This window comes from Moritella sp. PE36 (genome assembly GCF_000170855.1).
Lineage (GTDB): Bacteria > Pseudomonadota > Gammaproteobacteria > Enterobacterales > Moritellaceae > Moritella.
Genome location: NZ_ABCQ01000008.1, coordinates 1 through 57671, shown reverse-complemented (window position 1 = coordinate 57671; position 57671 = coordinate 1). Strand labels below are relative to the sequence as shown.

At 40.6% G+C, this 57671-nt stretch carries 57 protein-coding genes (1 of these 57 running past the window's edge); 34 read left to right on the top strand and 23 right to left on the bottom strand.

The features are described 5' to 3' along the window. Positions 1–1626, bottom strand: the 5' portion of a protein-coding gene (locus tag PE36_RS07190) for a pitrilysin family protein (protein ID WP_006031314.1). 1167 nt of this gene lie to the left of the window's left edge; 1626 of the gene's 2793 nt are visible here — the first part of the coding sequence; it begins with the start codon at positions 1624–1626; the stop codon falls past the left edge of the window. A gap of 311 nt (positions 1627–1937) precedes the next feature. On the opposite strand from PE36_RS07190, the gene umuD reads away from it, so the two are divergent. The 4 genes from umuD (at position 1938) to PE36_RS07165 (ending at position 4694) form a co-directional block, all read left to right on the top strand. Further along, complete coding sequence (umuD, locus tag PE36_RS07185; protein WP_006031313.1) at positions 1938–2345, top strand: translesion error-prone DNA polymerase V autoproteolytic subunit; 408 nt, start codon at positions 1938–1940, stop codon at positions 2343–2345. Beyond that, complete coding sequence (locus PE36_RS07180; protein WP_006031312.1) at positions 2345–3601, top strand: Y-family DNA polymerase; 1257 nt, start codon at positions 2345–2347, stop codon at positions 3599–3601. The genes umuD and PE36_RS07180 overlap by 1 nt, the downstream gene beginning before the upstream one ends. A gap of 243 nt (positions 3602–3844) precedes the next feature. Next, positions 3845–4297 carry a hypothetical protein gene (locus PE36_RS07170; RefSeq protein WP_006031310.1) on the top strand — a complete coding sequence of 151 codons (453 nt, stop codon included), beginning with the start codon at positions 3845–3847 and terminating at the stop codon, positions 4295–4297. A 166-nt stretch (positions 4298–4463) separates the two neighbouring features. Continuing rightward, positions 4464–4694, top strand: coding sequence for a hypothetical protein (locus PE36_RS07165; RefSeq protein ID WP_043994209.1), 231 nt, complete (start codon positions 4464–4466; stop codon positions 4692–4694). Positions 4695–4847: 153 nt separating this feature from the next. Here the strand turns inward: PE36_RS07165 and PE36_RS07160 are convergent, their stop codons facing one another. After that, positions 4848–6953: a methyl-accepting chemotaxis protein gene (locus PE36_RS07160; RefSeq protein ID WP_006031308.1), complete on the bottom strand. Its 2106-nt coding sequence runs from the start codon at positions 6951–6953 to the stop codon at positions 4848–4850. Between the two features lie 365 nt (positions 6954–7318). Here PE36_RS07160 and PE36_RS07155 point away from each other — a divergent pair, with 365 nt between their 5' ends. The 6 genes from PE36_RS07155 (at position 7319) to PE36_RS07135 (ending at position 10690) form a co-directional block, all read left to right on the top strand. Continuing rightward, on the top strand, positions 7319–7828 hold the full coding sequence (locus tag PE36_RS07155) for a DUF6653 family protein (protein WP_043994177.1): 510 nt from the start codon (positions 7319–7321) through the stop codon (positions 7826–7828). Between the two features lie 113 nt (positions 7829–7941). Beyond that, positions 7942–8358 (top strand): VOC family protein, encoded by a 417-nt coding sequence (locus tag PE36_RS07150; protein WP_006031306.1) that lies wholly within the window; start codon positions 7942–7944, stop codon positions 8356–8358. 152 nt (positions 8359–8510) lie between these two features. Next, positions 8511–9278 carry a hypothetical protein gene (locus PE36_RS07145; protein ID WP_006031305.1) on the top strand — a complete coding sequence of 256 codons (768 nt, stop codon included), beginning with the start codon at positions 8511–8513 and terminating at the stop codon, positions 9276–9278. Between the two features lie 303 nt (positions 9279–9581). Beyond that, positions 9582–9686: a YaeP family protein gene (locus tag PE36_RS23955; protein WP_083797986.1), complete on the top strand. Its 105-nt coding sequence runs from the start codon at positions 9582–9584 to the stop codon at positions 9684–9686. Positions 9687–9826: 140 nt separating this feature from the next. Continuing rightward, positions 9827–10351, top strand: coding sequence for a type II secretion system protein (locus PE36_RS07140; RefSeq protein ID WP_006031304.1), 525 nt, complete (start codon positions 9827–9829; stop codon positions 10349–10351). 129 nt (positions 10352–10480) lie between these two features. Next, the gene (locus PE36_RS07135; RefSeq protein WP_006031303.1) at positions 10481–10690 is read left to right on the top strand and encodes a YaeP family protein; all 210 of its coding nucleotides are present in this window, start codon (positions 10481–10483) and stop codon (positions 10688–10690) included. 9 nt (positions 10691–10699) lie between these two features. Here PE36_RS07135 and PE36_RS07130 read toward each other — a convergent pair whose 3' ends face one another. After that, entirely contained in the window at positions 10700–12523 is a 1824-nt protein-coding gene (locus PE36_RS07130) for an SgrR family transcriptional regulator (protein ID WP_043994205.1), read from the bottom strand. A gap of 221 nt (positions 12524–12744) precedes the next feature. On the opposite strand from PE36_RS07130, the gene PE36_RS07125 reads away from it, so the two are divergent. The 10 genes from PE36_RS07125 (at position 12745) to PE36_RS07080 (ending at position 20788) form a co-directional block, all read left to right on the top strand. Then, positions 12745–12945: a hypothetical protein gene (locus tag PE36_RS07125; RefSeq protein ID WP_006031301.1), complete on the top strand. Its 201-nt coding sequence runs from the start codon at positions 12745–12747 to the stop codon at positions 12943–12945. Then, positions 12942–13196 (top strand): VOC family protein, encoded by a 255-nt coding sequence (locus tag PE36_RS24975; RefSeq protein ID WP_006031300.1) that lies wholly within the window; start codon positions 12942–12944, stop codon positions 13194–13196. Before PE36_RS07125 ends, PE36_RS24975 begins: the two co-directional genes overlap by 4 nt. Positions 13197–13869: 673 nt before the next feature. Then, positions 13870–14736, top strand: coding sequence for a site-specific integrase (locus PE36_RS07115; protein WP_006031299.1), 867 nt, complete (start codon positions 13870–13872; stop codon positions 14734–14736). After that, complete coding sequence (locus PE36_RS07110; protein WP_006031298.1) at positions 14715–15833, top strand: IS91 family transposase; 1119 nt, start codon at positions 14715–14717, stop codon at positions 15831–15833. The genes PE36_RS07115 and PE36_RS07110 overlap by 22 nt, the downstream gene beginning before the upstream one ends. A gap of 345 nt (positions 15834–16178) precedes the next feature. Further along, on the top strand, positions 16179–16736 hold the full coding sequence (locus tag PE36_RS07105) for a nucleotidyltransferase family protein (RefSeq protein WP_006031297.1): 558 nt from the start codon (positions 16179–16181) through the stop codon (positions 16734–16736). A 130-nt stretch (positions 16737–16866) separates the two neighbouring features. Then, positions 16867–17394 carry a hypothetical protein gene (locus PE36_RS23705; RefSeq protein ID WP_052298064.1) on the top strand — a complete coding sequence of 176 codons (528 nt, stop codon included), beginning with the start codon at positions 16867–16869 and terminating at the stop codon, positions 17392–17394. Beyond that, entirely contained in the window at positions 17370–18065 is a 696-nt protein-coding gene (locus PE36_RS07095; protein ID WP_006031295.1) for a hypothetical protein, read from the top strand. Before PE36_RS23705 ends, PE36_RS07095 begins: the two co-directional genes overlap by 25 nt. Positions 18066–18226: 161 nt before the next feature. After that, entirely contained in the window at positions 18227–19153 is a 927-nt protein-coding gene (locus PE36_RS07090; RefSeq protein WP_006031294.1) for an alpha/beta hydrolase, read from the top strand. 109 nt (positions 19154–19262) lie between these two features. Continuing rightward, positions 19263–19595: a hypothetical protein gene (locus PE36_RS07085; protein ID WP_006031293.1), complete on the top strand. Its 333-nt coding sequence runs from the start codon at positions 19263–19265 to the stop codon at positions 19593–19595. 422 nt (positions 19596–20017) lie between these two features. After that, the gene (locus tag PE36_RS07080; protein ID WP_006031292.1) at positions 20018–20788 is read left to right on the top strand and encodes a hypothetical protein; all 771 of its coding nucleotides are present in this window, start codon (positions 20018–20020) and stop codon (positions 20786–20788) included. Positions 20789–20865: 77 nt separating this feature from the next. Here PE36_RS07080 and PE36_RS07075 read toward each other — a convergent pair whose 3' ends face one another. Beyond that, the gene (locus PE36_RS07075) at positions 20866–21120 is read right to left on the bottom strand and encodes a tyrosine-type recombinase/integrase (RefSeq protein ID WP_006031291.1); all 255 of its coding nucleotides are present in this window, start codon (positions 21118–21120) and stop codon (positions 20866–20868) included. Positions 21121–21168: 48 nt separating this feature from the next. After that, on the bottom strand, positions 21169–21579 hold the full coding sequence (locus PE36_RS07070) for a helix-turn-helix transcriptional regulator (protein WP_043994171.1): 411 nt from the start codon (positions 21577–21579) through the stop codon (positions 21169–21171). A 128-nt stretch (positions 21580–21707) separates the two neighbouring features. Here PE36_RS07070 and PE36_RS07065 point away from each other — a divergent pair, with 128 nt between their 5' ends. From PE36_RS07065 to PE36_RS07050, 4 genes are all read left to right on the top strand, one after another. Further along, a complete protein-coding gene (locus PE36_RS07065) occupies positions 21708–22913 on the top strand; it encodes a C45 family autoproteolytic acyltransferase/hydolase (protein ID WP_006031289.1) in 1206 nt (401 codons plus the stop codon). Positions 22914–23031: 118 nt separating this feature from the next. Further along, positions 23032–23655: a hypothetical protein gene (locus PE36_RS07060; RefSeq protein WP_006031288.1), complete on the top strand. Its 624-nt coding sequence runs from the start codon at positions 23032–23034 to the stop codon at positions 23653–23655. Positions 23656–24303: 648 nt separating this feature from the next. Further along, a complete protein-coding gene (locus tag PE36_RS07055) occupies positions 24304–25137 on the top strand; it encodes a hypothetical protein (RefSeq protein ID WP_006031286.1) in 834 nt (277 codons plus the stop codon). Further along, complete coding sequence (locus PE36_RS07050; protein ID WP_006031285.1) at positions 25134–25724, top strand: hypothetical protein; 591 nt, start codon at positions 25134–25136, stop codon at positions 25722–25724. The genes PE36_RS07055 and PE36_RS07050 overlap by 4 nt, the downstream gene beginning before the upstream one ends. Before the next feature lie 173 nt (positions 25725–25897). On the opposite strand, the gene PE36_RS07045 is transcribed toward PE36_RS07050, so the two are convergent. From PE36_RS07045 to PE36_RS07030, 4 genes are all read right to left on the bottom strand, one after another. Next, positions 25898–26416 carry a hypothetical protein gene (locus tag PE36_RS07045; RefSeq protein ID WP_006031284.1) on the bottom strand — a complete coding sequence of 173 codons (519 nt, stop codon included), beginning with the start codon at positions 26414–26416 and terminating at the stop codon, positions 25898–25900. Further along, positions 26416–26712 carry a hypothetical protein gene (locus PE36_RS07040; RefSeq protein ID WP_006031283.1) on the bottom strand — a complete coding sequence of 99 codons (297 nt, stop codon included), beginning with the start codon at positions 26710–26712 and terminating at the stop codon, positions 26416–26418. Before PE36_RS07040 ends, PE36_RS07045 begins: the two co-directional genes overlap by 1 nt. A 364-nt stretch (positions 26713–27076) precedes the next feature. Then, on the bottom strand, positions 27077–28117 hold the full coding sequence (locus PE36_RS07035; RefSeq protein ID WP_006031282.1) for a GMP reductase: 1041 nt from the start codon (positions 28115–28117) through the stop codon (positions 27077–27079). Positions 28118–28682: 565 nt separating this feature from the next. Then, entirely contained in the window at positions 28683–29687 is a 1005-nt protein-coding gene (locus PE36_RS07030; protein ID WP_006031281.1) for an ornithine cyclodeaminase, read from the bottom strand. 255 nt (positions 29688–29942) lie between these two features. On the opposite strand from PE36_RS07030, the gene PE36_RS07025 reads away from it, so the two are divergent. Beyond that, on the top strand, positions 29943–30563 hold the full coding sequence (locus PE36_RS07025; RefSeq protein WP_006031280.1) for a TetR family transcriptional regulator C-terminal domain-containing protein: 621 nt from the start codon (positions 29943–29945) through the stop codon (positions 30561–30563). 67 nt (positions 30564–30630) lie between these two features. Here the strand turns inward: PE36_RS07025 and PE36_RS07020 are convergent, their stop codons facing one another. The 4 genes from PE36_RS07020 to PE36_RS07005 all read right to left on the bottom strand — a co-directional run bounded on the left by PE36_RS07020 (position 30631) and on the right by PE36_RS07005 (position 34563). After that, positions 30631–31482, bottom strand: a complete 852-nt coding sequence (locus tag PE36_RS07020) for a dimethylarginine dimethylaminohydrolase family protein (RefSeq protein ID WP_043994169.1) — start codon at positions 31480–31482, stop codon at positions 30631–30633. A gap of 80 nt (positions 31483–31562) precedes the next feature. Then, positions 31563–32507: a citrulline utilization hydrolase CtlX gene (gene ctlX / locus PE36_RS07015; protein WP_006031278.1), complete on the bottom strand. Its 945-nt coding sequence runs from the start codon at positions 32505–32507 to the stop codon at positions 31563–31565. Between the two features lie 456 nt (positions 32508–32963). Beyond that, on the bottom strand, positions 32964–34100 hold the full coding sequence (gene dapE, locus PE36_RS07010; protein WP_006031277.1) for a succinyl-diaminopimelate desuccinylase: 1137 nt from the start codon (positions 34098–34100) through the stop codon (positions 32964–32966). A gap of 112 nt (positions 34101–34212) precedes the next feature. After that, complete coding sequence (locus PE36_RS07005; protein ID WP_006031276.1) at positions 34213–34563, bottom strand: ArsC family reductase; 351 nt, start codon at positions 34561–34563, stop codon at positions 34213–34215. A 277-nt stretch (positions 34564–34840) separates the two neighbouring features. Here PE36_RS07005 and PE36_RS07000 point away from each other — a divergent pair, with 277 nt between their 5' ends. The 4 genes from PE36_RS07000 (at position 34841) to lhgO (ending at position 41219) form a co-directional block, all read left to right on the top strand. Further along, entirely contained in the window at positions 34841–36190 is a 1350-nt protein-coding gene (locus tag PE36_RS07000) for a sigma-54 dependent transcriptional regulator (RefSeq protein ID WP_006031275.1), read from the top strand. Between the two features lie 470 nt (positions 36191–36660). Beyond that, positions 36661–37683 carry a TAXI family TRAP transporter solute-binding subunit gene (locus PE36_RS06995; protein WP_006031274.1) on the top strand — a complete coding sequence of 341 codons (1023 nt, stop codon included), beginning with the start codon at positions 36661–36663 and terminating at the stop codon, positions 37681–37683. A 64-nt stretch (positions 37684–37747) separates the two neighbouring features. Further along, the gene (locus tag PE36_RS06990) at positions 37748–39886 is read left to right on the top strand and encodes a TRAP transporter permease (protein WP_043994167.1); all 2139 of its coding nucleotides are present in this window, start codon (positions 37748–37750) and stop codon (positions 39884–39886) included. Positions 39887–39896: 10 nt separating this feature from the next. Next, a complete protein-coding gene (gene lhgO, locus PE36_RS06985; protein ID WP_006031272.1) occupies positions 39897–41219 on the top strand; it encodes an L-2-hydroxyglutarate oxidase in 1323 nt (440 codons plus the stop codon). A 41-nt stretch (positions 41220–41260) separates the two neighbouring features. Here the strand turns inward: lhgO and PE36_RS06980 are convergent, their stop codons facing one another. Together PE36_RS06980 and PE36_RS06975 are read right to left on the bottom strand one after the other, a co-directional pair. Continuing rightward, positions 41261–42040, bottom strand: a complete 780-nt coding sequence (locus tag PE36_RS06980) for a hypothetical protein (protein WP_006031271.1) — start codon at positions 42038–42040, stop codon at positions 41261–41263. Positions 42041–42165: 125 nt separating this feature from the next. Then, a complete protein-coding gene (locus PE36_RS06975) occupies positions 42166–44196 on the bottom strand; it encodes an ATP-binding protein (protein ID WP_043994165.1) in 2031 nt (676 codons plus the stop codon). A gap of 262 nt (positions 44197–44458) precedes the next feature. Here PE36_RS06975 and PE36_RS06970 point away from each other — a divergent pair, with 262 nt between their 5' ends. Together PE36_RS06970 and gltS are read left to right on the top strand one after the other, a co-directional pair. Further along, positions 44459–45316 carry a TIGR01459 family HAD-type hydrolase gene (locus PE36_RS06970; protein WP_006031269.1) on the top strand — a complete coding sequence of 286 codons (858 nt, stop codon included), beginning with the start codon at positions 44459–44461 and terminating at the stop codon, positions 45314–45316. Positions 45317–45396: 80 nt separating this feature from the next. Then, on the top strand, positions 45397–46644 hold the full coding sequence (gltS, locus tag PE36_RS06965) for a sodium/glutamate symporter (protein WP_006031268.1): 1248 nt from the start codon (positions 45397–45399) through the stop codon (positions 46642–46644). Between the two features lie 55 nt (positions 46645–46699). Here gltS and PE36_RS06960 read toward each other — a convergent pair whose 3' ends face one another. The 4 genes from PE36_RS06960 to PE36_RS06945 form a co-directional block, all read right to left on the bottom strand. Further along, the gene (locus PE36_RS06960; RefSeq protein WP_043994162.1) at positions 46700–47968 is read right to left on the bottom strand and encodes a hypothetical protein; all 1269 of its coding nucleotides are present in this window, start codon (positions 47966–47968) and stop codon (positions 46700–46702) included. 205 nt (positions 47969–48173) lie between these two features. Continuing rightward, positions 48174–50606 carry an EAL domain-containing protein gene (locus PE36_RS06955; protein ID WP_232286542.1) on the bottom strand — a complete coding sequence of 811 codons (2433 nt, stop codon included), beginning with the start codon at positions 50604–50606 and terminating at the stop codon, positions 48174–48176. Positions 50607–50993: 387 nt separating this feature from the next. Continuing rightward, complete coding sequence (locus PE36_RS06950; protein ID WP_006031265.1) at positions 50994–51410, bottom strand: VOC family protein; 417 nt, start codon at positions 51408–51410, stop codon at positions 50994–50996. 47 nt (positions 51411–51457) lie between these two features. Further along, positions 51458–52075 carry an NAD(P)H-dependent oxidoreductase gene (locus PE36_RS06945; RefSeq protein WP_006031264.1) on the bottom strand — a complete coding sequence of 206 codons (618 nt, stop codon included), beginning with the start codon at positions 52073–52075 and terminating at the stop codon, positions 51458–51460. A 187-nt stretch (positions 52076–52262) separates the two neighbouring features. On the opposite strand from PE36_RS06945, the gene PE36_RS06940 reads away from it, so the two are divergent. Then, positions 52263–52925, top strand: coding sequence for a metalloregulator ArsR/SmtB family transcription factor (locus PE36_RS06940; RefSeq protein ID WP_006031263.1), 663 nt, complete (start codon positions 52263–52265; stop codon positions 52923–52925). Between the two features lie 124 nt (positions 52926–53049). Here the strand turns inward: PE36_RS06940 and rsuA are convergent, their stop codons facing one another. Both rsuA and PE36_RS06930 read right to left on the bottom strand, forming a co-directional pair. After that, positions 53050–53739 carry a 16S rRNA pseudouridine(516) synthase RsuA gene (gene rsuA, locus PE36_RS06935; RefSeq protein ID WP_006031262.1) on the bottom strand — a complete coding sequence of 230 codons (690 nt, stop codon included), beginning with the start codon at positions 53737–53739 and terminating at the stop codon, positions 53050–53052. 153 nt (positions 53740–53892) lie between these two features. Then, positions 53893–54492 (bottom strand): FMN-dependent NADH-azoreductase, encoded by a 600-nt coding sequence (locus PE36_RS06930; RefSeq protein WP_006031261.1) that lies wholly within the window; start codon positions 54490–54492, stop codon positions 53893–53895. 133 nt (positions 54493–54625) lie between these two features. On the opposite strand from PE36_RS06930, the gene PE36_RS06925 reads away from it, so the two are divergent. Then, on the top strand, positions 54626–55531 hold the full coding sequence (locus PE36_RS06925; RefSeq protein WP_006031260.1) for a LysR family transcriptional regulator: 906 nt from the start codon (positions 54626–54628) through the stop codon (positions 55529–55531). A gap of 1 nt (position 55532) precedes the next feature. Here PE36_RS06925 and lysE read toward each other — a convergent pair whose 3' ends face one another. After that, positions 55533–56144: an L-lysine exporter gene (lysE, locus tag PE36_RS06920; protein ID WP_006031259.1), complete on the bottom strand. Its 612-nt coding sequence runs from the start codon at positions 56142–56144 to the stop codon at positions 55533–55535. Between the two features lie 69 nt (positions 56145–56213). Here lysE and PE36_RS06915 point away from each other — a divergent pair, with 69 nt between their 5' ends. Then, positions 56214–57149: a LysR family transcriptional regulator ArgP gene (locus tag PE36_RS06915; RefSeq protein WP_006031258.1), complete on the top strand. Its 936-nt coding sequence runs from the start codon at positions 56214–56216 to the stop codon at positions 57147–57149. Positions 57150–57211: 62 nt separating this feature from the next. On the opposite strand, the gene PE36_RS06910 is transcribed toward PE36_RS06915, so the two are convergent. Then, positions 57212–57379 (bottom strand): hypothetical protein, encoded by a 168-nt coding sequence (locus tag PE36_RS06910; protein ID WP_043994160.1) that lies wholly within the window; start codon positions 57377–57379, stop codon positions 57212–57214. Positions 57380–57671 lie beyond the last annotated feature (292 nt).

Below are 57671 nucleotides of genomic sequence, written 5' to 3'. Positions count from 1 at the left end.
CATATTAATGGTGTTTTTAACGCTATGATCAGGTTGCAAAACAACACTTACTCCATTGCTTAACTGCCACCGGGTTATTTGTGTGTCAGTGTCAAAACGTTCACTGTCGATCTTACTTGTTCCGCCACTTTTTTTAACGATAGGCAGTGTTAGCGTTTCAATTTTAATCGCTATATTGTTAATTGATTTATTAATCGTATCTGCAAATATTTTATCGGCCGCCAATAAGTCCGGCTTTTTGGCTTGATATGGTGTCGCGAAGGTCATCTTATGTGGGCTGTTTATCAGTGTTTTGGCGAACTGATTTAATTCTTCAAGACTGACTGTTGTCAGCAATAGCTGATAAGCTCGCTGCTCATTCTCTAGTGTGTATTCAATATTGCCGCTCGACCAAGCATTAATCACTTCATCGGCTAGTTGCTGCGAATTTTTATTACTATAGATAGTACTGAGTTCGGCTTGTGTTGATTTGATTTTAGCCAGTTGTTGCTGATACTCAGCTTGGCTAAAACCGTGTTGTTGTATGCGCGCTAATTCCTGCGCAATAAATTCAACAGCCTGTTGGTTTTCATTTTTTTGATGACTAACATAGATATTTTCGAACGCTTTGTTGCCCAACAATTGATTATAGAAAAGACCGACTTCATGGAAGGGTTGAGCGCGTTGGCTGTTGGCTGCATTCAAACGATAATTAAATAACTGATCCAACATATCCAGTTTCAACGAATGACTGATATCTTCGCTATTGGTAATTTTCAACATAGGGACTTCGAAGAACAGGTCTGTTTGTGAAAAATTAATCACTTTACTGCTATAAACCTGAGTTGCGGTTTTTAATGCTGGCGGTGTTAAGACAGGCTGTTGCTTGGTGTTTTGTGATGTCTCTATGGTTGAAAATAATGCGGTGATTAATTGGCTTGTGCTCTCACTATCCACATCACCCGCTATCACTAATCTGGCATTATCCGGACGATACCAATCTTTGTAAAAAGTGTTAACAGAGGCGACAGTGCTGTTATTGATGCTTTTAAGCGTCCCGATTGGTAAACGTCTTTGATATTCACTGTTTTCTATATAATCATCGAACAGGGCGTAGTAATAAGATTTTTCTTGCTGTGTGCTCTGGTGATATTCATTTTCGACGACGCCTTTCTCTTTATCTAACTCATGCTGTTCCAATTCTATATCGGTTAAAATATCACGTAAATACAGCAAGGTATCTGCGAGTAATTGGGTATTATCTTTAGGAATAGAGAGGCTGTAAACTGTTTCATCAAAAGAGGTGTAGGCATTAATGTCATGACCAAATGTTAATCCTGACTTTTCAAATAGCTCAACAATTTTTAGCTTGGGGAAGTTTTTGGTGCCGTTAAAGGCCATATGCTCAAGCAGATGTGCATAGCCTGATTGTGCATCTGTTTCACTGAATGACCCCGATTTGATCATCAAGCGTAACTCAATCTTATCTGAGCTTTCTGGCTTAGCATGAATGGCATACAAGAAACCGTTATCAAGCGTGTTGCTGCTCACTGTGGCTATTGCGTCAGTCTGATTGGGGTTATTTGCACAGCTAGACAGGGCGAATAGGGCAAAAGAAATCAATAATAATTTTCTACAGAACATCATGATTAAAATAACTCGTTAATAATTTATAGTTACCGAGGGGAATACAGCCTCAGGATTTTTATGTCATTGAGCTATAAACATTTTTATAGCAACTGGTTATATTATAAGAACAGCGGGTAGAGCAGTAGGGAATTGTGCGTGTAAACACCAATAATGTGATTTATATCGAGTAATTACAAAACGTTACAAAATAATTTCAAGCTTAACCCTTAATTCCCTTACCAAATATACGTGCTTGAGTTTTTCCCTAAACACGCCTAAAATACAACTGTATAAATAAACAGTTGTTTGGGTGGGGTATAATATAATTCATGAACATCATTCCAATTTTGGCGAGTGCAGGTATTACTGGCTTTGAAAGTCCGGCGGCTGAATATAGTCAGCTTGGCTGTAATTTAGATGAACTACTGGTCGAGCATCCCAGTGCTACTTTTATTGGTAAAGCCTGTGGCGATTCAATGCAAGGGGTGGGGATCTTTGATGGTGATCTATTGATTGTCGACAGGCATGTCACGCCCACGCATCAGGATGTGATTGTCGCCAATTTCAACGGTGAATTCGTGTGTAAGTTACTTGATATTAAAAGGCGACTGTTGCTCTCTGCCAATGAAAAAATCCAGCCTGTGGTGATTAATGATTTTGATACCTTTAGTATCGAAGGCGTGGTGATCCGCTCGATTCGGTGTCACCGTCCCAGCCCGTTATTGAGTAATAAATAGTGTTCGCACTGGTGGACGCTAATTCATTTTATTGCAGTGCTGAACAGGTGTTTCGTCCTGAATGGCGCGGTAAACCGATTATCGTGTTGTCTAACAATGATGGCTGTATTGTTGCCGCAAACCGACAAGCTAAAGACGCGGGCATTCCTAAGTTTAAACCCTATTTTAAGATCAAAGCCTTGTGTGAACAACAAGGCGTGATCGCGCTTTCTTCTAACTACGAACTCTACGCTGACCTGTCTGCTAAAATGATGGATGTGGTGGGGCGTTTTGCCCCCGAACAACATATTTATAGTATTGATGAATCTTTCTTGTCGTTCCAACGCAGTTATCCTGCCATCCCTTGTTTACGTGAACATGGCGCTAAGTTGCGGCGTGCGGTATGGAAAGAGTGTCGATTACCCGTTTGTGTGGGCATGGGCTCCACACTGACATTAGCCAAAATAGCCAATCATGCAGCCAAAAAGATCCGCGGTTATAACGGCGTTTGTGTACTGGATAATGACAGTGAACGCTTGCAGGTACTGGCGCAGCTAAAGGTCGATGAAGTATGGGGGATCGGGCGCAAGTTATCTAAACAGTTAGCGTTTATGGGCATTGAAACCGCGTTAGATTTAGCTAAGCTACCGGTTGGTATTGCCCGTAAGGATTTTAATGTCGAAGTCGAAAGGACAGTAAGGGAGCTTAACGGCCAGCCGTGTAAAAGTTGGGATACTGCCAGAGCAGATAAAAAACAAATTTATTCAACCCGCAGTGTCGGCGAGCGCATTACCGAACTCAGTGCGCTGCAACAAGCATTAAGCAAACATGCGGGCATAGCCTCACAAAAAGCCCGTAAGCAGGGTTCGCTGTGCAAGATCATGGTGTGTTTTGCGGCCAGCTCGCCTTTTGATGATAACCCTGCCAGCTTTCGCGCTATCCATAAATTCCCTTATCCCACCTCCGACGTTACCCAAATAACCAAAGTCGCGACGCAACTCGCCAACGATTTATTTCAGGACGGCGTCAGGTTCTACAAGATAGGTGTCGGGCTTATTGATTTGGTCGATGGCCGTTATGAACAGCAAGATTTATTTAATCCCGCCCCAAGCAACGACAAACTTATGGACGTGTTTGACCACCTGAATCAGAAATATGGCCGCGACACGCTGTTTTTAGGGGCGCAAGGCATAGATAAGAAGTGGGAAATGCACCGTAACATGTTAACCCCACAATACACCACCAAATGGTTAGATTTACCTCAGGTGAGGTGTTGATCAGCGGTGAAGACTAGCACATTAGTAAAAAAAACATCATCGTGACGGTCTACAACAGACGCTCTCATAGCCGCAGCAAGCAAAGCCATGTATAATGTAAAGAAATGTATAATGTAAAGCATAAAAGATACGACCCCTAAATTCCTCCATATCATCTTTGATGCGGCAGAAATAACGAAAGTCGCCATTCAATTTACCAACGGACTGTATCGAAACAGCGTTGTATATAACTAGGAAATAGACATGTTTTTGCTAAATAACACACATAATAAAAATTACAAAAAAAGCTATCCAACAGAATCAGATGTTATATTTGATATCTCGGAAAAGCAATTGGGGAATATTAAAAATGCTGCTTGGAACGAACTTCGAGAAGGAAGTATCGTATGTGTAGTAACAAGCACAAGAAAGGTAAGTACTTTTTGCAAAGTGACAGCAATTAAAGGTCTTGGAGACAAGGATGCTGATGGTGGTGAAACATTTCTTCTATTCGGTGTCGTAATCGCAAAGCTAATGCCGGAAAGTAATATGGGTTTACTGCTTAGTAAGTTCAGTGTAAAGCACCAATATCTGAGCAATAGTAAATTTAGCATTGGCTCGCATGTTGCAGAATTGGGCTCGGATTTAGACTCCTTACAGGTAAAAACCAGACACGGCCTGAAAAGCATTAGTGAGCTTAAAGAAATCATCTTATAAAGCGATCAAGTTCGACGCTCGTATCAGGGCGTCACTTGACCTAAGCCTCTTATTTATCATCACAATGTACCCATATTGATATATGTTGCGTTAGATCATTGCGCTCATGCTCGGTTCGCTGAACAATAGCTGTATTGGCAATCGAATCAATGATGGACGTGATGATATGACAGATAAAAAACTTATCCGTATTCTGCAAATTTTTATTGTTATTGGCATCTCGTTAATATTGCTTGGTCATTATTTATTATCGTACACAGATTTTACCCAGCAGCATGGCGTGACGGGCATTATGATTAGCGCGGCTTGCATTGCTTTGGGCTTTGCTTTCTCGCTACCAACCAAAATGTACCTGACCTTTGTGTTGGTTAAACGTGAAAGTGAACAAAAACTATAACGACGGGACAATGGTGAGACTATGAAAGAAACGACTAGATATTTGATTGTATTAGTTATGTTTGTGGTTATTCAGGCATGCGATTAATCGCTGGTGGTATTCTCCTTACCAACCAGCATCTGTATTCGCTATTATTCTCTTAAATAAGCCGTGTTAGCTTAATTTAAATCTAGCCACTAATGCCGCAAGTGCCTCGTTTTCGTCGGTAAGACTCTGCACACTTATCTTGGTGTCTTGACCGTTTTTACTTAACTCTTGCACCATCTCTTGAATGGTATGCATATTACGCGATATTTCTTCCGTCACAGAGCTTTGTTGTTCAGACGCCGTGGCAATCTGGGTACTTAAATCATTAATTTCAACGATAGATCCTGTCATACTATCTAGGCTACCTGTGACTAATGATGTGTTTTTTGCCACTTTCTGACAACTCTCAGTGGTATGATTCATTGCGGTGACCGCTGATACGGCGCTAGCAGTCAGACTCTGCAGCATCTCATTAATTTTGGCTGTACTATCTTGGGTTAAGGCCGCTAAAGAGCGCACTTCATCAGCAACAACAGCAAAACCTCGTCCTTGCTCACCCGCTCTTGCTGCTTCAATTGCTGCATTTAAGGCTAACAAATTAGTTTGATCGGCAATGCCACCAATGACTTCTAATACCGTGGCAATATTTTTAGTACTTTCATTCATCGCATTAATACTTGCAGCAGTATCATCCATTTCAGAAACTAAAGACATGACACTATTTGATGCCTCGATAACGGTTACTTTGGATGCTTTCGCTTCTTCATTAGCGGCTTGGGTACTGGTTGCTGTTTGTAATGCATTTTGGGCCACTATGTCGGCGGTAGTGCTCATCTCAGTAATAGCCGTCACTGCTAATTCGGTTTCGGCACTGTGATTATCCAGCGCTTGGGTATTACGCTCAGACTGGGAATGAATATCATGAATGCCACGGGTAATATTTTTTGAAGCACCGGAAATATCTAACATCATCGATTGTAAGTAACCAATAAAGTTGTTCACCGAATGACTAATATCGGCGACTTCATCATTCCCCTTGATCACTAATCTCGAGGTAAGATCCGCTTCACCAGTCGATAAATTATCAATACTTAACTTCAGCACAAGTAATTCACGAATAATACGGTTGATAAGCCAGAGTGAAAACACAATTGCAACAATGAAAAGTACAGTCGCGAATTTAAAGCTATTTTTTATTTCAGCATCGAAAATATCCTCTGTCGCTGTTGTCAAACTTTCTTCAATGGTCGAGATTTCACTCTCATAGGTACTAGTACCTAATGACCAGCCCCAATCAGGGAAGATGTTACGTACATACAGGATCTTATTCTCTATTTTATCCGTCTCTGCATTTTTAAATGCGGCAGACATAAAAATAGCGGACTCACGTTGCAGACGTTTTGCTGCATCACGCGTAAAGTCCGCGGTAGTACCGATTAACTTAGCGTCTGGATGCATAAGGATCTTACCGTTTGCATCTTGCACCCAAAAATAACCATCTTCACCATACTGAGTAAGACCTACCGCATTCAAAGCCATATCAATTTTGCTTTGTTTTAAGCGGCTAGTATATTCCCCTGTGGCAATAACAAGGTTCAGCTGTTCAAAATAGAAAGACGCCGACATTTTCTCTTCAATTTCTTCAGATACTGGGTTTAGTGAATAATACTGACTATAACCAACGGTTGATTTTTTAGCACTATTGATAATGTCGCGAACGTAGTAACTGCCTTTTTTATCTTGTAAATCATAACCAGACCTACCGATAAGGCGGCGATTTGCACCATTTGCCATGTATTCAAATGACTCGGCATCAAAAGCAAAAATGAAACGTCCATCATTCCAGCGATAGTTATCTATAAATGCATAGATATTGGCTTCTGCATCTTCATCCGACGGGGCGTCGGCATACATATCAGCAATTGTTTTTTTGAATGTGAGGATATCGCTGCGCAGTTCTTGTCTAATGCGATTTGTAGAAGATGACTCATATAAATTGGCCAAAGATAAGTTAAGGTTGTCGGTTTGACCTTGTAAGTTATTCTTTATTAATGTTTCTACTTTTGAACGTATGTTAATTTTCTCCGCCTCTAACACTGTTTTTTCAGTCATGAAAATACTGGTAATAAAGAATCCATTAACAAGTAACAGCATTACGCAAATTGTCAGTGTTAATTTAATTTTGATTGTTAGTTTCATTTGACTCAGTTTCGGCAGGTCGTGATTCAACATAAATCACCAAGAGGGCAGGAAAATAACATATAAACAACATTATTCAATACCTCTTTTAAACTTTAATGAAACACAATGTAACGATAAAGTTCACTGGATTTAACGTAAAACCATATCTAATAACCTAACTTATTCATACATATCAATATAAAGCCACGCCAAAAGTGTTTTTTCATGTATATAAAATACACAGTGGATCTACAGGTGTTCGATATTTAATATCGAGCTGGCCCAACCTTTAAAGTGTGATATTTCACCATTCAAAGTTCGAATATGATGAATCTGATCTTGCACTCTTTGCCAAAATTGCTATAAATGTCAGATTAGCGTTCTACTATATACATGTGATGACTAGGAGGGAGCAGATGGACTTTACGCGATTTGCAGAGAAGCTGATGGCAATGGATGATGAAAGCTGGGCAAGGCACTCTAATCCATGGAGTGTGTATACTCGATTTTCAATCTTGCCACTAATGTCATTGGCCTTTTGGTCTCGAGAATGGATAGGAAGTTATTCTTTAATACCGATATTACTGTCTTTTATCTGGATATGGTTAAATCCCAGGATGTTTGGCGTTCCCGCTAAAACCAATAATTGGGCGTCAATGGGCACCTTTGGCGAGCGTATATATTTAGATCGTAAAATCAATCCAATACCCGATCATCACATATTACCCACAATAGTACTGCAAATTATGTCTGGTATTGGCCTGCCCATCTTCATTTATGGTTTATACAGTTTAAATATTTGGGCGTTAGTATTAGGCAATATGTGGATAATAGTGTTTAAGGCTTGGTTTGTTGATCGCATGGTCTGGCTGTATAACGACATGAAAGACACTAACCCGCAGTATCTCATCTGGCTAAAGTCATAATCATAATCAGAAACGGCAATCCGACTCCGCAAACTGTCATGCATTGTATTTCCAAATATAAGTCAGTTTGCTACTCTGTTGCGCTTGGCATTACGTTATAAATTTGGATAAAGATGAAACAGTCAATTGTACATATTGCTTTGGTCGTTCGTGATTACGATGAAGCACTGGATTTCTATATCAATAAACTCAAGTTTGAGTTAGTCGAAGATACTTATCAACCAGAGCAAGATAAACGTTGGGTTGTGGTTTCACCTCCAGGTTCAACGGGCGTGTCGTTGTTACTGGCGAAAGCATCCAAGTCTGAACAGTTAGACTTTATTGGAAATCAGGCCGGTGGTCGTGTATTCCTGTTTCTTAATACAGATGATTTTTGGCGTGATTATAACCGCATGGTAGCAGACGGTATTAAGTTTGTGAGACCACCTCAAGAGCAAGATTATGGCACCGTTGCTGTATTTGAAGACCTCTATGGCAACAAGTGGGACTTACTGCAATTAAATGAAGATCATCCTATGTCAAAGAGATGATCTTAGTTTTCAGACCAAACATCTTGTATTGGTTAGTATGAACGCAGGCTTGTTTACTCTGCCGCGTAGCTGCTTCGTTCAACAAGGCCATGAAAAGTGACTGGTTGCTACGCAATTGTTGGCGGCGTTATATTCAAAAGAATTAAAAAAATATGATTAAACGAATTTATATTTTGATGATACTTTCATTTTCATCAGCCTCCCTTGCTAATGAATCAGTATTATTCGATTGGGTAGAGTTTAAAAAACTTAGTTCAGTTAATGAGAGATTAGCTTTTATAGACAAATCTGAACAATTACACTTTGATAAAACTATGCCTGATTTGTCAGAGTATAATTTTTACCATAAAATGCTAGTTTATTCTGTAAGTCCGAACAAAGACATTGATGAATACAAGTCTGTTTTGAATGAAAATTTAGACATAGATCCAAGGTATCAAGCTTTTTTAGCTTATATACATTATTGGACTGCTTTTGAAAAATCAGTAGCTATGATGACGTCAGGTAAGTTTGAAAAAGGTAAATATACGGATTACTTGGTTAAGGCAACAAAATCCGCTGACAATAAGATAGCCAGAAAATTAATAATACAGGCTTGTGAAAATGGTTATTCGCAAGCATGTTTGGATAATATTTTCTTTAATAATGAATATCTTACTGCATGTATGCTTTTAAACAAATACACTTGTGAAAAGGAAGTTAGAAACTATCTTCATGCTGAAAATATGTGGTTGAGCGAAGCAATAGCACAATGGAATGAGAGTTCTAGTGATGTTCTGGAACGAAAGAAGTTACTTGCATCATTAATAGCACGAACATACACCTCAGGACTAATAACAGATATGCGAGAGCTTTATACTGCTATAGGGGTTAAAAGAGATCAGAGATTGGCGGAGATGTGGAGTCAGCGTTCAGAATAAGAACTATAAATAAATGTCTTGCAGCTGACACCTTATTCGGGTGTTGAATAAGCCCGAAGCCCTCTTTATATAGTTAATTATGAATTCAGTTTTGGCGGGTGCTCATCTTGATATTAAACTCAAGGCGAGCGGATCTGAGATACAAATCGGCATCGATTTGTATCAATAACTTAGCTTATTTTAGCCATGTTTTTCCTGTTACCTCATTATTTGTTATCGCCATTATCCTTATTTTATTCGCCTTTCGTGTAATCCAATACATGTCATGTTGGCCCTTTCTAGTATCTACAGTGTTGTGACAAGATCCGTGAACTGTATTCATTAATTGGCAGTGGTGATCAGGGTTATATTCCAAAATCGATTGGCTGTGCGCTTAAAGCGTTAAACGATATTGCTGCTGACGATTGAACAATTCCGCTATTCACACCGTTACAAACGCTTACATTTAAGCCGTTTACACTAGGATAACACTGCCATAATATCCACCATTTATGCGGACGTGATCCGCTATATGTCACCTAGTGATTAAATAATCTAAAATGGCTCGAATGAAAAACAAAGGTTTTACACTCATAGAATTAACTATATCTATTATTGTTATAGGTATCTTATCCGCAACAGCAATCCCTCGATTTATCAATATTGACAACAATGCACAAGATGCTGCTTTAGTGGGCTTAAAGGCGGCAATCGAAAGTGCGATTAATATCTCTTATGAAAATATGGCCATAAAGGGAATGGAAGATAAAGCTGCGCTAAGCTACGAGGAATCAGCAGCGTTATACGAAGGGTGCGAATGGTGTTCTTTTGACTATGGTTATCCGGTTGCTGATACGTTAACCCTTAAATATTTAGTTAATGGTATCGGAATTGTTCAAGATGATGATAGTTTTTCTTTAGTTAACTGGACAAAAATATGGGGCGGAGCGGTTGTGCTTATAACGCCAACCAGCAATGCTACATTATCGACAAATGATTACCCGGTCTTGATCGACGATAAATGTTATGTGAAATATACCAGTTATGATCAAGAACCTAAAAAGCCATTAGTTGAAATAGTTAAATGTGATTAAATACGAATTGAATTAACCAAGATCAACACATCCCCAATCAGTCCACCTTAACGCTCGACATAAAATCACTGCCAAGGATAAAATAGTCCCATCTTTGTTTTAAATGATTCTTCTTTATAAGGTATTACCATGAACGTTTATCAGTGTTGTGACAAGATCCGTAAACTGTATTCATTAATTGGCAGTGGTGATCAGGGTTATATTCCAAAAGCGATTGGCTGTGCGCTTAAAGCGTTAAACGATATTGCTGGTGACGAGTCTTTGCCTGACGATGTTCGTGATAAAGCCGCCTTTGCAGCAGCGAATTTACTTATCTCAGACGCTGAAGATTCGTGTTAACTATTCACACTAACTATTAACGAACTCTTCAGACCAAACATCTTGTATCTCTGGCCAACCCCAGACATTGATTGATACGCCTTTGAGCACGCCTTGAAAATACAACGTCTGCCTGTGGTGCAGCATTGGGATCATCCAGTGCTCTGTGATCATGGCCGTGCTAATCGATTCTAACTCGGTCAGATAATTGGTTAATGGCTGTTGCTGGCGAATGCTGATTAATTTAGCTTGCAGCCAGTGACTCGCTTCCGCAGACAGACTTTGATTGAGTACCGAGTTGGATAACATCCAGTGAAATACCGAGGTCGGCAAATTATCGTCGAGATCCAGACTAATCAAGATCAGGTCTTCCATCAGGGTATTAGCACTGGCCTTTTGTACTAACTCTTCAAAAGAATAGATATTAACCTCACACTCAAACCCCGCTTGCTGAAGTAACGCCATCATCGCCTGCGCACATTCTTTCAAAGTATGATGCTCGAATATGGCGATGGTCAGTTTACTTGGCAAAGGCTGTTCTGTTGTGCCTACCGACATGATTTTTAGCCAATTGGAAAGCAGATTGTATGCGGGAATGGCTTCAATAGGGTTAGCTGATTTAGTTAATTCTGACATTAGTTTATCAGCCGCAAGCAGTTGGCTCAGGTATTTACGCTGCAATAGCGACAGCTGAGTTTTACTGTTGATCATCGCCAGCAAGCAGCCATATTCTATTCGGCTTTTTTGATCACTTTCAGTGGTCTGTTCAAGGCTGTCAATTTCTCGCTCAAGGCTGTTAGCTGCATAATTTGAACGGATCTGATTGGTTTTGTGTACCACATTCGCCTGTAGTTCCGTGGTACAAGGTAAATCGGTTTGTTGCGACGAGACTTGCCAAATAGTCACTGTGTCGGTAAGTGCGCGATGGCCATAATAGTTGTCGTACGCCTGCAATCGCAAGTACTGTTGCGTGTGCTCCTGTACCCGAAATGCACCACTGCCAACGATAGCTGCGCCAGCGTTGAGTTGCGAATGTGGTTGAGCTTTCAGTTGAGAATATGGTTGCGATTGTAGTTGAAGGTACGGCTGAATAGAATATTTTACATCAGCAATAAGTCCAGCAAAGCCAGGGTCTGGTTGATCTAATTGAAACTCGACACACAGTGGATTTACCGCGGATATATGGGTGACATGCGCCAGTTCTGTCTGGTAAGTCGCAAGCTGTTTTAGGCGATTAAATAATTCCGCTATCTTGTCGGCATTAATGGCACTGCCGTCATGAAAGGTAAGTGCAGGGCGCAGATAGAATCGCCAGCGCTGTAATTCTGCGTTGTAAACCCAATGGTGGGCGAGTTGCGGGCTGATAAGCCCATTTTTATCACACAGCACTAGACAACAATAAACCTGACGTACCAAGAAACGTTCGCTGTTTCTTAACGCGATATGCGGAAGTAGGGCAGAGAAAGAACGGGCATAAGTCAGCTGAATGTGTAAACGCCCTTCACGCTGCACTGCACCAGAGGTGTTTTGCAGCAATTGCCCGAACAATACTTGGTCATTGCCGATAAGGGTTAATGCTTTCTCGTATTTGCCAACGGCAATCATCTGCTGCGCCAGTTCTGCTTTCAGTTCATCGACAGCATAAACCAGATAGAGCCGAGAACGTTGATTACGTCCCGCCTTTGGTGTCCATTCTAACCAGCCGAAATCACGCATCTCGTTTAACAAGGTGCGGCAATGTCGGGTGCTGGTAAACATCACTTCAGCCACTTCTTGCAGGGTGATGGCTATTTCTTGTTTAACCCCTAACTTACTTAACCGAGAAAAATGCAGTATTTTTTTATCGTTGTTCAAAACAGGCACCGTATTATCATCGCGACTTCCTTGTTTAGTGTGTAAGTAGGATTAAAAAGACATTACAGCCAAGATTACGACTTAAAGCGGAAGTAAACAATATAATTCACTCTGTTTTTTGCTTCCTGTTATTGGGTGATACTTAACTCATCGTTTAAGCAAAGAGTAAGCGCTTAAGTCACATAAAGAACAAGCACATAAAGAACAAGCGAGGAATAAACATGTTAGAGACAATCAAAAAAATCTTATTGAATACGTCAGACTCTTTATCTGGTAATGGATCAAACAGAGCACTTGCTGAGTATTATCAGTCTCGGTTGCAGACAACTAACTGCGTTGTTGAAGTAGAAGCCATTCTTAGCATGAACACGTTAATGTCATTCAGTGAGCAGGAAGAGCAGCAAAGCGAGCAATCAAAATGAGAATCGAGCATGTGGGGATTTGGTGCAAAGATCTGGAACAAATGAAATGCTTTTACACGCACTTTTTTAATGCCAAAAGTAATGACAAATATGAGAATAAAACCAAAGGCTTTCGTTCTTATTTTCTGACACTATCAGACGGGCCGCGTATCGAGTTGATGCAAATGGATTCAGTGTTGAATCTGCTGCCGATGTATATCCGCAGTTCACCGGACTGGCTCACACTGCATTTTCTGTTGGTTCGGAACTGAAAGTTGATGAAATTGCCGCGACTTTTATCGCGGATGGCTATGAAGTACTAGATGGTCCACGTTGGACTGGCGACGGTTACTATGAATTTGTCGTGCTTAATCCAGAATGGAATAGGGTTGAGATTGTAGTGTAGTAATGTCTCTACTCGATTCGCATAAATAATGATACTTAGGGACGGGGGGAGTTGAAGCCCAAAACAATACTGGGTATAATCACAGTGTTAATTTTTTGTAATCGGTATCCATATGTATCCAATATGACCCATCCTATGCCGCCAAAGTGCCGCCGTTGTGATTTATAAATTATGGTTTTATGCCGTATTATTTGTTTATTTCTTAGTTGAGTCACCGTTTGTCAGAAAAGAGTCTCACTTTGTCTTGATCTCAATTAAAAATACAATAGAATCAGTTGCCTATTTGTCATTGTTAATAATTAACAGGACTTAAAAAATAAATTACAGGACTACACGCTTTCCCAGAGTTAGTTTTAATATCAAACTGACATTTTATCTTATTTTTCATTTGATTAATCGCTATTCACTAGGGTGAATAGATTTGGGGAATCGAGACGTCCTACTATACAAATGTTGAACTAAGCCGCTGCGCGGAGCCAAAATATCACCAATTGTTCCACACTTACCTCTAGGGTCAATCCTTGCTTAGGAGGTATGTCATGCGACAACTACTGCAACAATTCAACGAAGAAATCACCTTAAGAGGTTACTCTGAGCGAACTCGGAACTCTTACCGTTATGCTATAAATCAACTGTATAAGTATTTTGGGCAACCTTTAGATACTATTTCAGATAAACAGTTGGAAATGTACTTCCGCTATCTGAACTTGGAAAAACACCATTGTAGAGCAACGTTAAAGCTACACCTCAATGGTATTCATTTTTTGTTTGAGCACGTCTTACATCGCAGTTTTACTATCTCAGTTTGTTTACCTAAACGAAAAGAAAAACTGCCACAACTATTAACACAGCAAGATATCTCTGCGGTCATTTACTATTGCAAAACGAATAAACACAGAGCAATGGTAGCGTTGTGCTACGGCTGTGGTTTGCGTGTCAGCGAGCTGACGCATGTGAAAGTTAGTGATATCGACGGTCAGCGACAACTATTAAAAGTATGCCAAGGTAAAGGAGCTAAAGATCGCCTCGTTATTATCTCTCCTGTATTGCTCCAGTTTATGCGCCAATACTGGCAACAGTATCACCCTGATACTTGGTTGTTTGGCTCTCGCTGGCATGGTGTGATTTACCCGATTCATGAATCCACATTTCGTAAAGGGCTAACTTGTGCAGCCAAAAAAGCAGGAATAACAAAACCTTGTAGTCCACACAGCTTACGACATGCTTATGCCACTCACCAATTACAAGCTGGTATGCCGCTCAATCAACTGCAACAACAGCTTGGGCACCAAAGTATTCAATCCACGGAAAGGTATTTACATTGGTCGCCAGAGCTAGGTCATCAAGGCACCGACTTGTTGGCTAATTTAGGAGGAGGTTTGTCATGGCAACATCCTATCATCTGAGCGATATTCTCACGCTTAATTTGGCGCATTACCAACAGCAGCACAAATTGACTCAGCAACAATCTTTAGTGTGTCAGCATATTCAAGCTTGCCGCACTCAAGCGTTAGGTGAGCAACAATGGCGTTGCGGTGCATGCCATTATGAACAACGGATCTTTTGTTCTTGCAGAGATCGGCATTGTTCACGGTGCCAAGGGCAGCAGACGCAAGCGTGGATAGCGAAGCAACAAACTGAGGTGCTGAATTGTAGATATTTCCATCTGGTATTTACTTTGCCTCACGAGCTGAATATTTTGGCGCACTATGAAGCCAAGAAACTGTATAGCGCACTGTTTGAAGCAGTGTGGCAGACGCTGAGCCAATTTGGGATGACACGCAAACACTTGCAAGGTCAACTCGGAGGTACAGTAGTTTTGCATACGTGGGGCCAAACCCTGACACAACATATTCATTTGCACTGCTTAATTCCTGGTGGAGTGTTAACCTCGCAAGGAGAGTGGCATGGGGTGAAATCTGATTATTTGTTTCCAGTAAAAGCCCTTGCTAATGTGTATCGAGCTAAGATGATGCAAGCGTTAAGGCATCGAGAATTAGTTATTGAGCAAGCTGATGAGTTAATGAAAAAATCATGGAATGTATACAGTAAAGCGTGTTTGAGTCGAACTGAAACTGTGGTTAGTTATTTAGGCCGATATACACGTAAAGGTATGTTGCATGAATCAAGAATAAAAGACGTAAGCTCTAGTAGCGTTAGTTTCAAGTACACAGACTATGGCGACGGTAATAAGCGTAAAGTGATGCTGCTCACGGCGGATGAGTTTATCCGTCGTTATTTATTGCATGTACTTCCTAAGGGCGTGATGCGAGTTCGTCACTTTGGTTTTTTGGCTAATGCTTGCAAACGAAAAAGACTGGCGCTTATTAAAGAGCAGTTATCATCGGCTCCCACTAAAACAGAAAAGACAACAGTTGAAATAGGTTGTCAGTGGTTATGTCCTCAATGTAAGGAAGGCTATTTGCTGTTTGTCGGCATTATCAAACCTCTGTCGCAGATGATGATGCAAGGATATCGAGAACAGTTACGATTGTCAGGCTGATGAAGTAAAGGTGGCGGTAACGTCATTGCAAATAGTAGAAAATAGATACCTTGTTGGTATGAATATCGACGAGGGAGGCAGACCTGTATCAAAAGTATGAAATTTTAAATGTACTACTTAAAAAGTACAGAAAGGTTGCGAAGGTACGGATATTAAAATGATAAAGGTTAAGCTATATCAAATGATTAACTTAAAATTGTGTGAAAAATACCTACCCCATAAAAGCAAATTCCTATAGCATAAAGTATACCGAATAAAGTGGACTTGGCATCGGCCAAGTCCAACAAGCGATTTGAGCTTTGCAAAGAACGCAAAGCACAAATACTAAGACGTTAGTAGGTCAGGATGATTAAACAAAAACTAAAGCACCTAATTCAACAAGTTCCTGAGTTAATCGAAACAGCCGAAGCATGTCGTGAAGTAGGCTTGCCAAACTTCTATATTGCAGGCGGTGCTATTACTCAAATAATCTGGAATAGTATCGAAAGTAAACCGCTTCTTGAGCAAGTTAAAGACTTTGATGTTGTTTATTTCGACAGTACTTGCATTTTCACCGAAGATGAGTTCAAAAGCCGTATTAGTTCGCGGTTAAGTCATTGTGTAGACGTTGACGTAAAGAACCAAGCGATCATTCATGAGCGCTATTCCAAGAAGTTCGATTGCTCCATTCAGGCATACGAACGTGTCGAACAAGGCATAGAATCTTGGCTTTCTGCGTTTGCCATCGGGTTTACTCTGGATAGTTCAAGCAGCATCAAGTTGTTTGCACCATATGGAGTAGAGGATGCATTTGATATGTTGATAAAACCAAATAAGCGAGCAATGACGGAAGCAAATTACAACAAAATGACCGCTGGCTATAAGGCTAGGTGGCAGCAAGTAAAGGTGTTCCCTTGGAGTTGACTTACTAACAAGCAACTGAACGTAGATTCAGTTTACAATCACGCGTTTTGCAAAAAAGACGCAAAACATCGCGCCTGCAAACCTCACTGGTTAGTTGGGCGTTATATTTACGAAACTGGAGAGTTTTAGATTGAGCTACGAAATAGACTTGATAGATTTTGAAAAAGACATTATCCCCTTCGTCTTTTCAGGGTTTTGGAATGAGGGTCATTGCTTTTTAAGAATAAAAGTAAAGGACGGAAAGGTTGTTTTTTTATGCGCGCAGTTACCTAACTACTCGGGGACATCTATCACAAATGCAATAGAGAGCGTATTTGAGTTTGCTGTAAATGAGATTGTTGAATCCAGTGCTATTCGGATTAGGGAAAAATTAAGTTTTTGGGAACGCATATTTAATAAAAAAGATACTCTTGAGAAAAAAAAGAAACATGCAGTTTTTGAGCATGTTAAGAGTAAATCTATTCTTATAGAGCATTACCCGCCAGGCACTGGAATAAATGATAATGGTTCATATGCAAGGGTGGTTTTCAGTCCTTCTGGAGAACCAACTTGGAACTATACAACAGAAGAAAAATTGAAAAATCTTTTAAATAATGAAATGTTACTAGAGATAGGTGACAAGGAGTTAGAAAATTGGAAAAGCAAAGAAAACTGCTAAGCGTTTCCAGCTTTAACAAGTCAGAGCTGCACGTAACAGGATTAAAAACTACGGTTCCAATATCTAAACTTCTTCTAAAGCTAAATGAAGTTGCCAATGAAATAAATTATGGTGAAGATGAGTATCATATTCATGAAGACAGTTTATATGAGCCAATTAAGAAAAAGCTAGTGGAGCACCTTCCAGACCCTAAGCTAGTCTTGATAAAAAACGCCTACCCCGAGAAAATGAAAGGGAAGGAAACAGATATTTCAATAAGGAAAATATGCCAGGTAGAAAAGCTAAGAAATGCTAAAGATATGGAGTGTTCACACTATGTTGAAATTAAATCTCTATTTCTAGATGAAAATCTACTGTCGAATCTCATTGACAAAGATCTGAACAAATTGTCCAAAGTTGTGGGCCATTATAAGGTAGTTGGTTTGTTTGCCCTAGTTGGACTACAAAAAGACATACTAAGGAGAAATCGTTCACTTACGAATCTAGGAAAGTTAGGAGAAGATGTTTCTCCATTTATGGTTACTACTTGTACTGGTGAAGATGTTTGGTTAAATCCTGCAGGAAGTCATATTTCGAGTGATCCCCATGTTTACGTCTGGGAAATTTCCCCTATAAACGATTTCAAAGAAAGAAAGTCATCATACGAGTATGCTACGTTTCAGTACAAGTAAATCTAACAAACGCATCAAGACGGATTAAAAACGCTAGGCTTTAATTCGCTTTGCTCATTAATTTTAGCCTAGTCTTTTTAACCGCTTATGCGGACGTTATGTTTAAGCGTGTATTTCATAGTTGAGTTATCGCCTCAATACCAAAATCTAGAAAAGTTAGGATGCTTAAAGTGCTGAATCAAATTGAATTGGGTATTAGAGAATTAGTCGAAGGCTTCGTTGAAGCTGGTTGCCCGTGTCCATCAAAGCAATCAGTCATACAGCGTAGAGAAGGGTACATAGACAGCGTTGTATTAGCTGGTCCTAGCCCTAAAATGCATGAGGAATTCGAAGACGAGTTTGATGGAATAAGAATAAAAATATTCAAGCCTACATCTGAGAAGTTATTACCGCTAACTATCTATTTTCATGGTGGTTGTTTTGTTAGCGGCGGATTTGCAACTCACGAACAACAAATGAGACAGCTAGCAAAATTATCTAATACAATTGTTGTCTGTATCAGATATAGGCTTGCTCCTGAGTATCACTATCCCGCCGCGCATGATGATGTTTATAAAGCATCAATACATATCCATGATCATGGATATGAGTATGGTGGAGATCCTAAAAGAATATCTTTCGTGGGGGATAGCGCAGGAGCTCATTTAGCTTTGGTAACTTCTTTGAGGCTGAAAGCTAAATCGAATTGGTTGCCACGAAAGCAGGTTCTTATTTACCCAATGCTTGATCCGCAAGGTAAATCAGATAGTTATTCGCAAAACGGTAAAGATTTCATCATTACAGGAGGTATGCTTCTTTCTGGCTTTGAAATGTATTTAGAGGGTTCAAATGTAAGTAATAAGCATCCTGAAATTTCTCTTTTGCTACGTAATGACTTCTCAGGTTTACCCCCAACATACATTGTGACTGCTGAACTTGACCCACTAAGAGATGAAGGTGAAGAACTGTACAAAAAACTTCTTTCCAGTGGTGTTGATGCATATTGTGATAGATATTTAGGTGTTATTCACGGATTCTTTCAGCTATCTGCGGTCAGTAAATCCGCAGTAAGATGTATTGAAAATGTTGCAAGGCAAATAGTAAATTAAACATAATAATGAATTTGAACGGAACTAAAACAGTGGGTTAGGTTTCGCTTCGCATTATAACCCTCCATTTTAGCCGCTTAATGCGGCGTTATACAGACAGGAGAGTTGAGTGATTACTGAGCATCAATTGAATCAAATAATAACTGAGGTACAAAATAAAGGTTTTGCTTCACAGGGAACCCCTGATAACTTCAACTTTTTTACGGATAAAAATGTTAGAAAAATCGTGTGCATCTTAAATAATGATCCTGATGATTTACTTTTTCCTGAAGACTTTTCAGAACCATATTATCAATATACAACTATCGATGAGCCGTGGGGAAACGTCACTGCTATATATCTTTCTGGTTTTTTAGAGAAAGCCATTGAAGCTCTAAATGCTCATGCTGATCTATTTGTAGAGAATAATTCTACAAATCCTGATAGCTATAGACGTTATTAACTCAAAATCCCTGTATAGAAAATCATTTAAATACAACTAAAACAGTTTGTTAGTTTTCTATTTTCTACACATTTTAACCCACTATTTTAGTCCGCTTAATGCAGCGTTACTTGATAAAATAGATGTTTCAGGCTCATTTTAGCTGAAACATTGATTCCCCAATTTAGTGCAAAATTATCTCACCGTTTTTAATCCGTTATAGCTTACTTAATATGTATAAATAAGCCCTTTAGTGGTGTTCTTAAGTGAGTATACTTTTGGTTGGTTCTGCGTGTTACATGGAAAATGTTAAATAGAATAGAATAGAATAGAATAGATATTTATATATTTACGCTTAATTTTAAAATATGAATTAAGTAATGTTGTACAAAGTTAAAATATTACTTAAAGTATATTTTCCTATAGCCACAAAATAACTAAAAATGACACTCGATACACTCGATACACTCGATACACTCGATACATTCAATATATTAATTCAATTAATAATAATTGTATTACTTGCTCTCATTGCTGCTGTGCAGATGTATGGGATTGCTAAGTTAAAATCAATGGGAAAAGAGCAAGGGAAAATTAATACTGAGATTAAAAACCTTTCCAATTTGCAGAAAATTGAAGAGGTAAAAGCAAATGGGAAAAACCGTAGTGAATTTGAATATTATAAAAGAAAAGATGACTCAGAGAGAGTGCAACAATTTAGCTCTAAAATGGGAACTCTCACTATTAAATTACAAAGTGTTCTACTACGTGCCGCCGATGGTCATATCTACTTTTTAGAAGGTCGTTTTCAACCAACGGAGGAGGTACCTCGTGTCGTTGAATATATTGAGATGAAGAGAGTAGAAGAGAATGAATTCATTACCTTAATGAGTGACATTAAAGCACAATTCAATATTTACTTTAAAGGTTACCAATGTATTGAATTTAACAATAAATATTATGAGTGGATAGCCGCCTGTGATGAAATTACTGACGTGATTGAGCTTTATTTTACGGCAAACATAGAGATGTTATTTCATCTAGGGGTTGGTCATTCTGAAGGCTCAATTAGAAAATTCACGTCCGACTTTGAAGTAAAATTAGATGGACTACAGGAAAACCATAAAAAAGTATTTAAAGAGCTATCTAATGCTCTTAATTGTGCTGATAGTCATGTTGATAAGCTAATGGGTACAATAAGAAATATGAGTTAATAAGGTCGAATTGAATGACATTATTAATATAGTTTGATTTATTGTTTTTAAATGATAACTATCGGTGCATGCATAATTTACGATGTTAATCCGTTCATGGGATTCAACCTAACTGCATCCTCTAAATGCTCTGGTGCAAAATGTGAATATTTCATCGTATCAACAATTGACGCGTGTTCAAGTATTCGCTGTAGCACCAGAATATTACCGCCATTCATCATAAAATAACTCGCAAACGTATGCCTTAACACATGGCTCATTTGCCCTTTGAGTAATTCAAAACCTGTGCGTTCTACAGCTTTACGAAATGCCTTGGTGCTGCTGCTAAACAAATACCCCTGTTTTTTAGGTTGTCGCTTGGCGAGTTCTGCTCTGTTAGCTTAATTATCTTTCTGGTCACGTCGTTGAAGATTTTTATAAACATCACTCAGAAACTCAATGTCTTCTTTTGGTGCCGCAAGCATTTGATCGAGAAAATGTAATGTACTTGCTGAGAGAGGCAATTGACCTCCATGTAACCGTTCAAGTTCTGTCATCGGGAATATTTGCAGAATGCTGATATCTAGTGCTTTGGCAATGCGGAAAATATCCATTAGGGTAAAATGACTTCGTCCTTCACGATCCATCTTTTCATAGAATGACGAGCGGCCAAGGTTGGCTTTTTTCGCCAGTGTATTCTTAGACAGCTTTGAATGTACCATCATGGTTTCGATACGCTCAATAACCATCATGCGAAACTCTCGCTCTTCCACGCCGAAGAACTCAAAGCCTTCTGTTTCTATCTCAGCCATAATTAGTGCCTTTCCGAATATCTGGAATTTAGCATAGCATTTCATCCGAATAATGGACAAATGTTTCGATAATATGGCCTCAACGCTTAAGGGGAATCCCAAAGCTATCAATTGATGAGGACTGAATTATGCTAACTTTTAAACGTACGATTATTGCAGCGACAGTAGGGTTATCGATGTTATCTGGGGCGGCTAGCGCAATTGCATTAGAGCCAGTAGAAGGTTTGAATGTAAAGCAGCCATATTACGCGCCGGAGAACTTTGTTCAGCAAACTAATATACCGATAGTCGATATTAGAGGTGTACAAGCTGCTGATTATGCAACGATATTTGAGACACAGATTGGTGAGCAGGTTCGACGTGGTATTAAAGAAGCCAAATATGTTTATCAGCTGGCAGGTATCGATTTTACTCAGTTTGAAAAACAATCGGAAAAGGTGATAGAGAATTCTCGTAAGTTAAACCCAGAGTACTTTGTGATTGTCGAAGCGTTGGCAAAAGTTGGCGGGATCTCGGTCGAAAAGATGTTCACCCTGAGTCAATTGGATGCTGCATTAGCCTCTGCAGCGGAGGCTTCGCTGAGAGGTTGTACAACAATCAGTTTCGATGGTACTGGTGTGGTAGGGCAGGTGAACGATACACCATCCTTATCCGGTGGTAACTATTGGGTTCTACAAGCGGATGACTTTATTCAAGTAATGGCGTCAGGCTTCTATGGTTCAGGGCAAACATTGGGTAAAGATCTAGGGGTTGTGATTAACTTTCAAGGCACAGATTCTAAAGGTGTTGGTCTAGACTCTACGATGGCGATAGAACTCGGCGCGTTGCAAAACTATATCGTTCGACATGCTAAATCTGTGGACGAAGCAGTTCAAATTCTAGAAAAACATAGAACTGTGGTGGCATCACACTTTAATTTCTCAGATAGCCAAGGTGGTACGGTCGGTGTTGAAATGCTAATGGAAGGCAATTACGTTATTAAGCGTGCTGCTGGCATTGGCCATGCTAACCATTCAGAAAGACCTGGCGTAATGCAAGCTTTTGCGGAATCTGTAGGGATGGCAGAGAAAAGTAAACAGCGTACAATCGCAACCGCGTATACCGAATGGCGTGCGGAGTTAGCTCAGCTGTTTATTGATAATACGCCAGAGGGCAATATTGATGCTGCAAAATATGTGCTTAATACCAAGCCAATTGCTCAGCATGCAGCATACGGGTCGGACTTTATTACGACGTTAACCGCTGTAATGGATACAAAAAAGGGTTGTATGGAAGTTGCACCTGGTGTGAGTGAATGGAATAATTTCCAAGAAGTGTGTTTTAACGATCAATAATCATGTCATTTTATTAATCTGTAGTGGTTCGTTGAAAGAAGCCTCCTTGATTTGGGGGCTTTTTAATTTGGTTTTCACTGTATTATGTCTATAGATAAGCAGAAGGAAGGTGTTAATAATGAAAAAGTTAATTTATATCGCATTGGCATTGGCATGTGTCAGTGTGTTGGCAATAGTAACTGTAATTCGTTCTATGGGTGATAACAGCAGCAAGACGCAAGATTATTACTCTGAAGTAATATTGACGTTATTTAGCATGAAGACCAGCAGTGATTTTATTATTACTCTACCTGATAGCGGAGCAGGCGTTAAACTGACTTCGATAATTGGCTTAGGGACGTCAGAAGGTAAAGCGCAGGGCAATTATCAAGTAGATGAAGAACGTGGTGAGGTATTGTTAGACTTCATGCACATCAGTGTTTTAAGCCCAACGACATCTGACAATTTAATGTATTTTGCTGCACCATTCAGTGTAAGCAATCAAGGCAGTGGTTTATTTACTTATATTGGCTTGTTTGAGCAAGATCTTGATAACCAAACCATACGACATTTGGATTCTTATTTTATTGGCGACCGTATTCAGCTTAATGAAATGGGTATTTATGGTTCGAAAATAGAGTTGTCATTCAATCAGCACGGCGATAAACAAGCGTATGCTGAAACGCCAACTGAAGCCGTACATTTAACGCTTGGTGTTGATGATGTAATGCCGACTAAATTGATCAAACATCAGGACATGTAGGTTACAGTGCTAACTGCATCACGATGCTATCTATAGTATATGTCACAATTATCTGGGATTGGGTCTTCTCGTCCTTGATTAGTATCAAGAATAGCAAGAATGGAATTATTTCTGTGCTCTGATTGACACCAATATTCAGCATATTCATCAGGTTTTGATGGGTTGTATTCATGGTAAGCGCATGATGCTAGCAAAGTAGTGAATAGGGATATAAATACAATTTTTTGTATACGGAACATCAATATATAACCTAAATAAAGTATGACTCACGATGTTACATGTGTGTTTTAGTTGTGTAAACAATTGAAATGTAAGTTTATGTCAGTACTTTATGTGGAGCGTTGCTATGAATTTATCGGCCAATATGATTTTAACTATTTTGGTGAGGGCTGTAAGATTAGTCTCCATTTACTAACCAAGATCAACACATAGCCAATCAGTCCACCGTCACTCTCGACATTAAATTGTCGCCAAGGATAAAGTAGTCTCATCTTGGCGATCCATGTAATCAAAAGGATTAAATGCGGTTGTTTTATTTGGCATATTAACTCGCCATTTCTATTTGTAAGTACCAGTGATATTCATACTTAATAAGTAATGATAAATGATATTATTTTAAATCACCTATGAATAATCTAAGGATAGATTATGTCAAATCAAGTCATTGTAAAAAATACGGAATTTAAATTTAACATTCGATCTTTTCATCCAGAGAAAGATTTTGGCTGGACAGGGTTGAAATTTGAGGGGGATAATCGTAGTTTTTCGAATTTGCCTAGTGGAAACGGTTATCCAACATCTAGAATATGGCATCGTTTTACCCTACATACAGATTCGGGAACTGCTTCTGCACATGTAACTAGATCGGATCCATCTAAAGCACCTTGGTCAAATGAAAGTAGAGAATATGATGGTGTCTTAGCTCCCAAAGGTAGTGTAAATGCTACGTTTGTGAAAGGTGCGCCCAATGGTGTTAGCCATTTTACAATAAAGGGTAAATACGGTGGCGTTAATCATGCTATGCCTGGTTCTCCTTTTTTACAAAAAAAAATTGGTGTTTCATATGTGCCAACCCTCGATGTTAATTATCAGATTAAAATTAGTCTAGACAGAACTAAAAGACATGTTGATATTGTGATTTATGTCAGTGGTGATGCTTTCCCTAACTGTGAAGCATTTGTCGTGGATAGCAAAGGCCACTCAGTATTTTTAGGCGTGCACGTTCGTAAAGGCGCTGCTCCCGTAAGTTTAAGTCTTAATCTTAATTACCCTATGATCGCGTGTGCGGTAAGATTACCAATCGATAGTGATGGTAATTTTGAAGGGAAGATTGGTGATGAAATTGCACGTAGGCGCGATTTAGGTACAAAACTTACATATCATAAAATTGAAGAGTGGAATCATAAACTTTTACAAATTAATCCTAACCATGGTCATTGTATGGCATTAGAAAAAGCGAGCTTAGACGGGTGTTTTCAATGATTAAAAAGATAAATAAGCACAGTAAAATGAATGTTTTCTCCATGCTATGCCTTTTAACTTTGAGTCTGTTTATGGTTGCATGTGATGAAACCCCACCAAGAGACCCTGAAATGTACATTATCCCCGATGGATATATTGGAACTTTTCATATCGTTTACAATGTCACCGACGGACAACCTAAGAAAATGCAAGATGGGTTTAGGGTATATGAAATTCCTGAGAATGGGGTGTTGTTAACGCAAACTGGGATAAATTCAGGCTGGCTTGATACTAAACTCATCCATTTTTACTACCGGAAGTCAAATGGCGAGTTACAAGATCTAACCGACCGTTATACTACTCGCGTCGCGAATACTCCTGAGAGTAGAGCGGAGAACAGCACTACTATTTATGGGGGGGGCTTAGGAAGTGCTGAGTATCGTTTTATTCCTTGTGTACTTGTGAGTAAACTATTTCATATTGGAACTAACAAAGATATTTTAGATGGTGAAAACCATGTTGAATTACAAAATGTTGATGTCATAAAAAACATTAATTGTACTGGATTGGAGGCGAATAGTCTTTATAACCCAGATTTAGAACCATAGAGCTTCAGCAATAACGTATGCGATGGTTGACTGTAGCTAGAATTCTACCTTGTGCTCACAGCCCTTACCTACCAAGCCCAAGAACAAAAAGGCGAGCATGATAATGGACATGCCCATATCAATGCTCGCCTTTGTTAGCTTAAATACGCAGGGTCTATATCACCAAGTCATCGTTACTCTACGCCATATATTTTAGGCCATGCTCTTTCCAATGCATCAAGTCCATCAAATGGTTCCTGCATTTCTTGAATTGAGAGTAATGCTTTTTGGGTGTCAGCAGGTAGGTGTTCGAATTTTCTTTTTGCTGGTAGGTATAAATCCATGAATTGGATTTTTTTGATAATTAACAATTCATGCTCAATTACACTATGACCATTTTTATAATTTTCAACTTCGGCAAGTAATAAAGACTCCATAAAATCACGGTATATATTTGCCATACATTTACGATCAGCTAAGTTTATGACATGGCCAAACCCTTCAATAGAGTCTTGAGGTAACGTCTTTAATATATCGATAGTTGAATCAGACAATGTTTTCTTTCTTTTATTCCCACATTCAGTGAGGATATTTGCGAATTGAATATATTGTTCTTTGTAATGCTGATAAGCATATGTGGATTGTTCTTCTGGGGTCGAACACGCAGTTAGTGTTGCAATCGTGATGAGTAATAATATATTTTGAATTGTCATTATTTTGCTACCTTACATCCATAATACATAGCTTTCCAAAATTTACGTTCTTTTGGCGTGAGATCATATCTATATGTTTGGAGTGTTACAATTTTGTCTATTTTATTTTTAGCTATGGCATCAAAAGCACTGACAGCCTGAAAGAAAATCTCCCAATTGCTTTGGAATATATTGTAAGCAACAGAACCTGCTGGGCTTCCTGCCGCCTCTGTTAGGTTGGTCGCTGCTTTTAAGATAGGTTTAGCCCCCAGAGCTGTAAGTTCTGCAGGGATAGCTTTCCCAGGGCTTAGAACCAACCCCGCAAAAATTAGACCTAAATTACCTATCGTCAGAGCAATCCAACTTTTTGTCGATAACGTACGTACCTCGTTTATTAAATCTATCGCGCTTTGACTACTTTAGCTAAACTCAAGTTCTACAATGGTTGGGCATACATTTTGATTTCTAGCTGCCATTAGATAATATCCTTATTTTCTAAATATATAAGGTAATATTACCATTATAAATAAATGCTGGAGTATGAAAATCATCTGATTTATCACTGTAAATAAAATTTATTCAAACTCTTAAAACGCAAAAAGGCGAGCATGATAATAAAATCAATGCTCGCCTTTGTTAGTTTAAATATGTAGTTCTAGACCTACATATTTAATTACTAATTTATTCTTTACCGAATACGTTATTTTCTTGCTCAAGTACGCGGATAAAGGTAGTACGTTTGCTTAGCTCTTTTAATGACGCTGCGCCAACGTAAGTACAAGTAGAACGAACGCCACCTAGGATATCGTAAATAGTATTTTCGATTGGTCCACGGTAAGGTACTTCTACAGTTTTACCTTCTGAAGCACGGTATTTAGCAACACCACCGGCGTGTTTTTTCATCGCAGTTGTTGAGCTCATGCCATAGAATTTCTTCGTTTTCTTGCCATCAACTTCACACAGCTCGCCGCCACTTTCGTCGTGACCAGCTAACATGCCGCCAAGCATAACGAAGTCTGCGCCGCCGCCGAATGCTTTAGCAACATCACCAGCACAAGCACAACCACCGTCACCAACAACCATGCCACCAAGACCGTGCGCAGCATCTGCACATTCGATGATTGCAGACAGTTGTGGGTAACCAACACCTGTTTTAACACGTGTCGTACATACTGAACCAGGACCGATACCAACTTTGATGATATCTGCGCCAGACAGGATAAGTTCTTCTGTGATTTCACCAGTAACTACGTTACCAGCCATAATCGTTTTAGTCGGGTATGCTTTACGCACTTTACGCACGAATTCAATGAAAAATTCTGAGTAACCATTAGCAACATCGATACAGATAAACTGTAGACGTTCATCTAATGCTAGAACTTGTTGAAGTTTTTCGAAATCTGAATCTGATGTACCAGTCGATACAAAGATGTGGTCAAAGATTTCAGGGTTTGCTTCTAGGAACTCTTTCCATTCAGCAACAGTGTAATGCTTATGTACAGCTGTTAGCATTTTGTGTTCAGCAAGTTCTTTTGCCGCTTCAAATGTGCCTACAGTATCCATGTTTGCAGCAATAACCGGTACACCTGTCCAAGTGTACTTGCTGGTAGGGAAAGTGAATGTACGCTCTAAGCTTACTTGTGAACGACTTCTTAAAGTCGAACGTTTTGGGCGGAAAAGTACATCTTTAAAACCTAGCTTCAATTCTTGTTCTATACGCATGACATCTATCTTCTGTTTGTTTGCACAGGCTCTTATTCTTGCGCTGCCACATATTGCGGGCGCAAGGAAAACCCTAAATCAATGGGTTCATGGATGGTACTGTGCAAAAAATTATAAGGATTTTAGTTTAAGCGGTACAAGCGAATCGTGTGTGCGAGGAAGTCGCGTTTCATCAACGCGCCTATACGAATAGATATTAGTCCAAGGACCGATATCTTGTAAAGGGCTAATTTCACACCGACCCGGTGATAAGCTTATTTACTTGACCTGAAAGTCAGTATTTACGCGGGGTTAGGCGGTGTTTAACTATTTTAAAATAAATTTTTAGCCGTGAAAATAATGTTTTAAACGCTAGATGTGCCAGCAGGTTAAACAAAAAAGACCAAAACCCCAACGGCATTATAATGCTTACCGTGGGTGTTTTGGCCAAAGGCTTATCCACTATTAACAATTGCCAACTAGCCGCGACAGACTAAGGTGCTAAATTAATAGGTGTAGTTATTTCGTCTTTATAATGAAGAATAAATGTTTTTATAATAAAGAATAAAGACTTTTATAATCAGTATTATAGTAGTGAGAACAAGTTCTTCACATCATCCAGTTCAGGAATTAATTCCATCTCTGTGCCGATGTTATGTTGCTTAGCTAGCTTGTAGACTAAACGTAGTACTGAGTAATCTTCCAGTGCGAAACCAACTGAGTCATACAAGATAGTGCCGTCTGTTGCTACGTTCAGCGTTTTCTCGCCTTTCACAATTTCGTGTAGTTCTGTACACGTAAAGTCAGCACCCAGTTGTTGGATCTCACCTTCAACGCGTGACTGTGGTAGGTATTCAACAACAATCGTTGCGCTTTCTACTAATTCTTTTTCGATTTCTGTTTTACCAGGGCAATCACCGCCAAGACCGTTAATGAATACGTCTTTGCTGATCATGTCTTTGGTTAATACTGTTTGGTATTTCTTGTCTGCTGTACACGTGGTAATTAAATCAGCACCTTGAACCGCTTCTCTTGCGTCTTTACACGGTGTTAGGCGAATGTCGAAACGCGCCATATTCTTCTCGAATTTACGCATTGCTGCAGGATCAGTATCAAAGTAGCGTACTTCTTTTAAGTCAAAGATGAACGAGTAGGCTAAGAACTGGAATTCACTCTGTGCGCCAGTACCGATTAACGCGAGTACTTCTGAATCTTTCTTGGCTAAGTGCTTAGCTGCCATTGCTGATGTAGCTGCAGTACGGAAACCAGTAAGCAGAGTCATTTCTGAAAACATCAGCGGTTCGCCAGTTTCAGTTAATGATAATTGACCTGTTGCCATTACTGTCATTTTGTTTTGTGCTGGGTTTTTTGGGTGGCCATTTACGTATTTAAACGAGTACATTTCCGCATTAGAAATCGGCATTAGTTCGATAACGCCACCGTCAACATGGTTGGCAACACGTGGTGATTTATCAAAGTCGTGCCAATTTTTATAATCTTCAGTTAATGTATCATTAAGCTGTGCAAAGAAGTCTTGGTAGCCTACTTTCGCAATTACCGCTTTAATATCTTTTATCTCTAAAACAATCATGGTGATCCTTGTTTAATTCTGTCTAAGGTAAAAGAGAAAAATCGAATTTTTCCATTACCATCATGATTACAGCAATCAATGAGTGGTTTATCTAATACGTTTAATAATGAGATACACATCAGTTATGTGCATCGGGTTAAGTGCTATTCTTATTCGGTTTAGCTTAATAAATTGCCAGCATCACGCCCTAGGGGTATGATTAATTTTGTTTTGTAAAACACCTCTTATACTTAAATACGGATTAAATACCTGCCTATGCCAGCGAAAGGAACAAAAGGTAAAAACCGTAAACAAGAGTTAATCAATGCCACACTTGATTGCATTGCTAACGAAGGTTTACAAAAAACCACAGTACGTAATGTGGCTGAATATGCGAATGTCACCAACGGTCTGATCCGTTTTTACTTTTCCGGTAAAGACGAACTGATCCGCGCGGCGTATTCTGCATTACTCGAGATTATGTACGTCAATGCCCGTATCGAAATAAACGATGTGGATATTTGCGCCAAAACTCGATTACAGCACTTTATTCAAGCGACGCTATCAGCGCCAATCGTGTCACCACGTACCGTATTGTTATGGGCTAATTTCTTGCCGATGACTTACATCGACCCAGAAATGGCAGCCATTCGAACTAATGAGTATGCTAAAACAACGAAAATATTAGCGCCGTTGATTAGTTCTGCATTAGCCACCGAAAATATTACAGTTGACCATCATGAATGTGAAATCCTTGCCATTAAAATCAATGCTTTGATTGATGGCTTATGGCTCGAAGGCAGCATGGCAGCCTACAAATTCAAAGATAATGAACTGGTCAATATCGGTATCGACAGTGCGTCTGCTATCCTATCTATTTCGTTAGAGAATATCTAACCCGTTATGTAAATAGTATTAGACCTAGCTCTCATAAACAGCATAAGAAAACACTGCCGTATTAATTTTAGTGGCGTTCTAACGGGAACGTCATGCAGTGTGGACCACCGCCCGTTTTCAATATCTCGGTAGAATGCAGTTCAAATACTGTAAAACCACGTTCACGTAATTGCGCGTTTACATCGGTATTTGCGCTTAACGAGATAACGCGTTTGTTACCTAATGCTTGCAGATTACAGAAGTGTTTGAATACGCCTGCTTCCTCAATTTTAATCAGGTCGTAACCCGTTTCATCGAGGTAATCTTTGAATTCTTGTGGTAAACCGTCGTAATAAGTCACGGCAGTCTTTTCGCCGACAATGTTAAAGATCATGTCAAGGTGCAGGTATTCTGGTTTCGAGTTCACCGCAATAATCGTATAACCTAATGGTTCAAGCTGTTCACGAATACTTTGAATGCCTTTTTCGTTAGAACGCTGTAGCGTACCAATGGCTAAAGTCTTTTCGTCAAGTTGCCAGAAGTCACCACCTTCAAGTACACCTTCGTGACAAGTGGCAATGATTGGCACACCTAGCTCTGCAAGTTTTTCTGCATACAGTAGGCTTTCTGCGTGGCGAATTTCTTCTTTAAAGCGGCCAAGTACATAACCTTCTTTGATATTAAAACCAAAATCACGGGCAAATACCTGACTCGACAAGTTTTCAGTCGGCGCGAGTACTTCGACATTAATGCCGTTCTGCTCGTAAATATCGATCAGCTGTTGATGTTCATCTAAACATTTCTGCTGATCAATGCTCTCACCTTTTTCTAACCAATCTTCAGCAATCTTGTTGATTGGCGAAAGATTAAGGTAAGTTGGTGAACAAAGTAATACTTGCTTCAATTCACCTGTCGCTGATTTTACATAACTGGTTTCCATAACCTTTTCCTTTTCCATAAGTCATATCTTTTAAATTATTTGAATTTGGGTTCTTTAATTTGTACTGCTAATCGCGTGTTTTATGTTCTTGGGCTTAAGTGAATGCCTGCGATCATGCAGCGGATCGAGCCACCGGCTAATTCGATAGTCGGTACGCTAAAGCCTAATATATTTGAGTGTTTTTCAATGCGTTCAATTTGATCTGGTGTTAATGCATCTTTCGCACGTTGCGACATAACCAAGTGGCTATTGCCGTTACCTGTGAGTTCGATAGCGTTACCCGCAAAGTTATCAATTTGGTCGAAGCTCAGTTCTATCACTTCAATACCAGATTCTTCTAAACGCTGCCTTACCGCTGCGCGACGTGCTTCATTTGGGATCATGTCTAAACAAATAAGCGCGTATTGAGACGCTACACACATCATCACATTGGTATGATAAATCGCAGTGCCTGTGGCATCAGCCGTTTCAAACGCCATTGGTTCGTATTGGAATGTGGTACAGAAGCGTTCAAGGATCACTTCGCTAGAACGGTTTGATTTAGCTGTGTAGGCGATGCGGTTAACGTTATCAAGTACCATCGCACCAGTGCCTTCAAGAAACAGGTTATCCCACTCTAAACCAGAGAAGTCGATAACATCTTGCACACGATACTGCGCTTTTAACATTTCAATAATGTCACTGCGGCGTTCGCGTCGGCGGTTTTGTGAAAACATTGGGTATAGGGCAACATGGCCGCCACTGTGGGTCGAGAACCAGTTGTTTGGAAATACTGAATCTGGTGTATCACGATCACCAAAATCATCAAATACATGGACGTTGATGCCGTTCTCGTTTAATCCAGCAACCACGATATCAAATTCGTTTTTAGCTTGTAGTGATATACCGCTGCGATTTAACTCAAGCGAGTCTTGTTCATCGAGGCCGGTTTTTTGAAAAGCATTATCAACTGCAGTTTCTGGGTTCGAGAAGAATTTCCATGGTCGAACCATTACAACTGAACTTGGCGCTTGGATTAAAGCCATACTACTTCCTTTTTATAAAACCATGTTTTAAAAACATGTCATTAACAAACTTGTCATTAACAAAATAAGCGTTTTGCAAAACTATGCAACTGCATAAACAATATGCCAGACATTGATTAAAGTCAATTAACGGCCGGAACGAGGACCGACTGTCGGCGCTCGAAATAACGCCGTAATGGCTATTTAAGCTATGTTAATGTGTTGTAAATACTGAACTTTATTATTTGTTAATAAATTATAAAATTTGTTATGGAATGTGATGGGGTTATCGGTTTTTTATATTGCTTGGAGTTGTAATGGCGGTAGTAATGAGGGAAATTAAGAGGTGGTTTGGGTTATTGTGTTATCAGAAATGCATATTGGCGGAATAAATGATGGCTTGTTTTTAGAATGAATGATGGTTTGTTAGAGGTATAGCAAACCATCATTATCAGTACTGTTTCTAAAGCAGAGTGGTTATTGCGCTAATAGTTTAACCAGCGTTTGCTCATATATTTCAGCTAATTGCTCAATATCAGCGATCTTCACACATTCATTTACTTTGTGGATTGTCGCGTTCACAGGGCCTAATTCAACCACCTGTGCACCGGTTGGCGCGATGAAACGACCATCTGATGTGCCACCAGAGGTAGATAGTTCTGATGGGTAACCACACACACTTTCAATTGAATCGGTAATGGCGTTTAGCAAGTTCCCCGGCTCAGTTAAGAATGGTTGGCCACTGTGGATCCAGCTGATCTCGTAGTTTAAACCGTGTTTTGCAAAGATGCCTTCAATGCGGTATTTGATTAAGTCCGCTGTTAGCTCGGTAGAATAACGCAGGTTAAACTGACAGGTCGCTTCGCCCGGTACGATATTACTTGCACCCGCGCCACTGCGGATGTCGGTGATTTGCAGTGTTGTTGCAGGGAAGTACTCATTACCCTGATCCCATACCACTTGGCTTAGTTCAGTCAATGCTGGCGCTAGCTTGTGAATTGGGTTGTCGGCAAGGTGTGGGTAAGCCACGTGACCTTGAATACCTTTCACTACTATGTCACCGGTTAATGAACCACGACGACCGTTTTTAACGATATCACCGACTTTGTTGGTGCTTGATGGTTCTCCGACAATACACCAGTCGATTTTTTCGTTACGCGCTTCTAATGTATCAATCACACGGGTTGTGCCATTGATAAACGGGCCTTCTTCATCACTGGTGATCAGTAGGGCAATCGAACCTTGGTGATTTGGATTGTCGTTGACGAAGTTTTCGACCGCCACTAAGAATGACGCGATAGAGCCTTTCATGTCTGCTGCGCCACGACCGTGTAAATAACCATCGATAACGGTAGGGACGAACGGGTCAGTATCCCAATCTTCGATTTTACCGACAGGTACTACATCGGTATGACCGGCGAAGCAAAATACTGGGGCAGCGGTACCGCGACGAGCCCAAAGATTAGTGGTGTCTTCAAATACCATGGTTTCGATAGTGAAACCTAGGCCTTCAAGACGTTCGATGATCATTTGCTGACAACCGGCATCTTCGGGTGTCACTGATTTACGACTAAGTAGATCTTTGGCAAGTTGTAATACTAAACTGTCTGACATGAGTAATTCCTTTTTACAGCATATTGTTAGCACTGACTTATGTTTAGGTCAGTGCTGTAAGTACTTTTGATTAATAGTGTTCTGGCTTATTTCGACTTTTTACTTTGACCCTTTATTTAGTAAAGAGCGCCGCATAAGTGTCGGCTTTAAAGCCTAAGGTAAGTTGACCGTCTACCTCAAGAATTGGACGTTTGATCATCGCTGGCTGTTCAATTAACAACTCGATAGCTGTTGCTTCTGTTAGCCCAGCTTTTTGTTCATCGGTTAATTTGCGATAAGTAGTGCCGCGTTTATTTAGTACTTGTTCCCAACCCAGTGTTTCACACCAAGCGATCAGCTGTGCTTTATCTAAACCGTTAACGCGGTGATCGTGAAATGTGAATTCCAGTTCGTTTGCTTCTAACCATTTCTTGGCTTTTTTAATGGTGTCGCAGTTTTTAATTCCGTACATCACAGTCGTCATTTCAATTCCTATTTTCTTTGGCTTTTTCTGTAAACGTTATGCCGCCCAGTATATACCTAAGTAGCTTAGGTATAAATAACTGGCTGATAATTGGTAGTCAAAAACGAAACCAAATTACAAAACACGATCCGAATGAATGGCTGAATACGGGTTAACTGACTGTTGTTGGGCCTGTGGATCGTTTATGTCTGTAATTTGCGAGCTAGCTCCTTTGCAATAGACATTGTTTTTCTTACTCTGTCTGCATTGTTTATTTATACAAGGATGTAGATTAGTTATGTCACAACAGTCTGTTATTCAGATCGCTTTAATTGAAGATGATGAGATTGTGCGTTTGGCTATTAGTCAACGACTCCAGCTCGCTGGCTATGATGTTATCGAATGTGCAGATGGTGAGTCGGCACTAAGCCTCATTCCAACAGGCTTCCCTGGCATTGTTATTTCTGATGTGCGTTTGCCTGATATTTCAGGGTTAGCCTTGTTACCGCAGTTATTAGCTAATAACCCCGAAATGCCGGTTATTTTGATGACTGGTCATGGTGACATTAATATGGCCGTTAATGCATTACGTGATGGTGCATTTGATTTCTTAGAAAAGCCTTTTGATCCCGATAAATTAATTGAAACAGTCGGCTGTGCAATTGAAAAACGCCAGTTACAACTCGGTGCGAATAAGCGTGAGGAATATTTACAGCAGGCACAAGGTTTAGATCAGATCCTGATCGGCTCTAGTCCTGGTATGGTTGAATTACGGCAACAGTTGGTTAAAATCGCCAATATCGATACCAACGTCATTATTTATGGTGATACCGGTTGTGGTAAAGAGTTGGTCGCAGATTGCTTACATAAAGTCAGCACTCGTTCGCAAGGTAACTTCGTGGCGTTAAATTGTGCCGCGATCCCGGAAGCGTTATTTGAAAGTGAGCTATTTGGTCACGAAGCAGGGGCTTTTACTGGCGCCATCAAAAAGCGAATTGGTAAGCTAGAATATGCAGATAAAGGCACGCTGTTTTTAGATGAAATAGAAAGTATGCCACTTAACATGCAGATCAAGATGTTACGTATTTTACAAGAAAAGCTAATTGTGCGTGTTGGTGGTAATAAATCGATTGCGATTGATGTACGGGTTATTGCCGCCGCAAAAGAAAGTTTGAAAGACAATCAAGGGTTTCGCCAAGATCTGTTTTACCGTTTGAACGTTGCCCAGTTATATTTACCGCCATTGCGTGAGCGTGGTGAAGATATTTTATTATTATTTGAGCACTACGTTAATTTGGCCAACATCCATGCCAAGCCGTTATCTGGACTGGATGAAAAAACCCTGTTGGCGTACGGCTGGCCAGGTAATGTGCGTGAATTGATTAACGTCGCGACCCGTTTCGGGTTAGATGCGTCGTTAACCGTGGCGGATATTTTAGTCACCAAGCCGCTTGCAAGTATTGATTCTAGCGCTAGTGAGTTGTCACTAGCTATGCAAACTCAAAACTTTGAGAGGAAGGTTATTGCTGAAGCATTACGAACACATAAAGGCAGTATCATCGAGGTAATGGATATACTTGATTTACCACGCCGCACTTTAAATCAGAAAATGCAAAAGTATGACCTGCATCGAGCGGACTATATTTAACTATTTTTAATTCTTCGTGCTAGTTTGGCTAGCTGTAGATTTCATCAAAGTGGCAATATCTTGCTTATTGCCCTTTATTTATCCTCTCTATCTCATTTCACATTACTTATTACGGCTTGTGAACTACCTCTTTAGTATGTGTTTTTTGCTTGCTTATCTTATATTTCAAACTTGAATTATAAATACGTTATGTTTTTATATTGTTAATGTGATGTTTATCTCCTTACTGCAGTGATGAGCTGTTTATTGCTTATCAAAAATCGCCATATAGGCGTAATCTTGCTTACTTATCCGCTTTATTTTATTTTTACTGTTAATTAACAGTAACTTAACATTTGGCACTCTTGTTGCAATATGTCATGCATAACGGAAGTGATGACATTACCTCGTGTCGACAAGCGATATGAAATGTAATGCGATTGGTGTTAACAATACTCTTTATGATAACAATGTAATAACAAGGAAAGACCATGTTTAAAGGAATGTTAAAAAAATCATTAATAGTCACTAGTGTAATACTTGGCTTGGCAACGACCTCTGCAATCGCGGCAGAAAAGCGCAGTTATATCCTCACAACAGCATCGACGGGGGGCACCTATTATCCAGTGGGTGTCGCACTCGCGACATTAAGCAAGATTAAACTTGAGCCAAAATATGGTTTTTCATTAGCCGCTATTAGCTCTGCTGGTTCGGGTGAAAATATAAAATTACTGAGTGACAATGAAGCGCAATTTGCCATCCTACAAGGTTTGTATGGCGCTTGGGCTTGGCAAGGCGAGGGACAATTCAAACAAACAGGCCCACAGAAAAACCTACGTTCAGTCAGCATGCTGTGGCAAAACGTGGAACATTTTGTGGTGCGCAGTTCGTTAGTTGAAACCGGAACCATGAGTGACTTGAATAATTTAAAAGGTAAAAAATTCTCAATCGGTAAGAAAAATTCGGGTACCGAGCACTCGGGCCGTCAGATCATGAGTGGCGTTAACGTTGATGTAAATAATTTTAACCTTGCCTATTTAGGCTATAGCTCAAGTACCGACGCGATGCAGAATGGCGCGATTGATGGTATGAATATTCCAGCGGGTATGCCTGTGGGTGCGATCACACGTGCATTTGCTGCGATGGGTGATGATATCTCATTATTGGAATTTACCGACGAACAAATTAAACAAGCAAACAGTGAATATCCGCTGTGGACTAAATTTACCATCCCTGCAAATACTTACCCAAGTCAAAGCAAAGCCGTGACGACGATAGCTCAGCCTAACTTCTTAGCGGTGCGTGATGATGTATCTGAAGAAGATGTTTATCTATTAACCAAAAATATCTATGAAAACCTACCGTTCTTAAACAGTATCCATAAAGCCACGAAAGCGATGGCTGTCGAAAAAGCCATTAAAGGTCTACCCGTACCACTACATCCTGGTGCTGCGCGTTATTACCAAGAAATCGGTTTAACAATTCCTGCTGAATTACTACCAACAGCACTGTAACAAACAACATTAAATATTGATAAGGACTGCTGCCGCGATGGCAGCAGTCAACAAGGAATTTGTTATGGACAAGCAGGTCGAAGAAAAGCTAGAACAATTTGAGTCAGCTACCCGCACGGACTTTCCCTGGGTAACCGCGTTTATATCAGGGTGTGGTGTGGTGTTGTCGATATTACACATCTGGTTTAATACGTTTGCCACGATCCCTGAATTATGGGCATCTGCGACTCACTTTGCTGGGTTTTCGGTTATTTGTGCACTTTGGTATCCAGCGCATAAAAGTCTAAAAAGCAGTAAGTTGGCACTCGGTGTTGATATTGTTATTGCGCTGGCTGCACTTGCTTGTTTAGCGTATATCCCCTTTGCTGAGGATGCGTTGTATGCACGCGGTGTGCGCTTTGTTACCAGCGATTGGGTATTTTCAATCATGGCTATTATCATTGTATTGGAATTGATCCGCCGTACTATTGGTTGGTTTATTCCGGTATTAATTATGATTTCGTTGACCTATGTGGTGTGGTGGGGTCAGTTAGTACCCGGTATGTTCCATTTTCCAGGGTTAAGTGTAGAAACATTATTGTATCGCAGCTTTTATAGTTCAGAGGGTATGTTTGGGGCCATCTCACGTATCAGCTGGAGCTTTGTGTTCATGTTCATTTTGTTCGGTGCTTTTCTGGTTCGTTCTGGGGTGGGTGATTACATCATTAACCTTTCTCGCGCAGCGGCAAACAAGGTGATTGGCGGCCCTGGGTTTATCGCTGTCATCGCATCTGGATTAATGGGTTCGGTATCCGGTTCAAGTGTAGCAAACACGGTATCAACGGGTGTTATTACTATTCCGTTAATGCGTAAAGCGGGTTTCCCTGCGCGATTTGCAGCCGGTGTTGAAGCCGCGGCATCAACAGGTGGGCAGATCATGCCGCCAGTGATGGGCGCGGGTGCGTTTATTATGGCCTCTTATACGCAAGTGCCGTATGTGGATATCATTGCGGTATCGGTTGTACCAGCATTAATCTATTTTCTCTCTGTCGCTTTTTTTGTTCGCATCGAAGCCAAGCGCAGTAACATTCAACAAATCACCGCCTCTGATGAATCATTAGCAAAAGTATTTATATCGGGTTGGTATAACCTGATCCCATTGGCTGTATTGGTATTTTTATTAGTCTCTGGATTCACCCCAACATACGCCGCTGGTTTATCCATTATTTCAGTGGTCGTTGCCTCTTGGTTATCACCGAATAAAATGGGTTTTAAAGCAGTCTTTGAAGCGCTAGAACAAGGCGCGCGTAACATGGCAACAACCGCGGTATTACTGGTTGGTATTGGTCTTGTTGTTAATGTGATTAGTACTACCGGTGTTGGTAATACCTTTTCGTTAATGATCAACGAATGGGCGGATGGCAGCTTGATGCTAATGCTAGCCTTGATTGCACTGGCGTCATTGATCTTAGGCATGGGCCTACCAGTGACGGCGGCTTACATTGTGTTAGGGACTTTATCGGCACCCGCACTCTATACGTTATTAGCGGAAGGCCAATTAATTCAAATGTTAATGGATGGCCAATTACCAGCGCAAGCGCAAGGTATATTTATGTTAGCTGCACCGGAGCAAATGGCGGCATTAACGCAGCCGATGTCGCAGGTTCAAGCTGAGAGCTTATTAAGCTTAGTACCAATTGACTTTATGGGCACCTTGTTAGAGCAAGGTCTAGGGTTAGAAAAGGTAGCATTAGTGTTATTATCGGCGCATTTAATTATCTTCTGGTTATCGCAAGACAGTAACGTTACGCCACCTGTTTGTTTAACCGCATTTGCTGCAGCGACAATTGCAGGTACACCACCAATGCGTACCGGCTTAACCGCTTGGAAGATCGCAAAAGGACTGTACTTAGTACCGATATTAATGGCTTATACTTCGCTCGTGAGCTGGGATGTTATGACGGTTATCACCGTAGGCTTTTTTGCCATCATAGGTACTTATGCGTTTATCGCCGGAATCGAAGGTTACTTAGAAAGTGAATTGAATATCTTCTTGCGTGGTTTTTCATTATTACTGGGTTTAGCGCTGACATGGCCTGATTTACCATTAGTGGTGAGGGTTGTTGCGACGCTTAGTTTTGTGGGATTATTTATTTACAGTCATCGCCGTTATAAATCAGTGGTGACGACTCCAGCAGCCGTTGCTACTGTTGCTGTTTCTTAAGGTAAGGATAATGAAGATGACGTTGACTACACCGAGCCCGGATATTAATAGTTCGGATAAAAATGACCCTGAAACTAATAACCCGGATAATAGCGTTTATGATTACATTATTATCGGTGGTGGTATTGTCGGTGTATCAACAGCGTGGCAATTACAACAACGAGAGCCTGAAAAACGGATATTATTAATCGAAAAGGAAGGCAAGTTATCACAACATCAAACCGGGCATAATAGTGGTGTGATCCATGCCGGAGTTTATTATGAGCCGGGTAGTATGAAAGCCAATTTTTGTAAGGCGGGCGTTACTGCGACCAAAGCATTTTGTGAAAAACATGATATTCCGGTTGAAAACTGCGGCAAACTTTTAGTCGCCACCAGTGTATTAGAGTTACAACGGATGGAAGCGCTGTATAAGCGTTGCAGTGATAATGGCATTGAGGTCGAATTGCTTGATGCTGCTGGACTCGCTGAAAAAGAGCCTAACATTACTGGATTAGGCGCAATTTTTGTGTCTTCAACCAGTATCGTTAACTACCGCTTAGTCACCGAGAAAATGGCGGAACAGTTCTGTGCGCTTGGTGGTAATATCGCGCTGGATACTGAAGTGACGCACTTAATCGAAACCAGTGATCAGATTAACGTCCAGTGCCAACAGAAAGCGACATTGGGGCATACCTTCAAAGGGCTTAATTATGTCGCTAAATTCTTAATTACCTGTTCTGGTTTAATGGCGGATAGGGTAACGAAGATGTTGAATATTGATACCGAATTTCAGATCATTCCTTATCGTGGTGAATACTATCGTTTGCAGTCTCAGCATAACAACATTGTGAATCATTTGATTTATCCCATTCCAGATCCGGAACTGCCATTTTTGGGCGTGCATTTAACCCGTATGATTGATGGTTCGGTGACTGTTGGGCCCAATGCGGTACAAGGCTGGAAGCGAGAAGGCTATGGCAAGATCAATATAGATTTACGTGATATCAGTGAAATGATTAAGTTTCCTGGCTTTTGGCGCGTCAGTGCGAAAAACCTAAAAACTGGTTTAATTGAAACCAAGAATTCCTGGTGGAAACCGGGTTATTTGAAGTTAGTTAATAAGTATTGTCCGATCTTGAAGGTCACGGACTTAGAGGATTACCCAGCAGGTATTCGTGCACAAGCGGTACTAAAAGATGGCACTTTAGTGCATGATTTTCTGTTTGCAGAGAGTCCACGTAGCTTACATGTTTGTAATGCGCCATCACCGGCAGCTACGTCTGCGATCCCCATCGGTGATTATATTTGTAATAAAGTGGCGGATAAACTGATTGCGGAAAATGCCGCTTAAGCTGAATTCGAGTTACGCGTTGATATTATAAGCGGTTTCATTTAGCCAAACTTCTTCTCATGTGCCTGTAATGTTCTTTCCACTTTTTGTAACGCAGCTAATATTTTGTCGGCTATTGATGGCGATAGATTTTTGCTGCCTAACAAGCTTGATGAATGTGCTGCACAAAGGTTTTCTGCATCAGTCCATTGCTGCGTCAATTGAATAGCCCAATTTCGAAAGTCAGTTGCAGCGCCTGCTCGTTTTTCTAATGTTTGCGCTAATGTCATATGAAATGAGATTTGCGGTTTTTTGAGCACGCCAATGATGCTTGGAAATTTTAAGTACATTAGCGTATCGTCTGCATGAATGGTTTTAGAGGCCTTGTGGTAGGCGAGCACGGATGAAAAATGTAAGTTTTCATTTGCGGAAATAAAGTCTACACCTGCCGGTACTGAAAATTCAAAATCGTCGGCAAACAAAGCGGCAAATTCATTTGATTCAGTAAGCTGTGCTTGCCAAGGTAAGTCCGGGAATTTGTCTAAGTGACGCTGGGTGCCATAGAGTTTGGCATTTGGATATGACTCATGTACCTTTTGCACATGTATGGTATGAAAAGGGTGTAAATTAATAATGGCGTCGAGATCAGCGCCATTATTGGTTAATGCATCAACTTGGTTTTTTAACTTACCTTGCAAAGTATAGGCATCTAACAGCACAAATTTACCGTTTTTACAGCGTACTATGGAGGCGTGAGTACCAATATTTATGATGCCGCCAATCTTAAAATCGCCGCGTATATTCCAAAAGTTATCCGCAATATTTAGTATGTGTTCACTCATCAGCTTTTTTACCTCAATATCAGCTTAACGTCCACGATAAGGGCGTTATTTATATTGACCGTATTATGTCACCCTCAATTAGGTGTATATATCTAATTGAGCGTATTAACTTTAGTTAATTACTTTTAATGATCACTCGCTTGCAGTGTTAACGTAAATGTCATGCCTGTTTGTTCAGTATTATTCCTCGCCGTGATCTCACCTTGCATATCGCGCATAATATTGGCGGTTATCGACAGTCCTAAACCAAGTCCTTCACCGATTTTCTTACTGGTATAAAAGGGTTCAAAGAGGTGCTCAAGTGCGTCCTCGTCGACACCCGTGCCATTATCCGTAAAAGTGATGATGATCATATCCTGCTGTTGAGAAGCGCTAATCAATAATCTTGGCTGTGTGGTGTGCTGCATTGCCGCCGCGGCATTACTGACTAAATTTGAGAATACCTGATGTAGTCGGTGTGGCTCTGCGAGCACTTGCGGGAGGTAGTCTGCCACATCAACGACGATATCAATCTTGGTTAGTTTAGGCTGTTGCAATGTGAATACTTCGGCCAATGTCTCGGTTGTTGAGGTCGCTATCAAGCGTTCGGGGCGGTTGAAGGCAAATACTTTAAGTTGCGCTGTCATGGATAGCATACGTTTAACAAGTTTGTCGATTAACACCATATTAGAGCGCAGCACTTTGGTATTCCCTTGCTCTAAAAATAATATGTTACTTGATAGTAAGGTTCTAATACCTGTTAACGGCTGGTTTAATTCATGGTTAATGGCACTCGACATGCGCCCAAGGGCTGCCATTTTACTGCTCAATAATAATTCTTCTTGGGCGGTATAAAGTTCGGCTGCGATCTCTTGCACCCTAGATTCAAGTTGGGTATTGGCTTGTGACAGAGCGTGTTCCGCGCGTTTACGTTTACTGATATCAACAAAGGTCATCAGCGAACCGCGCTGTTGTGACCAAGCCAGTGGGGTTATGGACAGTAATGCTGGGAAGTCGTTACCCTGGTGATTATTTACAAATACTTCCATTCCGGTGATAGTCGGGATCACCGCGAGATCATGTAATTGCGTAACGACATGTTGATTATCAGCATGCTGAGTGAGCAACTTGCTAGCATGTAAGCTATTGGAGTCATCGTTTTTTAATCCAAAGTAACGCATCGCGGTTGGATTGATATAACTAATGCTACGATCGTTATTGAGTAACACCAACCCGACATTGGTCCCTGTGATCATCTGCATTAACGCCGCATTAGAATAAAGTTTCTGCCTACGTTCATGGCGATATAATAGAATTGATAGTAGCAGTGACATTAGAATAGCTGCGATGAAGCCTGCTATATCAACGGTTTTATATAAATTTATTAAGGGTGTTAGGTAATAAATATGCCACTTTAGATCGTCCAACTGAACCTGCTGCACTTGATAATCGCTATTATTAATTTTCCAGTTATAGATATTAGCGTTATTGCTGAGTTGGCGAGTTTTAATGCCTATCGTTCCTCGCGTATTCATTTCTGTTGCCGAAATTTGCGGATGGCTCGATAAAAAGAACTGATTTTTGGCATTACTGATGAGAATAAATTCATTGGCAGTAAGCCAGGGTTCACTTAATGCGGTCAAATCAACTTCAACAGCGGCAATCCCGATCAGTTTACCGTTAAGGTTGATTGGTAAGCTTAAATAATAATTAGCAGTACCATTAGCAATATAGCTTGAGGTTAGTACGCCTTTGTCAATATCCAGTTCACCCGTTTTATTACGTAAGTTCGCGGTAATATTGTCGGCTTTTTTCGCGTCCCAGTTGGCGTTATGGCGGCTTGATACTAATAACGAACCATCTGGTTTTAGTAAATACCAGCCCTTGGTGTTTGCCGCTTTATCAAACTGAGTTAATGCGCGTTTAATCTTTGTTGTCGATATGTCAGGGTTGGTGAGTACAGCGGTAATATTTTCTTGTTCTGCGATGAGGTAAGGGAGGTATTTGTAGCTAGCGAGTACGCGCCTAATATCAACAACATAAGTAAGTAATTGATTCTCTGCCTGCTCTCGACTTGAATCTAATAGCCAGTCTTTACATATTTCACGTACCGTAAATGTAGTTGCTATCACGCAGCCCAAAATGACACTGGCTATAATTTTAAACTTATTTGACACCGACACACACCACAGTAGAAAAAAGGATAAGTTAACAATTTTTCGCGCATAAAACTGGCTTTGTAATCACACTTAATTGGATCAATAGGTATCGTTCTATATTAATACGCATCTATTTCATATTAATACACAGCTATCTGATATTAATATGCTGCAAGTTAGTAAGGATCCGTTGGTTTGAGTATATAGTGGGGTTATCTTGTTCAGGCTATTCACGTTTTAGGTTAGTAGCCAATGCTGTTGGAGTAACGACGAAGTGAAAATGATTTCCGGTCTTAAAGACATTATTAACGAGTTTGATACCTTTATTTTGGATCAATGGGGCGTACTGCATAATGGCGGTGATGCGTTTCCAAAAGCAATTGAGACCTTAGCGTTTTTAAAACAGCATGGCAAAAAAGTGGTGATCTTATCGAACAGTGGTAATACCCACCATTTCTCATATCAGCGTTTAACCGATTCGGGTATCAGTCGTGATCTGTATATCGATGTGCTGACATCTGGCGACCACATGCGCCACAATTTTAACCAGGGTAAATTTGCTCACTTGGGGTCTCACGCGTTGGTGTTTGGCTGGGGCGATGGTATTAACGGTACTGTGCTAGAAGACTGCGGTTTAACCAGTGTCGGTATAGAAGACGCATCATTTATCATGTGTTACGGCGTTGAGCGTGGCACTGTGGCTGAATACCAAGCCGACCTGGATATTGCCTATGCACGTGGACTAGAAATGATAGTAAGTAATCCCGACCTTGTGGCGATGAGTCCTGACGGCGGGTTAAAACTTTGCCCCGGTTCTATCGCTAATGCGTATGCTGGAATGGGCGGTAAGGTACATTGGCACGGTAAACCACAAGCTGAAGTGTATGACATGTGTCGTACCTTGTTAGGCGGCTGGGATAAGGCCATTGCGGTCGGCGATAGTTTAGAGCATGACATCCGCGGCGCGAATACAGCTGGTATTGCTAGTTTGTTTTTAACCACGGGTATTCATGCTGACGAACTTAACGAAAAAGTGGCGAATAAAGACGATGTGATTGCCGCGTCTGTGGTGGCTGATTTAAGCCGTGAGTTTGACGTGCTGCCGAGTCATTATATTGATTGGTTTCAAGTCGATTAATTACTGTTTATGGTTTGTATATTCCAGTTTCAACAGCTAACCTATTATTAACGTTAATATATTAGCTAAAGGGAAATCTGATGGAACTGGATATAAGACAAACCGTGATCGTGGCGATTTTGGTGTTGTTTTTAGGTAAATACCTGACACGCAAAGTCGCTTTTTTACAAGAGTATAATATCCCCGAGCCTGTTTCTGGCGGTCTGATCGCATCCATTCTATTTGCTATTCTCTATGGCGCCTTTGATATCGAATTACAATTTTCGTTAGCGGTGCGTGATAGCTTACTGATTGTATTCTTCACTATTATTGGCCTGTCCTCGCGTTTTTCAACCTTGCTGAAAGGCGGTAAACCGTTAATCATCTTACTGGTGATCGCGGTTATTTATCTGTTTGTACAAAACTTCACGGGTTTAACCGTGGCGCAGTTTACCCAGCAGTTACCAGAAATTGGTATTATCGGCGGTTCAGTATCACTCAGTGGCGGACACGGTACTGCGATTGCGTGGGCACCACTGTTTGTTGAGAAATACAATATTAGCAATGCCATGGAGATTGGTATTGCCTGTGCGACATTTGGTTTGATCCTTGGCGGTGTGATTGGTGGTCCGATTGCCAAATACTTAATTAGTCATCATCAGCTAGAGCCCAGCAGAGAACCTGAACTGACGGTGGGTACGCTGCATCAAAGCAAGCCGCAAGCCAAGGGGAAATCGACAGTTCCGCTTGACCCGCAGCCAATCACTGCGCCGATTGATTACCATCATATGCTCAATTCCATACTGATTATCAGCATAAGCATAGGTTTAGGATTGGGGCTGAATGTCGTAATTGCTAACTTGGGCTTACATTTACCTGAGTTTGTCACTTGTCTATTTGCTGGCATCATAGTGATTAATTTAGGTCCCGTGATCATGCCTAAACTAACGTGGCCAGAGCGTAGTCGTTCATTAGCGTTGATCTCAGATCTGAGTTTAGGGCTGTTCTTGGCCATGTCGTTAATGAGTTTACAGCTGTGGACGCTTGGTGGCTTAGGCGGACCAATTTTAATCATGCTGACCGCACAAGTGGTGATCGTCACTGGTTTTGTTATTCTTGTGGTGTTTCCCTTGATGGGCAAAGATTATGACGCGGCGGTGATGTCAGCAGGTTATGCGGGGCTGGCGTTGGGCGCTACGCCAACGGCGATTGCTAATATGACGGCGGTGACCGAGAAGTTTGGTGCTTCGGCAAAAGCCTTTGTGGTGGTGCCGCTAGTGGGCGCATTCTTTATTGATATTGCCAACGCACTTATTATTCAGCTGTTATTGGATATCTTTGCGTCATAATGAAAAAGGGCAGTCCGTGATGGATATGCCCTTTGCTTATCTGATTCAAACAGGTCTAGTTTGGACTTCCCCAAATATTCACTAATTCAGTTAAGCCTGCACCTACGCTTGTGTCTGGTGTGATGTAGACATAACTTGCTTTATTAGTAGCTGTTGCTTGGCCGTTAGCCAGTGGCATTAAGATGTCGTTAATGAACGGCGTTAAAAAATGGCTGTTGGCTGGATTTACCCCTGCCGCTTTCGGGAAATAAATCATGTTTTCGTTATGACGACCCGACATAGTTGCTACCGGATCTTTTTCTCGCACCATATTGATCACGTTGTTGTAACGCATTTTATTGGCAAACGCATGGATGTACTTTTCAATAATACGCGTTGCTGGTGACGAGAATACCCGTGTTAATACGCCAGTTCTCACACCAGCATCAATCGCAGTATAGGCACCAAGTGAATGTCCGGTTAATACCACATTATACGTTTTAGCTGCATTTGAGGCTTTATAACCACGGGTTAATGAAGCTGTGTTAGCCGGGTATTGCGCTAAGATTTGTTGGGTAAAGTTATATGCATCAACTTGCCAATCTTCATCGGTTTCAGAGAGGTTAGCGAGCATGAGTTCGATGTCTTGCATCACATCTCCGCCGCTGCTGGTGCCTTTAAAAGAAATGATGATCTCTTCTTCTAGGTTTTTACTTGGCACTGCAGGTACTTTAATTGCTACGCCGTGTACACCGCTATCACCCACATAAGTCGCAATCACATTCAGTGCCGCACTGTTTGCATCGACCATCAACTGCTGGAAAGTGGCGTTGTCAGTAAACGTGAAGGGATCTGCCCCTTGTTCTGTGCTGTAGACATAGCTGGATGCAAAGGCATAACGCAGCATGTTGTTATAGGCCACCGGTAACTCGGTATTGTTGATTGCTAACGCGTCAGTTTCTGTCATCACAGGGTATTCGTAACCAACTGAACTGTTGGATGCAAAATAAGTGATATTGCTAATAAACGCATCAGAATATTTGTTCACTAAGGTATTACTGCACATGCTGGCTAATACGCTGTGCACTTGTGCGGATGTCACGGGCACAGAATCAATGGCTTTGACGATGAAGTAGTTTTCGGTATCGGCATTATAACTGTTGTCTTTCCAGTAACCGTCGAGCTTGAGGTATTGGTTGCTGGCATTGACCGCCCATGATTTTTTGATTAAATCGGAACGTGAGGCAAAACTGTCTTTCACGCCATAACATTGCAGGTAAGTGCTATCGAGGGCGAAACTGTTAAAACTCAGTGCTGATATTAATAACGTAAAAATAGTGCGCATTGGCAACTCCATGTAATATGCATCGTCATCAAATAACGGTGATTAGAGGGGCAGGTTAGCGTATCTTTTTGAATATTTTTTCAATACAGATCTCATATTTACTTAATGGATCGAAAATACGTGACAGGTGGTCCGATTTGTCGTGATTTTGTGACCAGCAAGAACAATTAAGCATACAGGTGTAAGTCATAATATTATCTATGGTTTAGCCGTAGTTGTTTAAGGTTTTATGTTGTGTATTTTCTGTAGCCCACTCCGCTAACGGTTTAGGACGAGAATAATAAAAACCTTGGGCATAACGACAACCCAATTGTTTTAAACGCTGGGCTTGCTCGGCCGTTTCAACACCTTCAGCTACGATCTCGGCATTGAACACGTTAGTTATTGTTACAATGGCAGCGATGATCGCGGTATGGCTTTTACTCTCTAGCATTTGACTGACAAAAGAGCGATCGACTTTTAATGCATCAAATGGCAGTTGGGTCAGGTAAGCCAGTGATGAATAACCAGTACCAAAGTCATCAATGGCAATATGTATGCCTAAATCACGTAACTGTTCTAAGGTTTTATTTGTCAGCGCTGGTTGGCTGACTAAACGTGATTCGGTGACTTCTAAGGTTAAGTTTGCTGCGGGTAGCTGTGTAGTCGCTAAAATCTGTTTAACCGTCGTCACATAGAGTGGATGGAGTAGTTCACGCACGGATAGGTTAACGTGCAGGGAAAATGCGTTAGGCCAAAGCCCTTTATCAATTTGTTGTTTGGTGTCGGAGCACGCTTGCGTTAAGACCTGTTGACCAATGTCGATGATCATACCGGTACTTTCTGCTAACGGAATAAAGTCCAGTGGTGATACTAAACCACGCGTTGGACTGTGCCAGCGTACCAAGGCTTCAGCACCGCTTACTTGATCCGTTTTAAGGTCAATAATCGGCTGATAATAGACTTGGAATTCATGATTGGTAATTGCGCGTTGCAGCTCCGCTGTTAAGCGTGTTTGCTCTTGAGACGCGGTGATCATGTAGTCTTGATAATGGCAGCTTTGTACTTGCTCTTGTTTAAAAGCATGGGTGAGAGCGAGACTGGAGTTACGTAACCATGCTTCTATATCGATATCGTCGAGCTTACCACTCATGATGCCAGCGTTGGTACTCACTAACACTTCGGTGCCATTGATGAGAAATGGTCGATTAAAATAAGCTAATAGTGTTTCAGCAAAGTCATTACTGTGTTCAAGATCTTTAAAGTCAGGGGTAAAGATCGCAAACGTATCTTTGTCAATTCGGCTAATGACGACACGGTCCGTAATACTCTGTTTTAAACGAGCCGCAATCGCAACCAGTAATTGATCGCTTTTGTGCTGACCTAAACTGTTATTAGTATGGCGGAATGAGCGTAACCCCAGTAAAACTAAAATACCGTGTTGTTGAGTTGTGGGATGGTTAAGTTGTTCAATAAAACCATCACGACTTAATAAACCGGTGAGACTGTCGAATAATAGCTGTTGTCGTAATGTGGTAAATGAATTTTCTAACCGTGAAGACATGGATTTAAATGCTGAGATAAGCTGGGTTGTTTCATGTAGCTTGATGTCTTCTTTAATCGTTACATCCCAGTTATTATGATCAAGTTGTTGTGATATTTCGGCAATGTCCATGATCGGTTGGGTGATAATACGCAGTAAATATAAGCCCATCAGCAAACCAAAGAATGCGAGTATTAGTGCGGCAATTAGACCTACACGTTGTTGACTCGGTAGTCCATCTAACAATACATCTTCTGGTAAAGTAACGATAATAAACCATTGTAAGTTATTGTTTTCATAAGTGGTAATACGACTGAAATAACGAATACCATTGTGGTTAAATTCAAACGACGCTGGCGCATGTTTATTTTGTAATTGTGTATTGGCAATATACAGACCATTGGCGGCAATAAGAGCATTGTTACTTTCTGTTGCCTGGATACGATTGTTATCATCATCTGTTAATGCTGCTTTGAGTGAGTTAGCAACAAGTTTACTTTGATTATCAGTGATGTAAGTAATGCCTTTGAAGTGGCGGTTTTCAGGTTCTATAAAATTAGATAAATGGCGAAGATTAATATCCGTTGCAACGATGCCAAGTAATTCATCGTTATTTATGACCGGCGAAATACTGGAAATGGTAAAAGTATTTTTTTCATCTACATTGCTGTATATCTTTGCCCATCCTGCGGTTTTTGTTTTTGCAAACGGGGCGTACCATGGTCGAATTGTTGGATCATAATTATGAATACTGTGATCGACAATATCATCGCTGCTGGCCCCATGATAAAACTCTAACTCATGATCAGTACGCTTATCTTGTAACATTAACGAAACATCTTGGTTTTCATTTTTACGGAATCCGACATAATCTTTATCTTCACTACCAAATGAGATGGTACTTATTTGTTTTTGTTGATAGTAGATATCACTGATAGCAGAGTGTAGGTAATCTTCTATTTCGGTTAGATCTGAGGCTTGATAAAGTTGATTACGCTGAATGTTGTCAGCTATGGCAAGCGTTGTGTTGAAAGGCTGCTCTAAAAAAAGATCGAGATTAACTTTAATATTTTCTGAGTAGGAGTTTAGCAATTTAGCGCTAATCTTTGACTGCATTCTTTCGTAACTGTTATTTTGAACCAAAGTGATGATGGTGACAGTAAGCAAAAGCAGCAATGTGAACGGTAACATAACCGCACTACGAAGAGTGAGAAGTTTTGGTTTAATCATCAATGTGTTGTTAGACCATTCTGCTGTTTATCATGAAGCTATAGTTACTTAAATTTCGATATTATGCAAAGTTTCAAATTTATAGTTAGAGTTTCATCACAAAAACATAGAATAAATATTGTATGTCTACAAAAAATTAATTATTTATTACCACCATAGTAATAGTAGCCATAAAATCTGATAAGACACTTTATTTATTTTGGCCTGTGGACGCTAATTCAACACTAAATTAGCGTCTTAAATGAGACTGTGATGGGTGCATATCATGCTCGGCTAATAACGATTTCTCAGTGTTGGTATATCCGTATTATATTGCACAAACTCAACTTCGTAGCCATTGGGGTCGAGGAAGTAAATATTTTGACGGTATTCATCGTCCATCCCGTCTTTGGCAATGCTAAAACCAGCGTCGGTTAAGCGCTGTATTACCCCGGCAATATCATCAGTGACATAGGCGAAATGAGCAAGCCCCACTTGGTGCCCAGCTAAGTCGCGGTTTTCACCAACCCCGTTATCGCCAAAAGCGAGATATTGGTAATCATCACCAAAATGGACCCATGTTCTTGGTTTACCTGACCATTCACCCTTATCACCACCACGCACTGACCAATGCGGAAACGCGGCGCGGTAAAACGTTAATGTTTCTTCGATGTCGCGTACGATTAAATTGACGTGCTCTAAATGTATCATAATTATATCCTTTATTTTATGAACGAGGTCGTTATAAATATCAGTGCCTACATTGCGTAACTGTACTTATCTTGCTGAGAATAAGACTGTTGTTGCTGTAGTTGACGAACTTGCCCTAGTGCTTGGCTGTATTGATGTAAGGTATGCAAGCTGTAACCAATACGATGTCGAATACTATTATCACGTTCGCTGAGTTGCGCATCATCTGTGCCTGCATTTAATACATCGCCGACATTACGAATGATCAAGTGATCTGGTATCGGCACTAACTTATTATTTTTACAGCCATTCATTCTTAATTCTGCTATTGGGTATGCACCGCTGATACCGCTAACGACAGACACTAACAGCGCAGGTTTATGTGCGGTGTCATCCAGTGCACACATCATTAAAAAATTCTTCAATATCGGCGTTGCCATGCCTTCCCATTCTGGCGTGATAAGCACGAATGCATCGGCTTTGACTAATGCTTCACTGATGAGTGGCCAATCGCAGCCCGGAGCAGATTTACTTTCGTCATCGCCATCCCAAAAGGGTAGTTGGTATTTACACAGTTCGATATGTTGAACGGTTTTAAATTGGTTTGCTGCATTGGCGATGTAAGCCGCTACTTTTGCACTTTCTGAACTGTTTCTTTGACTGCCGCTGACGATAACTAATTTCATATTTAGTAAACCTTTTTGTTTATTAATTGTTTAGTAAAGTAAACTCTTTACTTAAGTTTGTAAAGGTCAAAGCTGAAATAAAGTAAATAAAAAAGTTTACTTAATATTTTTATCGGTAATAATACTTATATATAACGTGTCCGACGGCACCCCTTATGTGATTGGGGTAGGATTAATCGGAGTCAAAATGAAAGAAAAAACCAGTGATAAAATTCTTAGCCTGCTAAAGGTTGAAGGGGCATTAACCGCCAAGGTGCTTGCCAGTGAATTAGGATTAACGACCATGGGCGTACGCCAGCATTTGCAAGCATTAGAAGATGATGGTGATATTAGCTTTGAAGATAAGAAAGCAGTGCGAGGACGGCCAACACGCTATTGGTCACTGACGGTGCAGAGCAATAGCCATTTCTCAGATCGTCATGAAGAATTGACCGTACAGCTTATCGATTCAGTCAAAGTGATTTTTGGTGATGAAGGGCTTGAGCAACTTATTGCGCATCGAGAACAAGCGTCATTTGTGCTCTATAGTGACAGACTGGCGAGTAAGCCAGATTTACTGGGTAAACTTGAAGTGTTAGCTGAGTTGCGCAGTGAAGAAGGGTATATGGCGACGGTTGTTGTTGGTGATAACATTATTGTTGATGGCGACACTGTTGAAAACAAAACGGTTTATTGGTTGATGGAAAACCATTGTCCTATTTGTGCCGCAGCTTCTAAATGTCTTAATTTTTGTCGTTCAGAATTAAATTTATTTCAAACATTGTTAGCACCGTATGCAACGGTCGAGCGTGAAGAGCATATTGTCGAAGGGGCAAGGCGCTGTGCGTATAAAGTGACTGCGCTGGTGTAAGTAGTACAGTACTGAATAGATAAGTGATTGCATAAATGGCAGCAGCCCACATTAAGCGATTAACGTGGGCTGTTGTATTTATAGCTTTTGGACAGTTGGTATAACTATCTGTTCGGCTAACAGATTAGATGCTTTTAGCTTCTTCGTCTGTTAAGTAACGCCATTCACCTAATTCTAGTGCTGGGTCTAATACGATCTCACCGATCTGTTCACGATGTAAACCAACAACGCTATTGCCTTGGCTTGCAAACATACGTTTAACTTGGTGATATTTACCTTCTTGGATAGTAAGCAATACTTCTTTTTCGCTTAAGATCTCTAATTTTGCAGGTAGGCAAGGTTTGTCTTCGCTACGCAGATGGATACCGGCTTCAAAATCTGCCACTGCTGTTGGTGCAATTGCTTCGGCAAGTTGTACACGGTAACGTTTGTTGCATGCACGCTTAGGTGATGTAACGCGGTGTGACCATTTACCGTCATCGGTGATCAATACTAAACCTGTAGTATCAACGTCAAGGCGACCAGCGATGTGTAATTCTTCACGCTTGTCTGCTTCGATTAGATTCATTACAGATGGGTGTTCTTCATCTACTGTTGAGCAAATTACATCTAATGGTTTATGCATCATGATATAACGCGGTGCACGTTGGCTTAATGACTTACCACTAAACCAAACATCCATGTCTGCTGTTACTTTATGGTCTGCTTTACGTACAACTTCGCCATTAATTTTCACGTTGCTGCGTGCAATTTCACGCTTGGCAAGAGTTCGGGTCAGGTTAGTACTTTGGCAAATAAACTTATCTAAACGCATTTATGTTCAACTTTTGTCTGGTGTTATAGGAATATATCCAAACTGAGCTCGTATTTAGTTCGGTTTGGATAGATGGGCTGATTATCGGCCTTTTTCTCTGTAAGCGCAAAGTATAGTGAACAAATATATTCCCGTAAGTGTGTTTAAATTGTTTTAAGCACTCAGTAATTCGTTAATACGTGCGTCTGCGTTGCTTAATACATCGTCTGCCGAGTTCATCGCGACGCCTTCTGCAAAGATAAATTCGACTTCTGGAATACCGATAAATTTAAGTACTTGCTCTAACCACGGTGCTTGAGTATCTGCTGGTGTGTTGGCATACAGTCCACCACGGGTTGCGATCACATAGGTTTTTGGCATTTTCAGTAATGGTTTTGGGCCTTCTGCTGTGTAGGCAAAGGTTTTACCTGCACGAGCGAGGTGGTCAATCCAAGCTTTCAAGGTTGACGGCACACCAAAGTTATACATAGGCACGGCGATAATTAAGATATCACTGTTACTGACTTCATCAATTAATTGGTCTGATACTGCCGCTGCCGCTTGTTGTTCTATTGTACGCTCTGCTTCCGGTGTGTGGAATGCACTAAAAATAGCCTCGGTTAAGTGTGGTACTTGCGATATATTGAGGTCGCGATAGGTGATTTGTTGCTGTTGAGCATTATCTACATCTAATTTTTCGATTAGTTTTTTTGCAATTTTTGATGATGTTGAATTGTGGCCTTGCAGGCTGCTGTCTATATGTAATACTTTCATTTTCGCTTCCTCGCTTTATGTTGTAGAGTAAGCTTACGGGAAATTAAAAATTAATTAACCGGGTAAATCCAATCTATATCATCGACATTTTAGATGGATTAACACTGTCATTTACACATATGCGTTAAGGAGCATGATGAAAGAGCCAGCGGTGAGTTTAGAGCAATGGTATATCTTTAAGATTGTGGTCGAGCAGGGCAGCTTTCAGGGCGCGGCAGATTACTTAATTAAAAGCCAGAGTTCGATTAGTTATGCGATCCAGAAACTGCAAGATAACCTGGGTGTGCGTTTGTTTGAACAACAGGGCCGTCGCGCAGTGGTCACTGATATGGGTAAGAAGATGCTGACGCAAGCGAATGAATTGTTAACGCAAGCGGCAAGTATCGAACAATTGGCGGGGGAATATAGCGCAGGTTGGGAGCCGCTGTTAAAAGTAATGACAACACAACTGTTCCCGCAGCAATTATTAACTGACGTTCTGGTATTATTTGCTCAACAGTGCACGGTGACCAGCATTGATTTTCAGCAAGGTACATTATCAGGGGTGACGGACGCGGCAACTTATGGCACGGCAGATCTGATTATTAGCAGCCAAATACCCACTGGATTTACGGGAGAGAAATTGTGTCCTGCACAATTATCGCGTTTTGTTCATCATCAGCATCCGTTAGCCTTGTTAAATCGACCGTTAACGCTTGCTGAATTAAAATCCCATGCCCAAATTGTGATGAGTGATTCGAGTGCGCTTCGCAGTGTCGATGCCGGTTGGTTAGGCTCGCAGCAGCGTTGGACGGTGAATAATTTTCATGAGTCGCTTAGCTTGGTTAAACAGGGGGTAGGGCATGCGACTTTACCCGTTAGCCGCATCCAAGATGAATTAGCCAATGGTGAGCTGGTGGAACTTATCATCGAAGATCATGTACGCCTTGATTTGTCGTTATACTTGGTATGCGCCAATAAAAAAACACTTGGTCCTGCTGGCTTGTTGTTTGCTAAATTGTTAAAACAACAAGCCAAGCAATACGTCATTGATATTTAGATCATGCTAAGTTGCGATATAAACTACTGGCGATCACCCACATAATACAACCGACTGTGATGTCGATAATACGTTGTACTTTGGGTTGGTTGAGCCAGTGAGAAAACTTAGCCGCGCTAAAGGCGAGACCATAAAACCATAAGATTGAAGCTAGAATCGTCCCCCCTGTAAAAGCCAGACGATTATCACCACTAAACTGGTTACCGACACTGCCTAACACCACCACGGTATCTAAATACACATGCGGGTTGAGCAACGTCACAGCCAACGTTGCCATAACCACCATTTTTCGTGATTTGTGGGTGCTATCTAATTCGGTTTTTCCGTATTGAGACTGCCAGGCACTGCGAAATGACATGGCGCCATAAACCGATAAAAATATAATGCCGCCCCAAGTGATAACCTGTAATAAGTCAGGGTTTAATGCCAGCAAGCTACCGGCACCAAACACACCTGCGCTGATGAGTAAAGCATCACACAAAATACAGATACTGGCTGTTAACCAATGATGATTGCGCTTGATCCCTTGATTTAAAATATACGCATTTTGCGCGCCGATAGGGATGATCATACTACCGCCAATCAGTAGCCCTTGAATTGTTGCTGTTAGCATAATAAACCTCTAGAAGATGAGATTTGGAGATTACAAAAATTAACGAGATAAGTATAATGAATAATAATTATGATTGATAAGTTATACTTATGTGTCGTGCAGGATGACAAAAAGAGGGAAGAGATGGTGGATTACAAATTACTCAATGCTTTACAGGTGGTGATTGAACAGCAAAGCTTTGAACGTGCTGCGAATGTATTGTGTATTTCACAACCCGCAGTGTCTCAGCGTATTAAGTTATTGGAAGAGTATGTGGCGCAGCCTGTATTGATCCGTAGTCAACCGTTGATCGCGACGGATATTGGTCAGCGTTTGTTAAAGCATTACAAACAAGTGCAGCATTTAGAAGCCGAATTATTACCCAGCATCAGTGCAACTTCGACAGAAAAGTCAGTTGTAATGGCGATTGCAGTGAATGCCGACAGCTTGGCAACCTGGTTTATTCCCGCACTCGCGCCATTATTGAAACAATATCCCATAGAACTTAACTTACATATCATGGATGAAGCGAGAACATTGGAGAAAGTAAAAGCGGGTGAAGCTTTTGGCGCGCTCAGTTTACAAAGCAAGCCCTTGCCGGGTTGTGAAGTAACGTTATTGGGTGAGCTTAATTATGTGCTGGTGGCAACGCCTGAGTTTGTGCTGCAGTATTTACCAGAGGGGATCACGCAGCAAGCTTTGCGTAAAGCACCTGCGGTATCATTTGATCATAAAGACGATATGCACATTAAGTTTATCGAGCAGCATTTTAATTTAGCGGGTGGCAGTTACCCTTGTCATATTGTGCGTTCATCTGAAGCGTTTGTCGCCATGGCCAATGCGGGGGTGGCGTACTGCTTGATCCCTAAATTACAAATCGAAGATGAATTGGCTTCTGGGAAATTAGTCAAAATAACAGAGACACAATTAACAATACCACTCTACTGGCATCGCTGGATCCTGTTGAAAGGATTATATAAACAAGTCTCAGAACAGATTATCGCGGCCGCTAAACACACCATGTAGAGATACGATGGGTTTGGTTCTATAGCGTCAGTACAGAATATCAGGTGTTAGTTTAGTCTGTTTTAGCTTCGATTAAATACTTCGGCTGCATTACGAAAAATAGTACTAATTAGGTTGATGACGGCCTCGATAAGTTCTAGGCTGTTTTGCCCTGTCGCGTAGCCATATACAATAATCAAAGCTAAAAATATAAAAAAAGGTGAAATGGCTTTAATGAATAATTCAAACATGGATAACTCCGAAAGTAAGTTATGTTGATCTAACACTTCCATGTAAGTAAGCTGAAAGTATAATTGATATTTAAAAATTCGCCTGTTTATGCGCCTTTTATTTCGGCAGTGTCTTATATAAATAAGGCGTAATAGTCATTATTTGCTATCACGCCTTGTTCTGATATCCCAGCCAGTCTTAATCGCCAAGCTTAGTGTTTAACGGAACCTGTCACTAGCAGCCAGGGCCACAATCCATACAATGTTTAATCATATCAGGACCTAGGTGTAGTTTCGCATTGAGGTCACGTAA

What these genes read in the sequence shown, in the direction of transcription:
- PE36_RS06925 (WP_006031260.1), top strand. Translation starts at nt 54,626, where the DNA reads ATGATGAAAGAGCCAGCGGTGAGTTTAGAGCAATGGTATATCTTTAAG.
- PE36_RS06950 (WP_006031265.1), bottom strand. Translation starts at nt 51,410, where the DNA reads ATGATACATTTAGAGCACGTCAATTTAATCGTACGCGACATCGAAGAA.
- PE36_RS07065 (WP_006031289.1), top strand. Translation starts at nt 21,708, where the DNA reads ATGCTAACTTTTAAACGTACGATTATTGCAGCGACAGTAGGGTTATCG.
- PE36_RS07150 (WP_006031306.1), top strand. Translation starts at nt 7,942, where the DNA reads ATGAAACAGTCAATTGTACATATTGCTTTGGTCGTTCGTGATTACGAT.
- lhgO (WP_006031272.1), top strand. Translation starts at nt 39,897, where the DNA reads ATGAAGATGACGTTGACTACACCGAGCCCGGATATTAATAGTTCGGAT.
- gltS (WP_006031268.1), top strand. Translation starts at nt 45,397, where the DNA reads ATGGAACTGGATATAAGACAAACCGTGATCGTGGCGATTTTGGTGTTG.
- PE36_RS07080 (WP_006031292.1), top strand. Translation starts at nt 20,018, where the DNA reads ATGACACTCGATACACTCGATACACTCGATACACTCGATACATTCAAT.
- PE36_RS07045 (WP_006031284.1), bottom strand. Translation starts at nt 26,416, where the DNA reads ATGACAATTCAAAATATATTATTACTCATCACGATTGCAACACTAACT.
- PE36_RS06995 (WP_006031274.1), top strand. Translation starts at nt 36,661, where the DNA reads ATGTTTAAAGGAATGTTAAAAAAATCATTAATAGTCACTAGTGTAATA.
- rsuA (WP_006031262.1), bottom strand. Translation starts at nt 53,739, where the DNA reads ATGCGTTTAGATAAGTTTATTTGCCAAAGTACTAACCTGACCCGAACT.
- PE36_RS07165 (WP_043994209.1), top strand. Translation starts at nt 4,464, where the DNA reads ATGACAGATAAAAAACTTATCCGTATTCTGCAAATTTTTATTGTTATT.
- PE36_RS06990 (WP_043994167.1), top strand. Translation starts at nt 37,748, where the DNA reads ATGGACAAGCAGGTCGAAGAAAAGCTAGAACAATTTGAGTCAGCTACC.
- PE36_RS07000 (WP_006031275.1), top strand. Translation starts at nt 34,841, where the DNA reads ATGTCACAACAGTCTGTTATTCAGATCGCTTTAATTGAAGATGATGAG.
- PE36_RS07025 (WP_006031280.1), top strand. Translation starts at nt 29,943, where the DNA reads ATGCCAGCGAAAGGAACAAAAGGTAAAAACCGTAAACAAGAGTTAATC.
- PE36_RS07020 (WP_043994169.1), bottom strand. Translation starts at nt 31,482, where the DNA reads ATGGAAACCAGTTATGTAAAATCAGCGACAGGTGAATTGAAGCAAGTA.
- umuD (WP_006031313.1), top strand. Translation starts at nt 1,938, where the DNA reads ATGAACATCATTCCAATTTTGGCGAGTGCAGGTATTACTGGCTTTGAA.
- PE36_RS07135 (WP_006031303.1), top strand. Translation starts at nt 10,481, where the DNA reads ATGAACGTTTATCAGTGTTGTGACAAGATCCGTAAACTGTATTCATTA.
- PE36_RS07050 (WP_006031285.1), top strand. Translation starts at nt 25,134, where the DNA reads ATGATTAAAAAGATAAATAAGCACAGTAAAATGAATGTTTTCTCCATG.
- PE36_RS07105 (WP_006031297.1), top strand. Translation starts at nt 16,179, where the DNA reads ATGATTAAACAAAAACTAAAGCACCTAATTCAACAAGTTCCTGAGTTA.
- PE36_RS06940 (WP_006031263.1), top strand. Translation starts at nt 52,263, where the DNA reads ATGAAAGAAAAAACCAGTGATAAAATTCTTAGCCTGCTAAAGGTTGAA.
- PE36_RS06960 (WP_043994162.1), bottom strand. Translation starts at nt 47,968, where the DNA reads ATGCGCACTATTTTTACGTTATTAATATCAGCACTGAGTTTTAACAGT.
- PE36_RS06955 (WP_232286542.1), bottom strand. Translation starts at nt 50,606, where the DNA reads ATGCAGTCAAAGATTAGCGCTAAATTGCTAAACTCCTACTCAGAAAAT.
- PE36_RS06970 (WP_006031269.1), top strand. Translation starts at nt 44,459, where the DNA reads ATGATTTCCGGTCTTAAAGACATTATTAACGAGTTTGATACCTTTATT.
- PE36_RS06930 (WP_006031261.1), bottom strand. Translation starts at nt 54,492, where the DNA reads ATGAAAGTATTACATATAGACAGCAGCCTGCAAGGCCACAATTCAACA.
- PE36_RS07070 (WP_043994171.1), bottom strand. Translation starts at nt 21,579, where the DNA reads ATGGCTGAGATAGAAACAGAAGGCTTTGAGTTCTTCGGCGTGGAAGAG.
- PE36_RS07090 (WP_006031294.1), top strand. Translation starts at nt 18,227, where the DNA reads ATGCTTAAAGTGCTGAATCAAATTGAATTGGGTATTAGAGAATTAGTC.
- PE36_RS07140 (WP_006031304.1), top strand. Translation starts at nt 9,827, where the DNA reads ATGAAAAACAAAGGTTTTACACTCATAGAATTAACTATATCTATTATT.
- PE36_RS06980 (WP_006031271.1), bottom strand. Translation starts at nt 42,040, where the DNA reads ATGAGTGAACACATACTAAATATTGCGGATAACTTTTGGAATATACGC.
- dapE (WP_006031277.1), bottom strand. Translation starts at nt 34,100, where the DNA reads ATGTCAGACAGTTTAGTATTACAACTTGCCAAAGATCTACTTAGTCGT.
- PE36_RS07160 (WP_006031308.1), bottom strand. Translation starts at nt 6,953, where the DNA reads ATGTTGAATCACGACCTGCCGAAACTGAGTCAAATGAAACTAACAATC.
- PE36_RS07005 (WP_006031276.1), bottom strand. Translation starts at nt 34,563, where the DNA reads ATGACGACTGTGATGTACGGAATTAAAAACTGCGACACCATTAAAAAA.
- lysE (WP_006031259.1), bottom strand. Translation starts at nt 56,144, where the DNA reads ATGCTAACAGCAACAATTCAAGGGCTACTGATTGGCGGTAGTATGATC.
- PE36_RS07110 (WP_006031298.1), top strand. Translation starts at nt 14,715, where the DNA reads ATGGCAACATCCTATCATCTGAGCGATATTCTCACGCTTAATTTGGCG.
- PE36_RS06945 (WP_006031264.1), bottom strand. Translation starts at nt 52,075, where the DNA reads ATGAAATTAGTTATCGTCAGCGGCAGTCAAAGAAACAGTTCAGAAAGT.
- PE36_RS07030 (WP_006031281.1), bottom strand. Translation starts at nt 29,687, where the DNA reads ATGATTGTTTTAGAGATAAAAGATATTAAAGCGGTAATTGCGAAAGTA.
- PE36_RS07155 (WP_043994177.1), top strand. Translation starts at nt 7,319, where the DNA reads ATGGACTTTACGCGATTTGCAGAGAAGCTGATGGCAATGGATGATGAA.
- PE36_RS07145 (WP_006031305.1), top strand. Translation starts at nt 8,511, where the DNA reads ATGATTAAACGAATTTATATTTTGATGATACTTTCATTTTCATCAGCC.
- PE36_RS07035 (WP_006031282.1), bottom strand. Translation starts at nt 28,117, where the DNA reads ATGCGTATAGAACAAGAATTGAAGCTAGGTTTTAAAGATGTACTTTTC.
- PE36_RS06910 (WP_043994160.1), bottom strand. Translation starts at nt 57,379, where the DNA reads ATGTTTGAATTATTCATTAAAGCCATTTCACCTTTTTTTATATTTTTA.
- PE36_RS06915 (WP_006031258.1), top strand. Translation starts at nt 56,214, where the DNA reads ATGATTGATAAGTTATACTTATGTGTCGTGCAGGATGACAAAAAGAGG.
- PE36_RS07125 (WP_006031301.1), top strand. Translation starts at nt 12,745, where the DNA reads ATGTTAGAGACAATCAAAAAAATCTTATTGAATACGTCAGACTCTTTA.
- PE36_RS07170 (WP_006031310.1), top strand. Translation starts at nt 3,845, where the DNA reads ATGTTTTTGCTAAATAACACACATAATAAAAATTACAAAAAAAGCTAT.
- PE36_RS24975 (WP_006031300.1), top strand. Translation starts at nt 12,942, where the DNA reads ATGAGAATCGAGCATGTGGGGATTTGGTGCAAAGATCTGGAACAAATG.
- PE36_RS07115 (WP_006031299.1), top strand. Translation starts at nt 13,870, where the DNA reads ATGCGACAACTACTGCAACAATTCAACGAAGAAATCACCTTAAGAGGT.
- ctlX (WP_006031278.1), bottom strand. Translation starts at nt 32,507, where the DNA reads ATGGCTTTAATCCAAGCGCCAAGTTCAGTTGTAATGGTTCGACCATGG.
- PE36_RS07055 (WP_006031286.1), top strand. Translation starts at nt 24,304, where the DNA reads ATGTCAAATCAAGTCATTGTAAAAAATACGGAATTTAAATTTAACATT.
- PE36_RS07060 (WP_006031288.1), top strand. Translation starts at nt 23,032, where the DNA reads ATGAAAAAGTTAATTTATATCGCATTGGCATTGGCATGTGTCAGTGTG.